Below are 56619 nucleotides of genomic sequence, written 5' to 3'. Positions count from 1 at the left end.
GGGAAGAATATTCCTTGTACAGTAATCGAAGCAGGTCCTTGCGTTGTTACCCAAGTCAGAACCGAAGAGGTTGACGGCTACAATGCGTTGCAACTTGGTTTCGATGACAAAAAGGCGAAGAGTTCTAACAAATCGTTAGATGGTCACTTTAAAAAAGCTGGCACCACTGCTAAGAAAAAAGTCGTTGAATTTCAAGGATTTGAAGGAGAGTATAAATTAGGAGATTCTATCTCAGTAGATTTTTTTACTGAAGGTGAATTTGTTGATGTATCAGGTATCTCAAAAGGTAAAGGTTTTCAGGGTGTTGTAAAACGTCACGGTTTTGGTGGTGTTGGTCAAGCAACTCACGGTCAGCATAACCGTTTAAGAGCTCCTGGTTCTATTGGAGCTGCATCATATCCAGCAAGAGTATTCAAAGGAATGCGTATGGCAGGAAGAATGGGTGGAGATAAAGTGAAAGTTCAAAATTTAAGAGTATTAAAAGTAGTTGCTGAAAAAAACTTACTTGTTGTTAAAGGAGCAGTTCCTGGACACAAAAATGCTTTTGTAACTATTCAGAAATAATGAAAGTAGCAGTTTTAGATATTACAGGAAAAGATACAGGTAGAAAGGTTGAGCTTTCTAAAGATGTATTTGGTGTAGAACCTAATGATCATGCAATTTATTTAGATGTGAAACAGTACTTGGCAAACCAACGTCAAGGAACGCACAAATCTAAAGAAAGAGCAGAAATTTCAGGTTCAACTAGAAAGATAAAAAAACAAAAAGGTACTGGTACTGCAAGAGCAGGTTCTATCAAGTCTGGTGTTTTTAGAGGTGGAGGACGTATGTTTGGACCAAGACCTAGAAATTATTCTTTTAAATTGAATAAGAACTTAAAGCGTTTAGCAAGAAAATCTGCTTTAAGTATTCAAGCAAACGACAAGAATTTAGTAGTAATTGAAGATTTTAATTTTGATACTCCAAAGACAAAAAACTTTGTAGATGTATTAAAAGCATTAGAATTGGATACTAAAAAATCATTGTTTGTGTTAAGTGATGAAAATTCAAATGTGTATTTATCGTCACGTAATTTTAAAAACTCTAAAGTTATCAAAGCTTCAGAAATTAATACTTATGGTGTATTAAACGCTAATAAAGTTGTTATCACTGAAGGTTCTTTAGAAGGAATTAATACAAATTTAAGCAAATAGGGATTCAAAATGAGTATTTTAATAAAACCTATTATTACGGAAAAAGCTACAAACGATAGCGAAGTATACAATCGTTATGCATTTGTAGTAGAGAAAAAAGCTAATAAAGTAGAAATTAAAGTTGCAGTTGAGGCTGCATACGGTGTTTCTATAACTAGCGTTAGAACTTTAAATTATCCAATTCAGCGAAACACAAAGTTTACTAAAAAAGGTTTAGTAACTGGTGTAAAAAGCGGATATAAAAAGGCTATCGTTCAATTAGCAGAAGGAGAAAGTATTGATTTTTATAACAATCTTTAACAAAAGACAAAAATGTCAGTTAGAAAATTAAAACCAATAACACCAGGTCAGCGTTTTAGAGTTGTAAATGGGTTCGACACCATAACAACTGATAAGCCGGAAAAAAGTTTACTTGTTCCGAAAAAAAGATCTGGAGGTCGAAACAACCAAGGTAGAATGACAACACGTAATATTGGTGGAGGTCATAAACAAAAATACCGTATTATCGATTTCAAAAAAGATAAATTCGGTGTTCCTGCAACAGTAAAAACTATTGAGTACGATCCAAATCGTACAGCATTTATTGCTTTACTTAGTTATGCTGATGGTGAAAAGCGTTATGTGATTGCACAAAACGGTTTAAAAGTAGGTCAAACTGTAATTTCAGGTAGTGGAGCAGCTCCAGAAATTGGAAATGCTATGACTTTAAGCGAAATTCCTTTAGGGACTACAATCTCATGTATAGAGTTAAGACCTGGTCAAGGTGCTGTTATGGCACGTTCTGCAGGTTCTTTTGCTCAATTAATGGCAAGAGAAGGAAAATATGCAACTGTAAAGTTACCTTCTGGAGAAACTAGATATATATTATTAACATGTATGGCTACTATTGGTGTAGTTTCTAATTCAGATCACCAATTATTAGTTTCTGGTAAAGCTGGTAGATCAAGATGGTTAGGAAAAAGACCTAGAACAAATGCTGTTAGAATGAACCCTGTAGATCACCCAATGGGTGGTGGTGAAGGACGTTCTTCTGGAGGTCATCCAAGATCTAGAAATGGTATACCTGCTAAAGGATACAAAACAAGATCTAAGACTAAAGCTAGTAATAAATATATTTTAGAACGTAGAAAGAAATAATTAAGTTATGGCAAGATCATTAAAAAAAGGACCTTACGTTCACTATAAATTAGAGAAAAAAGTGTTAGCTAATGTAGAAGGTGGTAGCAAAACAGTAATTAAAACTTGGTCTAGAGCAAGTATGATTACACCAGATTTTGTAGGACAAACAATTGCAGTTCATAATGGACGTCAGTTTGTACCTGTATACGTTACAGAAAACATGGTAGGGCATAAATTAGGCGAATTTTCACCAACTCGTTCTTTTAGAGGACATGCTGGTGCAAAAAATAAAGGAAAAAAATAGTAGGAAATGGGAGTTCGTAAAAAAAATATGGCAGATCAGTTAAAAGCAGATAGAAAGCAACGTGCTTTCGCGAAGCTTACTAACTGTCCTACATCACCAAGAAAAATGCGTTTAGTAGCAGATCAGGTAAGAGGTGTAGAAGTTGAAAAAGCTTTACAAATCTTAAAGTTTAGTCCTAAAGAAGCATCTATTAATTTAGAAAAACTATTGTTGTCTGCAATTGCAAATTGGCAAGCAAAAAATGAAGATGCAACAATAGAAGATGCTGGACTTTATGTAAAAACTATTTGTGTAGATAGCGCAGGAATGTTAAAAAGATTAAGACCAGCTCCACAAGGACGTGCTCATAGAATTCGTAAGCGTTCTAATCACGTTACTTTAGAGTTAGGTAGTAAAAATTTAAGTAATTAATCGAAGTAGAAATGGGACAAAAAACAAATCCAATAGGAAATCGTTTAGGAATCATCAGAGGTTGGGAATCTAACTGGTATGGTGGAAATGACTACGGAGATAAAATTGCTGAAGATGATAAGATAAGAAAGTATATTCATGCTAGATTGTCTAAAGCAAGTGTTTCTCGTGTAATAATTGAAAGAACTTTAAAACTTGTAACCGTTACTATCACTACAGCTAGACCTGGTATCATTATCGGAAAAGGCGGTCAAGAGGTAGACAAGTTAAAAGAAGAACTTAAAAAAATTACAGGTAAAGAAGTTCAAATTAATATTTTTGAAATTAAACGTCCAGAATTAGATGCAAAATTAGTAGCAACTAGTGTAGCACGTCAAATTGAAAATAGGATTTCTTACAAGAGAGCTATTAAAATGGCTATCCAAGCTACAATGAGAATGAATGCTGAAGGAATTAAAATTCAAATTTCAGGTCGTTTAAATGGAGCAGAAATGGCACGTTCAGAGCATTTTAAAGAAGGAAGAATACCTCTTTCTACTTTTAGAGCAGATATCGATTATGCACTTGTTGAAGCTCATACTACATATGGAAGACTAGGTGTTAAAGTATGGATTATGAAAGGTGAGGTTTATGGTAAAAGAGAATTATCTCCTTTGGTTGGATTGTCAAAAAAACAATCTGGTAGTAAAGGTGGTGATAGATCTAAACGTCAACCTCGTAGAAGAAAATAATTTTTAAATTAGAAATTAAAAATGTTACAGCCAAAAAGAGTAAAATACCGTAAGGTACAAAAGGCGAAAGGGAATATGACTGGTAACTCTCAAAGAGGGAACCAACTTTCTAATGGAATGTTCGGTATCAAATCTATTGACCAAAACTTGCTAACTTCTCGTCAAATTGAAGCAGCTCGTATCGCGGCAACTCGTCATATGAAAAGAGAAGGTCAGTTATGGATTAAAATATTTCCAGATAAGCCTATTACCAAAAAACCATTAGAAGTACGTATGGGTAAAGGTAAAGGAGCACCAGATCATTTTGTTGCAGTTATTAAACCAGGTAGAATTTTGTTTGAAGTTGGTGGTGTACCAATTGAAGTAGCAAAAGAAGCATTGCGTTTAGCAGCTCAGAAACTTCCAGTAAGAACGAAGTTTGTTATAGCAAGAGATTTTGATATTAACGCTTAATTCTAAATAAAATGAAACAATCAGAAATAAAAGAATTATCTACAGCAGATCTTAACGAAAAGCTTGGAGCGTTGCAAAAGAATTATACTGATCTTAAGATGGCACATGCCATAACTCCAATGGAAAACCCATTGCAGTTAAGAAGCTTAAGAAGAACTGTAGCAAGAATTGCAACAGAATTAACAAAAAGAGAATTACAATAATTCTATAGTCAATTTTAAAGATGGAAAAAAGAAATCTTAGAAAAGAGAGAATTGGTGTTGTGTCTAGTAACAAAATGGAAAAATCTATTGTTGTTGCAGAAACTAAAAGAGTTAAACACCCAATGTACGGAAAGTTCGTATTAAAGACTAAGAAGTACGTTGCACACGACGAAAAGAATGATTGCAACGAAGGAGATACTGTTAGAATCATGGAAACAAGACCTATGAGTAAATCTAAACGTTGGAGATTAGTAGAAATCCTAGAAAGAGCTAAATAATATGTTACAGACAGAATCAAGATTAAAAGTCGCAGATAATACTGGAGCAAAAGAAGTTTTAGTAATTAGAGTTTTAGGAGGTACAAAAAAGCGTTATGCAAGTATTGGTGACAAAATTGTTGTATCAGTAAAATCTGCAACTCCAAACGGAACTGTAAAAAAAGGTCAAGTATCTAGAGCAGTTGTTGTAAGAACAAAAAAAGAAGTTAGACGTAAAGACGGATCATACATCAGATTTGATGATAATGCTTGTGTACTTTTAAATCCTACAGAGGAAATGAGAGGAACACGTGTATTTGGACCAGTTGCCCGTGAACTTCGTGAGAAACAATTCATGAAAATAGTATCATTAGCACCTGAAGTGCTTTAAAATCTTATAAAATGAAGAAGTTTAAATTAAAATCAGGAGATACTGTAAAAGTGATTGCAGGAGATCATAAAGGATCAGAAGGTAAAGTTTTACAAATTATCAAAGATAAGGATAGAGTATTAGTAGAAGGTGTTAACTTAGTATCTAAGCATACAAAACCAAGTGCTCAAAATCCTCAAGGTGGTATTGTAAAAAAAGAAGCTTCACTTCATATATCTAACGTAATGTTAGTTGAAAATGGTGCAGCTGTAAGAGTAGGTTATAAAGTTGATGGAGATACAAAAACAAGAATCTCTAAAAAAACTAAAAAATAAGAATAATCATGAGTTACGTACCAAGATTAAAAGCAGAATACAAAGAAAGAGTAATTAGTGCTCTTACTGAAGAATTCAGTTATAAAAACGTGATGCAAGTGCCTAAATTAGAAAAAATTGTTGTTTCTAAGGGTGTAGGTGATGCAATTGCAGATAAGAAATTAATAGATTATGCTTTAGAAGAACTGACTAAAATTACAGGTCAAAAAGCTATCGCTACAATGTCTAAAAAAGATGTTGCTGCATTTAAATTACGTAAAGGTATGCCAATTGGTGTAAAAGTTACTTTACGTGGTGATAAAATGTACGAATTTTTAGACAGATTAGTTACAGCTTCTTTACCTCGTGTTAGAGATTTTAACGGTATAAAAGCTAATGGTTTTGATGGAAGAGGTAATTACAATTTAGGTATTACTGAACAAATCATCTACCCAGAAATTAATATTGATCAAGTTAAAAAAATTAGTGGTATGGATATTGCTTTCGTAACGACAGCAAACACTGATAAAGAAGCAAAATCATTATTAGGAGAATTAGGTTTACCATTCAAAAAAAATTAAGAAATGGCTAAAGAATCAATGAAAGCGCGTGAGCGCAAAAGAGAAAAAACGGTTGCTAAGTATGCTGAAAAGAGAAAAGCTTTAAAAGAAGCTGGAGATTATGAAGCATTACAAAAGTTACCTAAAAATGCCTCACCTATAAGACTACACAATAGATGTAAATTAACTGGACGTCCAAAAGGATATATGCGTCAGTTTGGTTTATCACGTGTAACTTTTCGTGAAATGGCAAATCAAGGTTTAATACCAGGTGTTAAAAAAGCAAGTTGGTAGAAATCAAAATTAAAGCTTAATATTAAAATAGAATGTGTATCTTTGCACGCTCTATTTTTTTTGAGTATAAGAAAATTAACTGATTTTAGGTTCAATTATCACGGTAAAACCGTAGCATAAATAGAGGTAATTGAAAACCGGAGTCGCAATATAAATAAATATGTATACAGATCCAATCGCGGATTTTCTTACAAGAGTAAGAAATGCAATCGCAGCAGGACACAGAGTAGTAGAAATTCCAGCTTCTAATTTGAAGAAGGAAATGACTAAAATTTTGTTCGATCAAGGGTATATTTTAAGCTACCAGTTTAATGCAGATAAAGTGCAAGGAACTATCAAAATAGCTTTAAAGTACGACAAAGAAACAAAAGAGTCAGTAATTAGAAAAATTCAACGAATCAGTACACCAGGTTTACGTAAATACGTTGGCTCTACAGAGATGCCAAGAGTATTAAACGGACTTGGAATTGCTATTGTTTCTACATCTAAAGGTGTAATGACAAACAAAAAAGCACGTCAAGAAAATGTTGGAGGAGAAGTTTTATGTTACGTTTATTAAATCTTAAGAAATGAGTAGAATAGGAAAAAATCCCGTTAACATTTCACAAGGTGTAGATGTAAACATTAAAGACAACGTAATAACTGTAAAAGGAAAATTAGGAGAATTATCTCAAACAATTTCTGAAGGTATAACAGTTAAAATTGAAGATAGCACTATAACCTTAGATAGAGCATCAGAAAGTAAAGACCATAAAGCACAACATGGTTTAATGAGAGCTTTAATCAACAATATGATTGAAGGTGTAAGCAAAGGCTGGTCTAAAGACTTAGAATTGGTAGGTGTAGGTTATAGAGCATCAAACCAAGGTCAAAAATTAGATTTAGCATTAGGTTTCTCTCATAATATTGTTTTAGAACTTGCTCCAGAAGTAAAAGTTGAAACAATATCAGAGAAAGGGAAAAACCCAATCATTAAATTAACTTCATTTGACAAACAATTAGTTGGTCAAATTGCTGCTAAGATTCGTTCTTTCAGAGCGCCAGAACCATATAAAGGTAAAGGTGTTAAGTTTGTAGGTGAAATATTAAGAAGAAAAGCAGGTAAATCTGCATAATAATATATATTATGGCATTATCAAAGCTACAAAGAAGAGCTAGAATAAAGCGTAGAATTAGAAAAATAATTTCTGGAACTGCTACAAAACCAAGATTATCGGTTTATAGAAGTAATAAAGAAATTTACGCACAACTAGTAGACGATGTAAACGGAGTGACATTAGCTTCAGTTTCATCTAGAGATAAAGGAATTAAAGCAAGTTCAAAATCAGAAGCAGCTTCTGCAGTAGGTAAATCTATCGCAGAAAAAGCAGTAAAAGCTGGTCTTGAAAATGTTTCATTTGATAGAAATGGTTATTTATACCATGGTAGAGTTAAAGTATTAGCAGAAGCTGCAAGAGAAGCTGGTTTAAAATTTTAAGAAATTATGCAAGGTTATAAAAACGTAGAAAGAGTTAAACCAAGCGGATTAGAGCTTGTTGATAGATTAGTAGGTGTACAACGTGTTACTAAAGTTACAAAAGGTGGTAGAGCATTTGGTTTCTCTGCAATTGTAGTTGTAGGTGATGGTAATGGAGTTGTTGGACACGGATTAGGAAAATCTAAAGATGTTTCTTCTGCTATTGCAAAAGCAGTAGAAGATGCAAAGAAAAATTTAGTAAGAATACCAATTTTAGACGGTACATTACCTCATGAGCAAAAAGGTAAGTTTGGTGGAGCAAAAGTTTTCATTAAACCTGCTTCTGCGGGTACAGGGGTTATTGCTGGTGGAGCAGTTCGTGCAGTATTAGAATCTGTTGGAGTACATGATGTTTTATCAAAATCTCAAGGTTCTTCTAACCCTCACAATGCAGTAAAAGCAACTTTTGATGCTTTATTACAGTTGCGTAGTGCAGCAGCAATTGCTAAGCAAAGAGGTGTTTCTTTAGAAAAAGTATTTAACGGATAAAACTTAAAGAACGATGGCAAGAATAAAAGTTACACAAGTAAAAAGTCAAATCGGACGTCTTCAAAGTCAAAAAAGAACTTTAGAGGCTTTAGGTTTACGTAAAATGAACCAAACTGTAGAGCATGAGGCAACTCCTTCTATAGTTGGTATGGTAAATACAGTTAAACACTTAGTTTCTTTTGAAGAAATTAAATAAGATATTTATATAAGATGAGTTTACATAATTTAACACCTGCAGAAGGTTCCATTAAAAAAGGAAAAAGAATTGCAAGAGGTGAAGGATCTGGAAAAGGTGGTACCGCTACAAGAGGTCACAATGGACAGAAATCTCGTTCTGGTTATTCTAAAAAGATTGGATTTGAAGGAGGGCAAATGCCACTTCAAAGACGTGTGCCTAAATTTGGTTTTACAAATATAAACCGAAAGGAATATCAAGGAATCAATTTAGACAAATTACAGTCTTTAGTTGATAGTGGAAAAATAAAAGATACAGTTAATTTAGATATTTTAGTTGCTAATGGTTTAGCAGGTAAAAACGACCTAGTAAAAATATTAGGTAACGGAGAGTTAAAAGCTAAATTAAACATTACTGTACATAAATTTACTGCAACTGCAAAAGCGGCTATTGAAGCTGCTGGAGGAGAAGCAGTTGCTTTATAAGAAACGTAAATATGAATTTTATTAATACACTAAAAGACATTTTTAAGATTGAAGAATTAAAAAATAAAATTCTTCTTACAATCGGTTTAATCGCTGTGTATCGTTTTATGGCAGCTGTTCCATTACCTGGAATAGATCCATTACAATTATCAGCCTTAAAAGAAAGTACTTCTGGAGGTCTTTTAGGATTATTGAATGCATTTACAGGAGGAGCATTTGCTAGAGCGTCAGTAATGGCACTTGGTATAATGCCCTATATTTCTGCATCTATTGTTGTACAGTTAATGGGAATTGCAGTTCCTTATTTACAGAAGTTACAAAAAGATGGAGAAAGTGGACGTAAGAAAATTACGCAAATAACAAGATGGTTAACTATTGGTATTACGTTAGTACAAGCACCAACGTACATTACTGCTATTAAAACTCAGTTTGGTTTAGGACCAGAAGCGTTTTTAGTAAGTGGACCAACATTTTGGATTTCATCAATTATCATTTTAACTGCAGGAACAATTTTTGCAATGTGGTTAGGAGAGCGTATTACAGACAAAGGAGTTGGTAATGGTATTTCATTATTAATTACTGTAGGTATTATTGCTAATTTCCCAGCTGCATTCTTACAAGAATTTGTTGCAAAAACAACAAATGCTGGTGCAGGTGGTATAATGATGATCCTTATTGAAATAATCATTTGGTTTGTCGTAATTTTATTAACTGTATTATTAGTTACTGCTGTTCGAAAAATTGCAGTACAATATGCCAGAAGAACAGTTGCAGGAAACATACAAAATGTTGCAGGTTCAAGAGATTATATTCCTTTGAAATTAAATGCAGCAGGAGTTATGCCAATTATCTTTGCACAAGCAATCATGTTTTTACCTGTTGCTTTAGCACAAAGGTTCCCAGCAATTGCAAGTTTACAAGATATTAACGGTTTATGGTACAATGTAATATTTGCATTATTAATTATCATTTTTAGTTTTTTCTACACAGCAATTACTATTCCTACGAATAAAATGGCTGAGGATTTAAAAAGAAGTGGTGGTTTTATACCAGGAATTAGACCAGGAAAAGATACTGCAGAAAAGCTGGATAGTGTTTTATCAAGAATTACATTTCCAGGATCGTTATTTTTAGCGGCATTATCTATCTTACCAGCAATAGTAGTTCAATTTGGAGTACAACAAAGTTGGGCAATGTTTTATGGAGGTACATCATTAATAATTATGGTAGGTGTTGCAATTGATACAATGCAACAAATAAACTCGTATTTATTAAATCGTCATTATGACGGATTAATGAAACCGGGAACCAGCAATAGAAAATCTAATAAATAAGTATGGCTAAGCAATCAGCAATTCAACAAGATGGAACTATTACAGAAGCATTATCAAATGCAATGTTTCGTGTAGAATTAGAAAATGGACACATTGTTACAGCTCACATTTCCGGTAAAATGCGTATGCATTACATAAAATTATTACCTGGAGATAAAGTAAAGTTAGAAATGAGTCCTTACGATTTAACAAAAGCAAGAATTACTTATAGATATTAAATAGTTGAATAATTAAAAGATTGTATTTTCTCTTTTAATTTATAAATAAAAATAAAAACGATGAAAGTTAGAGCATCAGTTAAAAAAAGAAGTGCCGACTGCAAAATAGTACGCAGAAAAGGTAGATTATATGTAATTAATAAACAAAATCCTAGATTTAAACAAAGACAAGGGTAATGGCAAGAATAGCAGGTATTGATATTCCAAAGAATAAAAGAGGAGTTATTGCTTTAACTTACATCTTTGGTATTGGAAACAGCAGAGCTAAATCAATTTTAGCAAATGCAAAAGTTGACGAAAGTATTAAAGTTCAAGATTGGACTGACGATCAAATCGCAGCAATTAGAGAACAAGTTGGAACTTTTACTATTGAAGGTGAATTACGTTCAGAGGTGCAAATAAACATCAAGCGTTTGATGGATATTGGTTGCCAAAGAGGAATTCGTCATAGATTAGGTCTTCCTTTAAGAGGACAAAGAACAAAGAACAACTCTCGTACAAGAAAAGGTAAGAGAAAAACTGTAGCTAACAAGAAAAAATAAAGTTAGATAAGCAATAAAGATCTAAACATTAGTTCTACTAAATATTAGAAAACTAAATTGCTAAAACTTAAATAATTATGGCAAAAGCAAGCGCAAAAAAACGTAAAGTAATAATTGATGCTATTGGAGAGGCTCACATAACTGCATCTTTCAACAACATCATTATATCTTTAACAAACAAAAAAGGTGACGTAATTTCTTGGTCATCTGCAGGTAAAATGGGTTTTAGAGGTTCTAAAAAGAATACTCCATACGCAGCTCAATTAGCGGCAGAAGACTGTGCAAACGTAGCAAAAGAAGCTGGTTTACGTAAAGTGAAAGTTTATGTAAAAGGACCAGGTAATGGTAGAGAATCTGCTATTAGATCTATCCACAATGCAGGTATTGAAGTAACAGAAATTATAGATGTTACACCAATTCCTCACAACGGATGTCGTCCACCAAAAAGAAGAAGAGTTTAAGCTGAAATTAATTCAGTTTTTCCGATAAGAGTATCAATTAATTATATTTTAAACTTAATAGGAATCAGATTATCGAAGGAGAAAGCCTTAATTCATAATCCCTATTTACAACAAAAACGAAATGGCAAGATATACAGGACCAAAAACTAAAATTGCTCGTAAATTTGGCGAAGCAATCTTTGGAGAAGATAAAAACTTCGAAAAAAGAAATTACCCTCCAGGACAACACGGAAACGCAAGAAGAAGAGGAAAAAAATCTGAATATGCAACTCAATTAATGGAGAAGCAAAAAGCAAAATACACATATGGTATTTTAGAGCGTCAATTCAGTAATTTATTTAAAAAAGCACAAGCTGCTTCTGGAATTACAGGTGAAATTTTACTACAATTATGTGAATCTCGTTTAGATAACGTAGTTTACAGAATGGGTGTATCTAACTCACGTAGTGGAGCTCGTCAGTTGGTATCTCACAGACATATTACAGTTAATGGTGAAATCGTAAACATTCCATCATACAGCTTAAAAGAAGGAGACGTTGTAGCTGTAAGAGAAAAGTCTAAATCATTACAAGCTATTGATGATGCATTAGCATCTAACAACAATGTATTTGAATGGTTGACTTGGAATAATGATACTAAAACTGGAACATTCGTAAAAGTACCAGAAAGATTACAAATTCCAGAAAATATCAAAGAACAGTTAATCGTAGAATTATATTCTAAGTAATAATTTAATCATATTGAAGTTTAGCCAAAGGATTTATTTGTACTTCTTCAAACTTATAAATCGCGCAACTAAATAACAATCAAAAAGAAGAAAAATGGCAATTTTAAATTTTCAAAAACCTGATAAAGTAATAATGATAGAATCTACAGATTTTTCTGGTAGATTTGAATTTAGACCTTTAGAGCCAGGTTTTGGTTTAACAGTAGGTAACGCTTTAAGAAGAGTACTTTTATCATCTTTAGAAGGCTTTGCAATTACATCATTAAGAATAGATGGAGTAGAACATGAGTTTTCTACAGTTTCTGGTGTTGTAGAAGATGTAACAGAAATTATTTTAAACTTAAAACAAGTACGTTTTAAGAAACAAATAGAAGAAACTGACAGAGAAACTGTATCAATTTCAGTATCTGGTCAAGAGCAATTTACTGCAGGAGATCTTCAAAAATTCATTTCAGGTTTTCAAGTATTAAATCCAGATTTAGTAATCTGTAATATGGATAAATCTGTTAAGTTAAATGCAGAAATTACAATTGAAAAAGGTAGAGGGTTTGTACCTGCTGAAGAAAATAAAAAAGCTTCTGCACCTATAGGTACAATTTTTACAGACTCTATTTACACGCCAATTAAAAATGTAAAGTATGCAATTGAAAATTATCGTGTAGAGCAAAAAACCGACTATGAAAAGTTAGTTTTTGATATTGATACTGATGGATCAATAAATCCTAAAGATGCTTTAACTGAAGCTGCGAAAATTTTAATTCACCACTTTATGTTATTCTCTGATGAGCGTATTACTTTAGAGGCTGATGAGATTGCACAAACAGAAACGTATGATGAAGAATCACTTCATATGCGTCAATTATTAAAAACTAGATTAATTGATATGGACTTATCTGTAAGAGCTTTAAATTGTTTAAAAGCTGCAGAAGTTGATACATTAGGAGATTTAGTTTCTTTTAACAAAAGTGATTTAATGAAGTTCCGAAACTTTGGAAAAAAATCATTAACAGAACTAGAAGAATTAGTTATTGTTAAAGGTTTAAGCTTTGGAATGGACTTAAGCAAATATAAATTAGATAAAGATTAATCTTTCATATTTTGCTCCTCAAAATGGGTAGATGCAAGATGAAAGTATAAAACAAACGTAATGAGACACGGAAAAAAACACAATCATTTAGGTAGAAAAACAGCGCATAGAAAAGCTATGTTAGCTAATATGGCATGTTCTTTAATAGAACACAAGCGTATTAACACTACTGTAGCAAAAGCAAAAGCGTTAAGAGTTTTTGTAGAGCCTTTAATTACAAAGTCTAAAGCAGATACAACTCACAACAGACGTATAGTTTTTTCTTACCTACGTGATAAGTATGCTGTTACAGAATTATTTAAAGAAATTTCTGTAAAAATAGCAGACAGACCTGGAGGTTACATTCGTATTATTAAATTAGGAAATCGTCAAGGAGATAATGCTCCTATGGCAATGGTAGAATTGGTTGATTACAACGAAATCTATAATCCTAAAGGTAAAAAAGCTAAGAAATCTACACGTAGAGGAAGAAGTAAAAAAGCATCTTCAGCTCAAGTAGAGGAAACAGTAACAGAAGAAAAATCTGAAGAATAAAAAATGAAAAATTTTTAATTCATAATAAAGGGATAAACGTTTACGTTTATCCCTTTTTTTATATTTTTACATCAACAAACACAATTATATATAATGAAGTATCAAACTAGAAAAAAAGCATTAGTTTTATTAGCTGACGGAACTATCTTTTACGGAAAATCTGTAGGTATTGAAGGAACATCAACAGGAGAAATTTGTTTCAATACTGGTATGACAGGTTATCAAGAAATATTTACAGACCCATCATATTTTGGTCAAATTATGGTCATGGCAAATGCACATATTGGTAATTATGGTGTAAATGATGATGAGATAGAATCTGATGGAATAAAGATTTCTGGTTTAATTTGTCGTAATTTTAGCTTTACACACTCTAGAGTAGATTCTGACGGAAATTTAAAAGATTGGTTTGAAAAACATAATATTGTTGCAATTTCAGACGTAGATACAAGAGCATTAGTTTCATATATTAGAGATAATGGAGCAATGAATGCAATTATCTCTACAGATATTGATAATATAGAAGCCTTAAAAAAACAATTAGCTGAAGTACCAAGTATGGAGGGCTTAGAATTGGCATCTAAAGTTTCTACAAAAGAACCTTATTTTGTTGGAGATGAAAATGCTGAAATTAAAATTTCAGCACTAGATATTGGTATTAAGAAAAACATACTTAGAAATCTTGCTAAAAGAGGTGCATACATAAAAGTTTTTCCTTACAACTCCTCTTTTGAAGATTTATCATCTTTTAAACCAGATGGTTATTTTATCTCAAATGGACCTGGAGATCCAGAACCACTAAAAGATGCACAAAAAGTTGCAAAAGAAATTATTGAAAGAAATTTACCTTTATTTGGAATTTGTTTAGGTCACCAAGTAATTGCTTTAGCAAACGGAATTTCAACATACAAAATGCACAATGGGCACAGAGGAATTAATCATCCTGTAAAAAATCTTTTAACAGGTAAAGGTGAAATTACTTCTCAAAACCATGGTTTTGCTATTAACAGAGAACAAACTGAAAATAATAAAAACGTAGAAATTACACACGTACATTTAAATGATCATACAGTTGCAGGAATACGAATGAAAGATAAAAATGTGTTTTCTGTTCAGTATCATCCAGAAGCAAGTCCTGGACCTCATGATTCAGAATATTTATTTGATCAATTTATAGAAACGATTAAAAAGAACCAAAAAATTTCAGTTTAAGCTTAAAAATAGTATCATTTTATTGAAAACGTTTTCGTAAGAAACTCTTTAAAATCAATTAAATGAATAGCTTTTTTGTAAATTAGCACAACAAATAATACAGTTAAATAACTAAATAACAATATAATGAGCATTATTATTAGCGTTCACGCACGTCAAATTTTTGATTCAAGAGGAAATCCAACAGTAGAAGTAGATGTAGTAACAGAAAGTGGAATTTTAGGAAGAGCAGCAGTTCCTTCAGGAGCATCAACAGGAGAACATGAAGCTGTTGAGTTAAGAGATGGAGGTAAAGATTACATGGGAAAAGGCGTTTTGAAAGCTGTTAAAAATGTAAATGAAATAATCGCTGAAGAATTATTAGGTACTTCTATTTTCGAACAAAATGGAATAGATAAATTAATGAGAGATTTAGATGGTACTCCAAATAAATCTAAATTAGGAGCAAACGCAATTTTAGGTGTTTCTTTAGCAGTTGCTAAAGCAGCAGCTAATGAATTAGGAATGCCATTATACAGATATATTGGAGGTGTTTCAGCAAACACATTGCCAGTTCCAATGATGAATATAATTAATGGTGGTTCTCATTCAGATGCTCCAATTGCTTTTCAAGAGTTTATGGTAATGCCAGTAAAAGCAAAATCTTTTTCTCAAGCAATGCAAATGGGATCTGAAATTTTTCATAATTTGAAAAAAGTTTTACATTCTAGAAACTTATCAACTGCAGTTGGTGACGAAGGTGGTTTTGCCCCAACTTTAGAGGGAACAGAAGATGCATTAGATACTATTGCGTTAGCAGTTAAAAATGCAGGTTATTCTTTCGGAGATGAAATAATGATAGCTTTAGATTGTGCAGCAGCTGAGTTTTATGTTGATGGAGCTTACGATTACACAAAATTTGAAGGAAGTAAAGGAAAAGTAAGAACAAGTAAAGAACAAGCAGATTATTTAGCAGAATTGGCTGCTAATTATCCAATAATTTCTATTGAAGATGGAATGGATGAAAATGATTGGGATGGTTGGAAATACTTAACAGAAAAAGTTGGAGATAAAGTACAATTAGTTGGTGACGATTTATTTGTGACAAACGTACAACGTTTATCAAAAGGAATTAAAAACGGAATTGCAAATTCAATTTTAATAAAAGTAAACCAAATTGGTACGTTAACAGAAACAATTGCAGCCGTAAATATGGCAAAAAATGCAGGTTACACTTCTGTAATGTCACATAGATCTGGAGAAACTGAAGATAATACAATTGCAGATTTAGCTGTAGCGTTAAATTGTGGACAAATTAAAACAGGTTCAGCTTCTCGTTCAGATAGAATGGCAAAATATAATCAACTATTAAGAATTGAAGAAGAGTTAGGAGATATTGCTTATTTTCCAAAGCAAGATGCTTTTAAAATTTAATTTTTAATAAATTAAAAATTAAAGCCTCATAATTAAAAATTATGAGGCTTTTTTTATGATTTCATGATAAGTTAATATTATTTTAAAATTTTAAAAATCTATATATATAGTTAAAAAAATTCTTTAAAAATTGGTATCTTCGTGAACACAGAAAAATAAAATAAAACCATTATAAATGTCAGATATAGCAAAATTACAAATAGGAGAAAATTCATATGAATTTCCTCTTGTAAAAGGTACAGAAAATGAAGTTGCAATAGATATAAAAGCTTTAAGAGGAGCAACAAATGGTTTAATCACAATAGATCCAGGTTATAAAAACACAGGTTCATGTGAAAGTGCAATTACTTTTTTAGATGGAGAAAAAGGTGTTTTAAGATATAGAGGTTATCCAATTGAGCAGCTAGCTGAAAAAGCTGATTTTTTAGAAGTTGCTTATGCATTAATATTTGGTGATTTACCAACAAAACAACAGTTGGATAAATTCCACGCAGATATAAAGTCTAAAGCTATTTTAGACGATGACGTAAAGAAAATTTTAGATGCATTTCCAAAAAGCGCACATCCAATGGGTGTTTTATCATCTTTAACAAGTGCTTTAACCGCTTTTAATCCATCATCTGTAAATGTAGATTCTGAAGAAGAAATGTACAATGCTATTGTGAAAATTATGGGTAAATTCCCAATAATAGTTGCATGGACAATGCGTAAAAAACAAGGTTTGCCATTAACATATAGCACAAACTCTTTGGGTTACGTAGAAAATATTATGAAAATGATGTTTCAAAGTCCAAATGAAGATTATGTTGTAAACCCAATTATAAGAGATGCACTAGATAAACTTTTAATTTTACATGCAGATCATGAACAAAATTGTTCTACATCTACAGTAAGAATTGTAGGATCATCGCATGCAGGTTTATTTGCATCATTATCTGCAGGAATTTCTGCGCTTTGGGGGCCATTACATGGTGGTGCTAACCAAGCAGTTTTAGAAATGCTAGAAGCAATTAAACAAGATGGAGGAGATACTAAAAAATACATGGCAAAAGCCAAGGATAAAAATGATCCTTTTAGGTTAATGGGCTTTGGTCATAGAGTATACAAAAACTTTGATCCTAGAGCAAAAATAATTAAAAAGGCTGCAGATGAAGTTTTAAATGACTTAGGAGTAAACGATCCAATTTTAGATATTGCAAGAAGTTTAGAAGCAGAAGCATTAAAAGACCCATATTTTGTTGATAGAAAACTATATCCGAATGTAGATTTCTATTCTGGAATTATATATAGAGCAATGGGAATACCTGTTGAAATGTTTACAGTAATGTTCGCGATGGGACGTTTACCAGGATGGATTGCACAATGGAAAGAAATGAGGTTAAATAAAGAACCAATAGGAAGACCACGTCAAATTTATACAGGAGAAAACGAAAGAAATTTCAAAACAATAGATAATAGATAATTTTACTATTTTTATCCAATAATAAAAAGCTTCATATTTTATGAAGCTTTTTTTAATACTATTTTCATGTTAAATTTAAATGTAAATAATGAAACAGGAACTTTAAAAGTTGTTGTTTTAGGAACAGCAAAAAGTAATGGCGGAGTTCCAAAAATAGAAGATTGTTACGATCCAAAAAGTGTGGAACATATCATTGCAGGAACCTATCCAAAAGAGGAAGACATGATATTGGAAATGGATGCTGTAGAAAAAGTTTTAAAAAAATACAATGTAGAAGTTTACAGACCAAAAATAATAGAAAACTACAATCAAATTTTTTCAAGAGATATTGCTTTTGTAATTGAAGATAAATTTATCAAAGCAAATATATTACCAGATAGAGATCAAGAAATTGAAGCAATTTCTCATGTTATCAATAAAATAAATCCGCAAAACATCATCAAATTACCAGAAGAATGTCATGTAGAAGGTGGTGATGTTATGCCTTGGAATGATTATATTTTTGTTGGAACTTATTCAGGTGAAGATTATTCTGACTATATAACAGCGCGTACAAATATGGACGCAGTAATTGCGCTGCAAGAACTATTTCCAGAAAAAACAGTAAAGTCTTTTGAGTTAAGAAAAGATAATACGAACCCAAAAGAAAATGCATTGCATTTAGATTGTTGTTTTCAACCAATAGGAAAAAATAAAGCAATCCTGCATAAAAATGGCTTTTTAGTTGAAAAAGAGTATGAATGGTTGGTAAATTTTTTCGGAAAAGAAAACATCTTTGAAATATCTAAAGAAGAAATGTATAATATGAATAGTAACATATTTTCCATTTCTGAAAACGTTATTATTTCAGAAAAGAACTTTACAAGATTAAATACTTGGTTAAGAGAAAACGGTTTTATTGTTGAAGAAGTACCTTATACAGAAATTGCTAAACAAGAAGGTTTATTACGTTGTTCAACAATGCCACTGATTAGAGAATAAAAAGTACCTTTTTAGTGAACTTTAAATGATTTTTATTGAAACATATAAAAACCTTAGTGAGTTATATAATTTAGTTTTAGATTACTAATAATCAGATTCAAAGTTTTTGTCTATAGCTTCTAAAATTCCCTCTTTTGTTTTTTCAATAATTTCATCAATATTAGAGTTAAAGTATTTTATGGTTTTATTTTCATACATGATATAGGTTTCGCTTAATTGTTCAAAAATGTCTTCAACTCTATGCTCACCCATTAAAAAATAATTTTCATCAATATTCCATATCTGTACTTGAAAATATTCTTTTAAGTATTTTTCAGTTTTCCAAATTTTAGAACTGTCCCAATTTATACACCAGTATAAATTTTCTTCGTGAACATTTAAGGTTACTTTTTTTTCTGGTTTTTCTTTCTGCAAATCATTCACCATAAATGTAAACTCATTTGTTAATTTAGAAGCAAGTTTTTCTTTTTCAAATTTTGAAATCATTTTATATATTTACTTTGTCATTTTGAGGTTTATACCATAAGTTATTTTATATCAACCATTAACTAATTTACTATTTTTTAGTTTAGAAACAAATTAAAATAGTTCTTCCAATTTCTAAATTCAGCATAAAAAAAGCTAATTTTGCGGTTTACTTTTATTTAAAATGAAACAGACTACAAATACGATTTTAATGATTCGTCCAATCAATTTTAGAAAGAACGAACAAACAGCAATAAATAATTATTTTCAAGAAGATATTGATTTAAGAAATGCAGAAATCAATAAAAAAGCGCAAGAAGAATTTGATACTTATGTTTTTAAGCTAAAAAGTTATGGAGTAAATGTAATTGTTATTTCTGATACTGCACAATTTGATACTCCAGATTCTATTTTTCCTAATAATTGGATTTCTTTTCATGAAAATGGTACTGTAGGCTTATATCCAATGTTTGCAGAAAATAGAAGACTTGAAAGAAGAGAAGATATTTTAACCGAATTAGAAACACAAGGTTTTGTGATTGAAAATATAGTTGATTATACTTCTGCTGAAGAAGAAAATTTATTTTTAGAAGCAACTGGAAGTATTATTTTAGACAGAGTAAATAGAAAAGCATATTGTGCATTATCACCAAGAGCAGATGAAGATTTATTTATAGAGTTTTGTGAAGATTTTGAGTTTACTCCAGTAATATTTGTAGCAAATCAAACAGTAGAAGGTAAAAGAGAGGCTATTTATCATACAAATGTAATGATGTGTGTTGCAGAAACATTTGCAGTTATTTGTTTAGATACGATTGATGATAAAAAGGAAAGAAAAAATGTATTAAAACACTTAAAAGAAGATGGCAAACAAGTAATTGAAATTACTGAGAGTCAAATGAATAATTTTGCAGGAAACATGCTACAAGTAAGAGGAGAAAATGATGAACTTTTTTTAGTAATGAGCAAAACAGCACATGATTCTTTAACACAAAGTCAAATTGCAAAAATTAATAACCATTGTAAAATAATATCCAGTTCTTTAGAAACTATAGAAACTTGTGGAGGTGGAAGTGCACGTTGTATGATGGCAGAAGTTTTTCTACCAAAAACATAAATTATGAGTTTACTTTTTTTAGCAATAGCACCAGTTTTAGTAATTATAATTTATATTTATATTAAAGACAAACATGAGAAAGAGCCTATAGGATTGTTAACAAAAAGCTTTCTTTTAGGTGCAACAGTAAGTATTATTTTAACACTAATTTTAGGTTATTTAGCTGCTAAAATTTTTCCTTTAACTGAGGTTAAAAATATTTTACAACAATTTATACAAGCTTTTTTCGTAGTTGCATTGGTAGAGGAATTCTCAAAGTATGTTATAGTTCGTTTTTTTTCTCAAAAAAATACTGCTTTTAACGAACCTTTTGATGGCATTGTATATGCAGTTATGGTTTCTATGGGTTTTGCAGCTTTAGAAAACATATTGTACACATTTCAACACGGAGCAGAAACAGGAATTTTAAGAGCTTTTACAGCAGTTCCAGCACATGCAACTTTTGGTATTTTAATGGGATATTTTATGGGGAAGGCAAAGTTTTCTGAGAATAGAATCGTACTTAATTTAACAGGATTGTTATTAGCCACAATTTTTCATGGAGCTTATGATTTTTTCTTGTTCATTAACTTTATTCCAGGAATTTCTATAGGCGCTTTTATTTCTTTAATAATTGGTATTGTACTCTCAAGAAAAGCGATTAAAAAACATCAAAATAGTTCTAATTTTAAAGTTTAATAAATTTTTTGATAGTTGTTTTGTTGTTTTTAGAATGTAGTTTTAAAAAATAAATTCCAGAACTCAAACCAGAAACATCAACTTTATTGTTTAAGTTTTTATTGGTTTTAGAAATTAATTTTCCCAGAGAATTGTAAATTTCAATTTTTGTAATTTCTACACTTACAGTAAAAGTCAATTTATCTTTAACAGGGTTTGGTTGAAGTAATAAGTTGTTAAAATTATTCTTATTTATAGATAAAAGATGGAAAGTGAAATCAAAGAATTCATACAATTTTTGAGGAAAAGTAAATTGCATTCCATTTTGATTTGTAGTAAAAAATTCTCTTGAAATATAATATTTTCCTGTGTTTTCAATATTTGTAATACCTTCAATTTGACTGCCTTTACCCATTTCATTTTCTAAAGAAATTTTACTGAAACCAGAGAAAAAAATATCACTTCCTGGTTTTCTATTAAAACCTATGTAAATAAGAAAAGGTGTAAAAGTTGCATCGTAACCAGTTAAATAAAAACGATCGCTTTTATATGAACCACCAGTAATTAAACCTTCTACGTTTGCAGTACTTACTTTTTTTGCACTATAATTACCTTCTAGTTTAGGAATTTCATAAACGTTCGTTTCAAAATTTGCCCAGTTTTTTGTGAAAATTAATATAGATTCACCAAAAATAACGATAGTTTCAGCGTCAAAATTTGAACTGTTGGGTTTGTTTGTGAAATCGGTTTGGTCTTCGTAGGTAAATGAAATTTTTTCGGCGGTTACAGAAGTATTATTCTTAAAATCAGTTTTTAAAACTTTATAAATAGTTAAGTCGTTTCTGTTTCCATTATTGTTACCAATGTCACCTATGTAAATGTGGTTTTCGTCTTCAGTTATGTCTTCCCAATCAATATTACTAGCATTGTTAATAGAAACTGTTCTTAATAAGCTGCCATTTAAGCTATCAATTTCGTATAAGTTCGCACTATCTCCACTATCATTATGTGTTATTATTTTACCATTTAAAAATAATAATCCAGATGTTTCTTTTACTTGGTTTGGTAAGTCAAATTTTTCTTTAAAATTACTAATCTCATTTTGAGCAAAGACCGAATTTGCTGTAATAATTAAAAAGAGTAATATTATTCTTAAATTCATTTTAGTTTTTTAAAACCTCTTCAATAACTTTTCCAGAGGTACCATTTGGAGCTTCAATTTTTAGTAAGTTTGAAATTGTTGGAGCAATATCTATAATTTCATATTTTTTTGCTGATGATCCTTTTTTAATTCCATTACCATAAAATATAATTGGCACGTGTGTGTCATAAGAATACCCAGAACCATGACTAGTACCTTTTCTGGAACCAATTAAAGTTGCAGGATATGGCACCATTAAAACATCACCAGAAAACTTTTGATTATATCCGTTTTGTAAAGAGTTTAAAATACCGTTTGTAAACGAAGTTGTTTGAAGAGTTCTGGCAGTTACAGCTTTGTATATTTCACCAAAATTTACAACTTCATCTGCTAACTTTTGTGCTACATTATTTTTATTTAAGCCGAGAGCTTCAATTTTTTTCTTATCAAGAAAAATTTGATAGTTAGAAACGTTTTCAATCAATTCAGTAGAGTTGAAATACTTTTTAGTAATACCTAAAACAAAATCTCTAAATTTTTTTATATCCATGTAATGAGCAGGTATTTTTAGAGATTGTAAATATGCAGGAACATGAACAGCTGCATGATCTGCAGTTAAAAACAACGTATAATTATCTTTACCAATTTGAGTATCTAAAAAATTAAAAAAATCTTCCAAGTCTTTATCTAGTCTTAAGTAAGTATCTTCTGTTTCAACAGCTGCAACACCATATCTATGTCCAACATAATCAGTTGCAGAAAAACTAACTGCCAAAAAATCGGTATAATCAGTCTTACCTAGATTTTCTTCAATAATTACTTTTTTAGCAAAATCTACTGTAAAAGTATTTCCAGCGGGTATTGTTTTAATCAAATCATAATTTCCATTTTTTTTTCGAAGCTCTTTCAAGTCTTTTGGAAATATTGGCTTTTCTTGTCCGTTTAAATTGTTTTCAAAAATATTATCATCAGCAATACTATTGGTATATGTATTGATATCATAAAGCGTTTGCCATGTACCATTTAAATACTCATCTGCTTTATTATTAAGATTAAAATCTTTTACCCAATCTGGTAATTCATTCATGTAAAATGTACTGGTTATCCATTGGTTTTTATCTGCTCCATCATACCAATATGCAGCATTTGCAGTGTGTCCTACAGGTAAAATTGCAGATCTATCTTTAATGGAAATACCAATTGTTTTTCCATTCATGTTTTGTGCCAAATGTAGTTGATCAGTTATTGTAGTTGTGTATAACCTAAAAGGAGATTTTTGACCAACAACACCATTATTACCCACAGTTTTATAGTTAGCATCATCTACACAATAAATAGATTTTTTTAAAAACTTATCGTACCAATTATTAGAAATAATACCATGATTACTAGGAGTAGTTCCTGTATATATTGATGTGTGCCCAACAGCTGTATAAGTAGGTATGTAGTTATAGTGGGCATTTTCTAATGAAAAACCATTTTCTAAAATACGCTTAAAACCACCTTCACCGTATCTTTTTTCGTAACGCGTTAAATAATCGTAACGCATTTGGTCAATCACAATTCCAATCACTAACTTTGGCTTTGCTTGTTTTTTTTGATTAGATGATTGATTGCAATTAAAAAATAAAAAAAATGCGGTTAAAAAAAATAAATAAGAATATCTCATGATTAAAAAAAGATTATACAATGTAAAAGTAATTATTTTTTATTTTGATGCGTGATAATTAACATGGAATTAATCATATTTTAATACTTTAGCATAAAATTAGTTTTAATGACGTATTTAGAACATATTGGAAAATATTTTATAATGTTAGGGCGGGTTTTTAAAAAACCACAAAGAGCTGGTGTTTTTCGTGAAGCTTTAATGAAAGAGATAGATGACCTAGGTTTAAAATCCATAGGAATAATTATGTTTATTTCATTTTTTATTGGAGGTGTAATAGCTTTGCAAACTGCATTAAATTTAGATAGCCCATTTATACCAGACTCTTTAATTGGTTTTGCTGCAAAAAGATCTATAATTTTAGAGTTTGCACCTACTTTTTGTTGTATCATTTTAGCTGGTAAAGTGGGGTCATATATTACCTCAAGTATTGGTACAATGCGCGTAACCGAACAAATTGATGCTTTGGATGTTATGGGTATAAACTCAATAAGTCATTTGGTATTACCAAAACTTATTGCTACTGTTTTCTTTTATCCATTCTTAATTATTTTGGCAATGTTTTTGGGTATTTTTGGGGGTTGGATTGCAGGAGTTCTTTCAGGATTATTTGCTGGTACAGATTATATTATAGGAATACAAACCGATTTTAAACCCTTTTTAATCGTATACGCAATGATAAAAACTTTAGTTTTTTCATTTTTAATTGCAACAGTTCCATCTTATCATGGTTACTATGTAAAAGGAGGTTCTATAGCAGTTGGTAGAGCAAGTACACAAGCTGTAGTTTGGACTACTATTTTAATTGTAATTGCAAATTATATTTTAACTCAATTATTACTAACATAAACTATGATAGAAGTAAAAGATTTACATAAAGGTTTTGGTGATGTTGAGGTTTTAAAAGGTATTTCAACAAAATTTTATCCAGGAAAAACCAACCTAATAATTGGTCAAAGTGGTTCAGGAAAAACAGTTTTCTTAAAATCATTAATAGGGTTGCATACTCCAGAAAAAGGAACAATTTCTTTCGATGGAAGAATAAATACAAAATTTACCGAAGAAGAAAAACAACAATGGAGGCAAGAAATTGGAATGGTTTTTCAAGGAAGTGCACTTTTTGATTCACAGACTGTAGAAGACAATGTAATGTTTCCTCTTAAGATGTTTACAAAAAAGTCTAAAGAAGAAATGCTAGAACGTGTAAATTTTGTTTTGAAAAGAGTAAAACTAGAAAACTCCAATGATAAATTGCCTGCAGAGTTATCTGGAGGAATGCAAAAAAGAGTTGCCATAGCAAGAGCAATTGTTATGAACCCTAAATATTTATTTTGTGACGAACCAAATTCAGGTTTAGATCCAAGAACTGCTATAGTTATTGATAAATTAATTCAAGAAATTACAGATGAATACCAAATTACCACAGTAATTAATACCCATGATATGAATTCTGTAATGGAAATTGGAGAAAAAATTATTTTTTTAAATAAAGGAAAAAAAGAATGGGAAGGTACTAGTGATGACATTTTTTCAACTGAAAATGAAGCAGTTGTAAGTTTTGTTTACTCATCGAATTTATTTAAAAAAGTAAGAGAAGCACATTTAAATAAAACAAAATAAACTACAAGTTTGTTTTTTACAAAATAACTACTATATTTGCACCCGCTTAAACGAAAAGAATGACCTGGTAGCTCAGTTGGTAGAGCATCTCCCTTTTAAGGAGAGGGTCCTGGGTTCGAGCCCCAGCCCGGTCACAAAAAAAACTTCATACATTGTATGAAGTTTTTTTGTTTTAACAATCTTTCAACAGTTGTTCTCGTTTTAAATGAATAATTTTGGTTTGTAATTTACTGATTATGAACAAATTTTATTTTCTATTTTTAACAATCTTTATTATGAGCGATTCTCAAAATATAATTTTCGACTTTAATTTGAATTCTAATATTTCTTCTTGGAGAATTGTAGACGATGTTGTTATGGGAGGAAAGTCTAACGGAAATTTCAAAATAAATAAAGAGGGCCATGGGATGTTTTATGGAGATGTTTCTTTAGAAAATAATGGGGGTTTCTCTTCATTGCGTTACCGTTTTTCTTCCTTAAAAGTAATTGGATTTAGTGAAGTTGTTATTAGGTTAAAGGGCGATAAGAAAAAATATCAATTTAGAATAAAAGATAAAACAGATAATTATTATTCATTTATTTCAACTTTCGATACAAATGGAGAATGGCAAACTATTAAAATTTCACTCGCAGAAATGTATCCTGCTTTTAGAGGAAAAAAATTAAATATGAATAACTTTTCTTCAGACAGCATTGAAGAACTCGCTTTTTTAATTGGAAACAAAAAAGAACAAAGTTTTAAATTAGAAATTGATAAAATCTACTTACAGTAAATTCAAATTATTGTTAATCAGTAAACTTTTTTTGTATCTTTCCAACGTTCTAAATCATAGAATATGCAAGAAGATATTGAGAAAAATATAAAACCACATCCACCAGAAGAAAACGCTACGACAAGCGTTAAAAATGAAGCAAAAGGTTTGTTTGAAAGTGTTAAAAAGTTTTTAATGGAACTTTTTGATTTTCGAGACGATACAGATTATGAAGCTACAATAGAAGCTATAAAAGCAGATATTCCATTTAAAGGAGCAACTGCATGGATTCTTATTTTTGCAGTTTTTGTCGCTTCTATTGGATTAAATGCAAACTCTACAGCTGTTGTAATTGGTGCCATGTTAATTTCACCTCTAATGGGGCCAATCTTAGGAATTGGAATGTCCTTTGCTTTAAATGATATCAATACATTTAAAAAATCGTTAATTCACTTAGGTGTAATGATTGGTTTGAGTTTATTTGCTTCATTCTTATTTTTTTACTTTTTTCCACTAAGTAAAGATAATTCAGAACTATTAGGAAGAGTAAGTCCAGATATTCGTGATGTTTTAATCGCATTTTTTGGAGGTTTAGCACTAATGGTTGCAAGAACAAAAAGAGGAACTATTGCTTCCGTAATTTTTGGTGTAGCTATTGCAACAGCATTAATGCCACCTTTATGTACTGCAGGTTATGGTTTGGCAAAAGGTAATTTTTCTTATTTTTTTGGTGCGATGTATTTATTTACAATCAACACTATTTTTATTGCATTGGCAACATTTTTAGTGATGAAGTTGTTGCGTTTTCCTATGCACAAATATGCTAATGCTGCTAAAAGAAAAAGATACTCTACCATTGCAACAATCGTTGGAATTGCGGTTATGATTCCAGCAATATTTACATTTTTAAGAGTTTTTAACGAGAACCAAGTAAATACTCAAATTGATGCATTTGTAGAAAATGAAATTGATTCTAACCCTTCATATATTTTAATGGGAAAACCACCTTATGACAAAGAATCAAAAACATTAGAGCTAAAGTTTTTTAATGAAGTTAGCGAAGCTGAAGAAAATTCTTTAAAAAACAGGTTATTAACAGATCCAAGATATGAGTATTTAAAAGATGTTACTTTAAAAGTAAGAGATAGTGATACTAAGAGTTTTGAAATAATAACAACAGCTTATAAAGAGAAGAGTGAAGAGTTACAGGAAAGTAAAAATATAATTGCAGGTTTACAAAAACAAATTGCAGAATTACAAGAAACTATTACAACTTTAAATAATAGAATTGAACAAGATGCTTTAAATAAAAATCAAAAAGTAGTTGCGTTTAGTAGAATATCTAAAGATGCTAAAATTAGATATGTAGATATTCAAGGAATTGATTTTGCCAATGTTTTATCTTCAAAAGATTTTATAAAAATAGATACAATTCCTGTAGCAACAATAAGGTGGAATAAAAAATTACATGATAGTGTTATTTTACCAAAAGAAAGAGAATTAAGAACTTGGCTCCAAAAAGAAATGGAGTTGGATACTCTTTTTATTAAGAGAGAGAAATAAATAAAAAAGCTCCTAAAAAGGAGCTTTTTTATTTATGCTTCGCGTCTATTTTTAAATAAATTCTTTTCCAAAGTTATCTTTAACATCTGCAGTAATTTGCTTGATGTCTTGCTCATCTTTCTTCGGACAAATTAATAATACATCTTCTTTTTCAACAATAATAAAATCACTTAAGCCTTGTACAACAACTTTTTTTCCAGATTGTGTTCTAATCATATTTCCTTTGGCGTCTCTAAAAATAGTGTTTGCACCAACTACTGCATTTTTAGCGTCATCTTTTTCTAATTTATTATATAAAGACCCCCAAGTACCTAAATCATTCCAGCCAAAATCTACAGGTAAAACATGCACATTGTTTGCTTTTTCCATAATTCCAAAATCAATAGAAATGTTTTCACATTTTGTATAGTTTGTTTTTATGAAATCGTCTTCAAAATCTGTATTATACACATTATCTCCATCATCTAAAATAGCTATCATTTTCGGCAAAGAGTTTTTGAATGCTTTGATAATACTTTTTGCAGACCAAACAAAAATACCAGCATTCCAAAGATATTCTCCACTTTCAACAAATTTTTCAGCAGTTTTCAAATCTGGCTTTTCAGTAAAATTCTTTACTTTTTTAATTTCTGAAGTATCTTTTTGAAACTGAATATAACCATAACCAGTATTTGGTGAATCTGGTTGAATACCTAAAGTCATTAAAATATCTTTCTCAGCACATGCATCAAAAGATGTTTTTATATTTTTGGTGAATTCACTCTCATCATCAATCCAATGATCTGAAGGTGCAACCAACATAACTCCATCAGGATTTTGATTGAATATTTTTAAAGCAGCATACAAAATACAAGGTGCAGTATTTCTCATTGCTGGTTCTAGTAATAATTGTTTTCTTTTAGCTTTTGGGAGTTGTTCTAAAACCAGCTCTTCATAACTTTCATTTGTGGCTATTAAAATGTTTTTAGACGGTACTAAATCGTTAATTCTTTCAAAAGTTCGTTGAATTAAACTTTGTCCTACACCCAACATATCATGAAATTGTTTTGGATATTCAGAAGTACTCATTGGCCAAAAACGCGAACCAACTCCACCAGCCATAATAACTGCGTAATAATTTTTATTTTCCATCATATTTTTTTACTTCTACATTTTGATTGAAGAGATATACCTTTTTGTTCGTCATATTTAAACATTCAAAACGTGTTCTTCTTTTATTTCCTTTTTTGTAAATAGTATTTTTAAAAATAAATAAGTCACCAAAAGGAATGTCAAAGATAAAACTCTTTCCTGATTCTGCAATATTACCTCTTAAAGCTAAAGATAAATTAACATCTGTATCTGTACTTGCTTTAGGATTTTTTAAATAATTGGCAAGAAAAGGTAGTATGTCTTTTGGGTATATTTCAGGGTTTAAAAAAGGCAACATTAAATGTTGAAAAACTGCTTTCCATTCTTGTCCATGAGGTTGAACTCTGCCAAATTTTTGATGTGTTACATGATGTGCAATTTCATGAACTAAAGTTAATAAAAATTGATATTTGTTGAGGTTGTTATTAACTGTGATTTGAAATTTTCCGTTAGGTAATTGCCTAAAATCGCCATGTTTTGTTTGTCTTTGATTAACTATTTTAAGCGTAAAATTATGCTCGTTAATTAGAAATTCTACAAACGGAATTGATTTAGCAGGAACAAAGTTTTTATAATTTGAATTCAAACTTTACTTAATAATTAAGGTGTTGAAGAAGAAACCTGTAAAACTTTTCCATTGTAAAACTTGTTTCCAGTAGTAGCGAAATGATACATATAATCTGCCATTTCTTTTGCAGAAAGTGGCGCCTCATATCCAGGAAAAGCTTCCTCTAACATTTCTGTTTGTACTGCTCCTAAAGCTAAAACATTAAATGAAATTTGTTGTTCTTTATATTCTTCTGCCAATAATTCTGATAGTGTTATAACAGCTCCTTTAGCTGATGAATAAGCAGCCAAACCTGGAAATTTCATACTTCCTTGAATGCCTCCCATAGAACTTATGGTTACTACATGGCTCCCTTTTTGTAAAAATGGAATCATTAATTTGGTAATTTCTGCAACAGCAAAAACGTTTACTTTATAAACTTCCATAAAATCTTTTGAAGAAATCTCTGTAAAAGGCTTGTTTACCAACTTACCTGCGTTGTTTATTAAAATATCAACTTTATTCCATTTGCTTTTTATAAAATCTGAAACTTTAGTCAAGTCATTAGCATTCGAAATATCAACAGAGAGCACAGAAATGTTTTTATGATTTACAGTTTCTAAAGGCTTTGAATTTCTAGAAATAGCCAAAACTTGATGTCCGTTTTCTGCAAATTGTTGAGCTAGTTCAAAACCAATTCCTCTACTTGTTCCTGTAATAACAACGTTTTTCATACTTTTAAAATTTAAAACAGCAAATTAGTCAATTTTTCATACTTTTAAGCTCAAAACGTATACAAATGAAAAAAATATTCTTCCTTTTTTGTGCTTTCTTTTTTATTCAAAATTCAATTGCACAAAATGGTTATCATCTTTTATGTGGAAAAGTAATTGATACAAAATCAGGTACAATTGAAACTCAAAAAACCATTATTGTAGAAGGCAATAAAATTGTAAGAATTGTAGACGGTTACGTACAACCAAAAGGAGAAAATATACAGGTTATCAATTTAAAAAATAAAGTGGTAATGCCTGGTTTAATTGATTTTCATGTACATATAGAACAAGAGTTTGATAGAAATACAAGATTGAATAATTACATATTAAACGAGGCAGATGTAGCTTTTAATTCTGTAGGTTTTGCAAAAACCACTTTGTTAAATGGTTTTACAACGGTAAGAGATTTAGGTGGAACAGGAGTAAATATTTCTGTAAGAAACGCTATTAATGCTGGTAAAATTCCTGGGCCAAGAGTATTTACTGCAGGTAAATCTTTGGCAACAACAGGAGGTCATGCAGATCCTACAAATGGAAGTAGTAGAAAATTAATTGGTAATCCTGGACCAAAAGAAGGTGTTGTAAACTCTGTAGAAGATGCAAAAAAAGCAGTAAGACAACGTTACAAAAATGGAGCAGATTGTATAAAAATTACTGCAACTGGAGGTGTTTTAAGTGTTGCAAAATCTGGTGACAATCCGCAATTTACCATTGAAGAGGTAAAAGCAATTTGTGAAACTGCAAAAGATTATGGAATGCATGTTGCTGCTCATGCTCATGGAGATGAAGGTATGCAAAGAGCCATTATTGGAGGTGTTAAAACTATTGAACACGGAACTTATATGAGTGAAGAAACTATGGATTTAATGAAAAAACATGATGCTTATTTGGTGCCAACAATAACAGCAGGAAAAGAAGTAGAGGAGAAAGCAAAAATAGACGGGTTTTATCCAGCAATTGTAGTTCCTAAAGCTTTAGCTGTGGGTCCACAAATACAAGGTACTTTTGCAAGGGCTTACAAAAAAGGTGTAGGAATTGCATTTGGAACAGATGCAGGAGTTTTTAAACACGGAAATAATGGAAAAGAATTTGGTTTTATGGTAGAAGCAGGAATGCCAGCAATGGAAACCATACAAGCTGCAACAATTACAAATGCAATGTTGCTAAAAATGGAAAATGAAATAGGACAAATACAAAAAGGTTTTTTTGCTGATATTATTGCTGTAGATGAAGATCCTACAAAAAATATTGCAACCATGGAAAACGTTCTTTTTGTAATGAAAAATGGTGTTATTTATAAAAATTAACTAATAGAATGAGAAGTAATTATTGGAATTTAATTTGGGGAGTTTTAGGAGCAATTATTGTTATTAGTGGAATTATATCAGGAAATTTAACAAAAACAGTATTTGGTTTTGAAATGAATGCTTGGATTTATAGATCTATTTGGGCTATAATTTCTTTACTAAGTTTTGTGAGCTATTTTAAAAGAAGAAAAGAAGAAGCTAATCAAAAGTAATGTGTTGGTAAGCACCTATATCAGGATTTACACTTCTGTTTACACCTAAAATATCTGTAGTAAAAGGCGTTGCAATAGCTTTGTTGATGGCATCACTTTTTTCTCCAATAATAAAATCACTTTTTTGTGTATCTCTAAAATTTGGATTTGCATTTAAAAGAATGTCTTGATAGTTATTGTTGTTCGCAAAATCTAATTCAACAACACCATCAAAAGAATTATTAGAGTCTGTAAATTTAATCATGCAATTTTTTATAGAGTAATTAAATGCTCCACCAGCATCAACTTTATCTAAAATAAATTCAATGTTATTGTTTCCCTCAAAAATACAATTGGTAAAATTCGCAGCCTTTAAATCTCTGGTTTCTGCAATTTCTTGCCCAGAATTATCAACATATGTAAAAAAGTTATTAATTAAAACTGCAGGTAATTGTCTTAAACCTCGGTTCCAATAATTTGCAAAAGTACTGTGTGTAAAGTTATAAGTGCCTCCAACTGTTGCGGCTAAAGAAGCTTGACCAGCAGCTCCAATAACAACATTGTGAGCCTCAATATTAGTTTCTCTTGCAAGAATACCAAAATTAGAATGATTGTAAATTTCTGTATTTTCAAGTTTTAAAGTTGGAGTAGAAGTAGTTCCAATACTATCAATTAAAACACCAATAATTCCGTTTTTAATTTGTGCATTTTTAATCTCATTTTCAGTACTTCCAGCACGCATCCAAATAGTGCCCCATTGTCCAGGAATATCACTAAAACTATTTTCTAAACGATCTCCTTCAAAAATCACTTTTTCTGCTAATGTTCCATTAACTTTTAAAGTAGCTTTGTTATCTATTATTAAACCAGAATTATCATGAAAATGCACTCTAGCACCAGCATTTATGGTTAATGTTTTATTCGCAGGAACTGCAGCATAACCATAAATTACAGTTGGTTTTGTGTTAGAAAATGTTAATTCGGAATCTTCTAAAAATCGTCCTTTAATTGTTGTTGGAGTTCCATCTAAAGTCAGACTATCTATTTTCATAGAAATAGGATCTTTTCCAGGAAAAATAAAATTAGCGTCTTCCACTAAAGTAACCAAATCTACATCTTGTTGGTTTGTTCCAGTATCAAATAAAATACGATCTGTGTATAAAGGATTGGGTTCATTAGCAACATTTATAGTAGTTTCAATTAATACAAATATGCTATCTTTTGCAAGTATATCTATATCATTAAAATCTTTACCAGGAACTCCATCAACATTTAACCTGTAGTTGGAGTTAGCTCCTTTTTCTAAAGCTATTTTAGGAATTGTAATTGCTTTATTTCCTTTATTATAAACCTTTAAATTATAAGTTGCTGAACCAATATTTGTAAAAACGGTATCTAAAAAAACGGTATCTTTTGAAAACACTAAACTTCCAAAATTAGGAATTGTGGTAAAGTCTTTTCTACAAGAACTGATAGAAATTAGTGCAACACAAATTATAAAGCTTACAAAATAACGCATAAAATAATATTTATTTAAAAGTAGAACTATTTAAGTTGGTAGTTATTGTTTTTTAGTCAATTCAATTTCGAATAATTTACCCCAATGTTTACCAGTAACAAAAAGTCTATTATTTTCTTTATCGTAAGCAATACCATTTAAAACTTCGTCATTTTCAACAAGTTTTTGCGTTTTAGCCATCTCTTTTTCTAATGGTCTTAAATCTGCTAAACCCTCTACAATTCCTGTTTTAGGGTCAATTACAATAATGGTGTTTTGTTGGTATTTATTAGCATATAATTTGCCATTAATTAATTCTAATTCATTCAAATTATCTACAGCTCTGTCGTGTGTATAAACCTGTATAAAGCTTTTTTCTTTCAGCGTTTCTTTGTCTAAAAACCAAATTTTGTTTGTTCCATCAGATTTTATCAAGCTATTTTCATCTTGAGTCAAACCCCAACCTTCTTTACTTTTATTATACGCAAATTCTTTTTCTTGCTTAAAAGTGTTCAAATCATACACAAACCCTTTTTTATTTTCCCAAGTTAACCAAATAATTTTGTCGTTTACAATGGTCATTCCTTCACCAAAATATTTTTTGTCTAAGCTAACTTTTTGCAATACCTCACCAGTTTTAATATCTACTTTTCTTAAAGTAGATTCTCCTCTACGACCTGTAGTTTCGTATAAAAAACCATTGTGATATTCTAACCCTTGAGTATATGCACTAGTATCATGAGGATATTCATTTACAATTTTATACGTATATATTGCAGGAGGTTTGTTAGCTAAAACCTCAAAAAAGCCATTGCTCTTTTTTGTTTTTCCTTCAAAAAATGCGAGTGCAGAAATAGCGTGCTTACCAACACCATAATCTGCAGAATTTACAGTAACAGTGTTATCAGTAGATGCAATTTCTTTACCATTAATATAAAACTGTACTTTGTTTATAGGTTTGTTATTTTTTTCAGATAAAGAAATACTTACAGTTTCATTTAATTTTACTTTTTTAGAGGTTTTTAAATCAAACTTGTAGTTATCTTCACAAGAAGTAGCTAAAATTAAGGTAGTAAATAAGGTAATAAGAATAGAAATATTCTTCATTTTTAATGTTTTTATATTTAATATTCGTGTTTTTTCAATTCAAAAAAATAGTAATGCTTTAGAATTAGGTACAATTTTAAGTCGAAAAAAGATTAAAAAGGCACTTAAAATCCTCAAACAGGATATTTTATACAAATAAAACAATTTATTTATTTGTAGATTAAAAAATAAGGTTAAATTTGCATCCTCAAAATAGCCAATTTGGTATATTTAGAAAAATGAATAAAACCTTACCAATTTTATTCATACAAACATAACATTAAAGTATTAAATATAGTAAAAATGAAAAAAGGAATTCATCCAGAAAATTACAGAATGGTAGCATTTAAAGATATGTCAAACGAAGATGTATTTTTAACACGTTCTACAGTAGACACAAAAGAGACTTTAGAAGTTGATGGTGTTGAGTATCCTTTAGTAAAATTAGAGATTTCTAGAACTTCTCACCCATTTTACACTGGTAAATCTAAACTTATTGATGCTGCAGGTCGTATCGATAAATTTAAAAACAAATACGCAAAATTCAAGAAATAAGTTTCTTAGAATTTTTACAATACTAAAAACTCCAACATTTATTTGTTGGAGTTTTTTTTATTTTATAATAATTGGGGCGTTCCCTTTCAGGTCGAGCTTTTTGTTACAATCTTTTTGTTCATACTTCACAAAAAGGATTTCCACTACAATCTCTAACGCAACTATTTGCCAACTATTTTTAGTATTTCAAACGAATAGATTATTTTTAACCTCTTTTAATTTCACAAACCATATATGAGAAATACAATACTTGGCATATTTATCACTGCAACAATTCTTTGTGGTATTTTAGTTTATTTTATACCACAATTAGGCACTATAATATTACTTTCCATTTCAGCTATTTTAACACTAGTAGCCATTTACGATAGTTTTCAAACCAAACATTCATTGTTAAGAGCATTTCCTTTAGTAGCACGTTTGCGTTGGTTTTTTGAAGAAGAAAGAGATAAAATTCAACAATATTTTATAGAAGACAATTTAAACGGAAAGCCCATAAATAGAGAAAAAAGAAGTATTGTTTATCAAAGATCAAAATTAAACAAAGAAACAATTCCTTTTGGTACACAGCATGACGTGTACGCTAAAGGTTACGAATTTGTAAAACACTCGTTATTTCCAAAAGATCATCATCATATTTTAGGAGAAAAAGTTCTTTTCGGTTCCGATAAATGCGCCCAAAAATACGAAGCATCTATTATAAACATATCTGCAATGTCTTTTGGGTCTTTAAGTAAAAATGCCATTAAAGCATTAAATGAAGGCGCAAAAATGGGAAGTTTTGCACACAATACAGGTGAAGGAGGTATTTCTCCATATCATTTGCAAGGTGGCGATTTAATATTTCAAATTGGTACAGGTTATTTTGGCGCTGGAAAATCTGTTGAAGGAAAACGTGTTTTTGACGATGCAATATTTAAAGAAAACGCCATTCGTCCAGAAGTTAAAATGGTTGAAATCAAATTTTCTCAAGGTGCAAAACCAGGTCATGGAGGTATATTACCAGCGAAAAAAAATACTGAAGAAATTGCTAAGATTAGAAAAGTAGAAGCAGGTACACAAGTAGATTCACCTCCAGGACACTCTGCATTTTCCAACTTCGAAGAAATGATTGTTTTTATTCAAAAAGTAAGAGATTTATCTGAAGGAAAACCAGTAGGAATTAAATTATGTGTTGGAAACAATGAAGAAATAGAAACCATGATGAAAGCTTTTGCAACTGCCAATAATTATCCTGATTTTATTTCTGTAGATGGTGGAGAAGGAGGTACAGGTGCAGCTCCATTAGAATTTACAAATTACATTGGCACACCATTAATTGAAGGGTTGGTTTTTATAAATAACTTACTAAAAAAATACAAACTCAAAGAACAAGTAAAAATTATTGCTAGCGGAAAAGCAATAGACGCTTTTGATATGGTTAGGTATTTGGCTTTGGGTGCAGATGCTATTGGTATGGCAAGAAGTTTTATGTTAAGTTTAGGCTGTATTCAGGCAAGAGAATGTAATTTAGATACGTGTCCTGTTGGTGTTGCCACACAAGACCCAGACTTGGTAAAAGCATTGGTTGTAGAAAAGAAAAACATTCGTGTTAAAAATTATCACGACAGAACCATTCAAGCAGTAAAAGAAATGGTTGCAGCAATGGGAATTAGCTCTATAGCAGATATAAATGCAACACACATTTTTAGAAGAAAAAAAGATGAAGAAATTGTAAGTTTACACGAAATTTATTTACAAAAAAAAGAAACAATTTAAAATATGAATAGTTTCGATGTTGTAATTATTGGTGGAGGTCCAATTGGTATTGCTTGTGGTTTAGAAGCACAAAAAAATAATCTCACATATTTAATTTTAGAAAAAGGACCTATAGTAAACTCCTTATACAATTATCCCATAAACATGCAATTTTTCTCATCTTCAGAAAAATTAGAAATAGATAACATTCCGTTTATTAGTAATGAGGCAAAACCAAAAAGAAACGAAGCGTTAGAGTATTATAGAAGAATTGTAACTTCTAACAACCTTACTATAAATCTTTTTGAAAAAGTAACTTCAATTGAAAAAGTAAAAAGCGAATTTACAGTAGTTTCCAATAAAAATAGTTACAACGCTAAAAATGTAATTATAGCAACAGGCTTTTATGATATTCCTAAAAAGTTACATGTTTTAGGCGAAAACTTAGCAAAAGTTTCTCATTATTATAAAGATCCACATTTTTATGCAGGTCAAAAATTGGCAATTATTGGCGCTAGTAATTCTGCTGTAGATGCAGCTTTAGAATGTTATAGAAAAGGAGCAGAGGTAACAATGATTGTAAGAGGTAAACAAATTGGTGAAAGAGTAAAATACTGGGTAAGACCAGATATTATTAATAGAATTAAAGAAAACAGTATTTCTATATTTTACAATTCAGAAGTAAAAGAAATTCAAGAGAATAAAATTATTATTAGCACAGAAGAAGGTGTTACAGCAGTTGAAAACGATTTTGTTTTAGCGTTAACAGGCTACCAGCCTAATTTTAGTTTTTTAGAGAAAATAGGAATTAAGTTGTCTAATGATGAAAATAAGATACCAACCTACAACCAAAATACAATGGAAACAAATGTTGAAAACTTGTATTTAGCAGGAGTTATTTGTGGAGGAATGGAAACACACAAATGGTTTATAGAAAACTCAAGAATTCATGCAAAAATGATTGTAAAAGATATTTTAGATACTAACTTGAACTAACTTTTGTGAGTATTAAAAATAAACCTCAAAAAAATAAAAAACCTTGGCCAACTAAAAAAGCCATGCAACAAATTTATGAGCAAAATCTTTGGGGTGGTTTTACTGAAGATTTTTACTCTGGTGATGGTTCACACAACCCAAAATTGGTAAGCCCTTACTTAAAAAGTATACAAACTTTTTTAGTAACCTTTAATAATCCAATAACTGTATGTGATTTAGGATGTGGCGATTTTAATATTGGTATAAATTTATTACCGTTTACTAAAAAATATTTTGCGATAGATATTGTACCAGAATTGATAAAAAGAAATGACAAAATTTATAAAGCAGAAAATTTAGAGTTCTTATGTTTAGACATTGCAAAAGACAATGTACCTAAAGCAGATTGCGTTATTATAAGACAAGTTTTACAACACTTATCTAATGCAGAGGTGCAAAATATTCTTCAAAAATTATATAATTTTAAATATGTAATTCTTACAGAGCATTTACCAAGTAGAAATTTTGAATCTAACAAAGATATTATTTCAGGACAAGGAATTCGCTTGAAAAAACAAAGCGGAATTAACATTTTAAAACCTCCTTTTAATTTTAAAGTTAAAGAAGAAAAGCAATTAATTTCTATTGAATTACCAGAAAATAAAGGAAAAATTGTGACTAATTTATATACAGTTTTTTAGATTTTCGCTAACGTGTTTGTGTAAGGGAAGTTGCGTGGTGTAATCACTAAAGTTAATAAATAAAACACAAACCAAGAAAATCCGAGAGGATTTTCGTAAGTAGGCTTTTACCAGCAATTTTTTTTACACGGTGTTACCACACGTTTTTTATTCTTTTAAAATTAAATTATCAATTTTTTCGTAAATACTTATTTTTGAACTTGGTCTTAATGTATTGTATTCAGAAACATTCCCTTTTTTATCTAAAAGAATATATGTTGGAAATCCTTTGACCTTATATTCATTAGTAAGTATAAAGTATTCTTCATCAGTCAATAAATAATTTTCTCCTCCAAGTTCATGTTTCTTTTTAAAATTCCTCCAATCTTCTAATTTTGATTTAGCACATAGATTAAGAAATACAACGTTTTTATTTTCAAATTCTTTATGCATTTGCTTTGCATATGGAATTTCTTCTATACAAGGTCCACACCACGTTGCATAAAAATCTATATAAATCACTTTTCCAATATATTTATTAAAATATTTTTCTTTAATTTTTTCTAAACTGATTACTATATTATCTTCATTAGAAACTGTTTTCGTTTCTTTTGCTAATGTTCTTTTAAAACTTTCTGTTTTAAGGTATTTTAAAATTGACTGATTGTCAATTAAGTTTTCAATTTGTTTCCATTCTTTATTATTAGGTCTTAGATTATTAGAAAAATAGTATTTTTCTAAACCCTGAGATATTACCAAATCTTTTGTTAATCCTGAACTTAATAAATTAATATTTTTAAGTAAAATATGAACATTGTATCTCCAATTTAATTCAACAAACATATCTCTATTTTTTTCAAGGAATTTTAAATATTCTGTAGTTTTAGAAACAGTTTTAAAGTCATTAAAAAGCTTATGTAGTAAATCGAGTTCAGTTGGAGAGAAAAAATTAAAAGATTTGAAAAATTCAAATTTATTATTAGCAGTTGTATCTTTATTAGATAATACTGTAACTATGTTAGCTATATAATCAATACATTCTCTAGATTGTATATCTTCAAAAGTTGTAATTTGATATTCGTTAAATATATTTTTATAAAAATCTTTTGGTAAAATCTTTTTTTGTTTAGGAAAACCTTGAGAATATTCAAACCGAGCAGTTATACTGGCATGAGCAGATTTATATTTTAACTTGCTTTTAAGGTATGATTTAACATCCTTAGAAAGGTTATTTTTTTTAGAATAAGAAGTTAAAAATGATAATTTTTCTATCTCCATTTCTTTTTGGTAGTTTAAGTATTCAGTTGTTGATAATTCTTTAATATTTATGTTTTTAAATTTTGGAAGCTTGTCTTTTAAAGCTTTATTCAACTCATTATTAAAGGTTGAAATCTGTTTATTGATTTCTTCCCATTTATCTTCAAAAATTAATTTTCCTTCTTTAATGACTACATCGTAGTTTGTTTTCGGTTTAATCATAAATTCTGTGAAATTCTTATCTGCAATTTCGAAAAAGACACTATTATATAATGGATGAATTAATTTGAAGGAAAAATTAAATTTTCCTAAACTGTCTATTGAGATTATTTTATGTTCAATAGTTCTTGTTATGGCATCAAAATATGTAAATCTTCCTGTTTTATATGTATTTTGATAATTATGAATTTTTCCTTTAATTGTAACAATTTCTTCTTTTAAATTGTTATTAACTTTTACTTGTTGTTTGCAAGAATAAATGCATAAAATTGAGAGTATTATAATTAAAATTTTATTTTTCATAATTTATAGTTCTTGTACTTAATGTGTGGTAATAACACAATTATGACGTCTGTTTTAATGACTTATAATCGGTGTTAGCGAAGTTATGTTTTTTTGGTAAGAAAATCAACAGGGAAAACACCTGTTTTTTAGAACTAAAAAAAACCGTTTCAAAAAAAGAAACGGTTTTAAATACTTATCTACAGACATTGTTTGCTACATATAGTCTTCAATTGGGTTACAAGAACAAATTAGGTTTCTATCACCAAAAGCATCATCAACTCTTCTTACAGTTGGCCAAAATTTGTTGTCGGCAATATATTCTAAAGGAAAAGCTGCTTGTTTTCTTGTGTATGGTAAAGTCCATTCATCTGAAGTCAACATTTCTTGAGTGTGAGGTGCATTTTTTAAAGGGTTGTTTTCATCATCTGCAGAAGCATTTTTAATTTCTTCTCTAATAGAAATCATCGCATCACAAAAACGATCCAATTCATCTAAACTCTCAGATTCTGTTGGCTCAATCATCATAGTTCCTCCAACTGGAAAAGAAACTGTTGGTGCATGAAAACCGTAATCCATTAAACGTTTTGCAATATCAACTACCTCAATTCCGTTGTTTTTAAAATCACGACAGTCAATAATCATTTCATGTGCTGCACGTCCTTTTTCACCAGTATATAAAGTTTCATAATGTCCACTCAAACGTTCTTTAATATAGTTTGCATTTAAAATGGCGTTTTTAGTAGAATTTGTCAATCCTCTAAAACCTAACATGGTAATATATCCGTAAGAAATTAAACATGCCAAAGCAGAACCCCAAGGCGCACCAGAAATTGCTGTAATTGCTTGTTTTCCTCCAATTTTAATTAATGGGTTTGATGGTAAAAACGGAACTAATTGCGGTGCAACACAAATTGGGCCAACTCCTGGTCCACCACCACCATGTGGAATTGCAAATGTTTTGTGTAAGTTTAAGTGACAAACATCTGCCCCAATAGTTGCAGGATTTGTTAAACCAACTTGCGCATTCATGTTTGCACCATCCATATAAACTTGACCACCATTATCGTGTATAATTTTTGTGATTTTTTGAATTTCACTTTCAAAAACACCATGTGTAGATGGATAAGTTACCATTAAGGCTGCTAAATTATCTTTATGCAATTCTGCTTTTTCTCGCAAATCATCAACATCTATATTTCCATTGTCTGCAGTTTTAGTAACTACTACTTTCATTCCTGCCATTACAGCAGAAGCAGGATTTGTACCATGGGCAGAAGCAGGAATAATACAAATATTTCTATGTGATTCGCTATTTGCTTGATGGTAAGCTCTAATTGTCATTAACCCAGCAAATTCACCCTGAGCACCAGAATTAGGTTGTAATGAAGTTCCTGCAAAACCGGTAATAATATTTAACTGGTGTTCTAATTTCTTTAAAACAATTTGATATCCTTCAGCTTGATTTAGTGGTACAAATGGATGGATATTACCCCATTGTGGATTGCTTAAAGGCAACATTTCTGATGCTGCATTTAATTTCATGGTACAAGATCCTAAAGAAATCATAGAATGGTTTAGAGCTAAATCTTTACGCTCTAATTTTTTAATATAACGCATCATATTCGTTTCTGATTGATACGTATTAAAAATTTTGTTTTCTAAAAAGTCCGTATTTCTTTTAATATTTTCAGAAATTACTTCAAAATCAGAGTCAAAAGATTCTTGAGTTAAAATTTGATGAAAATCACCATAACTTTCTGCTGTAGAAGAATCTGGTTGTTTTTTTAACTGACCAAAAATGGTAAAGATTTTCATTAAATCTTTTTGTGTAGTTGCTTCATTTATAGAAATCGAAATAAGATTGTCTGTAATATAATTGAAGTTTACTTTAAAAGATTCTGCAATTGGTTTTAAACGAATTGCATCAATTTCTACTAAAAGCGTATCAAAATAAGCCGAGTTTAACTGCTTGAAACCTGCTTTTTCTAAATAACTTGCTACTAATTTTGTTTTGTTGTGTACACTATCAGCAATAAACTGAATTCCACTTTTTCCATGATACACAGCATACATTCCTGCCATAACAGCTAATAAAACCTGTGCAGTACAAATGTTAGAAGTTGCTCTTTCACGTTTAATATGTTGTTCTCTGGTTTGTAATGCCATTCTTAAAGCAAAACCACCATTGGTATCTTTTGTAACTCCAATAATTCTTCCAGGAATACTTCTTTTGTAAGCTTCTTTTGTTGCGAAATAAGCTGCATGAGGACCTCCATAACCTAAAGGAATTCCAAAACGTTGTGTGGTTCCAACCACTACAGAAGCTCCAAATTCACCAGGAGCTTTTAATTTTACTAACGATAAAATGTCAGCAGCAACTGCTACTTTAATATCATTCTCATTTGCTTTTGCAACAAAACTTTCATAATCAAATATTTGTCCGAATTTTCCTGGGTATTGTAAAATGGCTCCAAAAAAGTCATCACCAAAATTAAAATCTTCATGATTTCCAACCACCAACTCAATTCCAATAGGAGTAGAACGTGTTTGTAGTAACGATAATGTTTGAGGCAAAATTTCTTCGGAAACAAAAAATTTATTGGCTCCAGATTTTTTCTTAGTACGTTCTCTAACGTCAAATAACAAGGCCATTGCTTCTGCAGCAGCCGTACTTTCATCTAAAAGAGAGGCGTTTGCCAATTCCATTCCTGTTAAATCGCAAACCATGGTTTGGAAATTTAACAGAGCTTCTAACCTACCTTGCGCAATTTCTGCTTGGTAAGGAGTATAAGCAGTGTACCAACCTGGGTTTTCTAATATATTTCGTTGAATAACACTTGGCACAATTGCTTCATGATATCCTAAACCAATGTAACTCTTAAAAACTTTATTTTTCTCAGCAAGTTCCTTAATGTGAGCTAAATACTCATATTCGCTCATTGCAGGTTCTAAATCTAAATCGTTTTTTAGACGAATGTTTTCTGGAACGGTTTCATTAATTAGTTGATCTAAACTATCAGCTTTTATAGCTTTTAACATTTTTTGTTGCTCCTCTTTATTAGGGCCAATATGTCTAAGTTGAAACGAGTTTGTATTCATTAAAATAAGGTTTTTATGTCTTTACTCAATCGATTGAGTGGTGCTTTTTTACGCAGAACAAAAATAAGGAATTAAATAGATTCTTATTTGATAGAATATTAATAAAAATTAGTTAATTATTAACCAAATTACAATGTTATGAACAGAAAAGCTATTTTTGTAAAATGAAAATTCTTAAAACTGTTTTCGATTTTTATATAAATGCCAGTATTCACGTAGCTATTGCTGTTTTTTGCTTGGTTAGAATTACGGAACTTTATTTGAATTTACCTTATGATGAAAATTTAAATATTTTTATTTTTTTAGGAACAATTACAGGCTATAATTTTGTGAAATATGCAGGGGTTGCAAAATTGCATCATAAAAGTTTAACAAGTGGCTTACAAATAATTCAAGTTTTTTCTTTCATTTGTTTTTTAGCGTTATGCTACTATGCATTTTTAATTCCTATTAAAACATTACTTTTTGGAGTGCCTTTTATCGTTTTAACAGTTTTATATGCAGTACCTTTTTTAAGCGGATTTCATAAAAATTTAAGAGAGGTTAGTTATTTAAAAATAGTTGTTGTTGCTTTGGTTTGGGCAGGTTTTACAGTGTTAATTCCAGTTTTTAACGCTTCAGAAACAATTTCGGTTAATGTTATTTTATTAGCAATTCAGCGTTTTTTAATTGTAGTTGTTTTAATACTTCCCTTTGATATTAGAGATGTAAAATATGATGCAATATCACTACAAACAATTCCTAAAAAAATTGGTGTTGAAAAAACTAAAAGATTGGGTTTAATTTTAATGATTTTTTGCTTGGTTTTAGAGTATTTAATTGTGCTACAAATAGATGTGAAAAATGTATTTATGATTTTCTTTTTTATGGTGATTATTTTCTTAATGCGAGCAAAAGCCAATCAATCTAAATATTATAGTTCGTTTTGGGTAGAAGCATTGCCCATTTTCTGGTGGTTCATTCTTTTAGGAATTCATAATATTTAAAGAAATTTACATGGTTTTTTAAGGACTTTAATATTATTGATATCAAATAAAATTGATATCATAAAACTTTAAAATAACTTTCTAATAACCTACTATATTTGTAGATTTACAGCTTATAAATCAACCAAGATTTAAAAGATGATTACCAATAAAAGAAACTATATTTTCGATTTCGATAGTACTCTAACAAGGGTAGAAGCGCTTGATGTTTTAGCAGAAATTACGCTCGAAGATAATCCGAAGAAAGAAGAAATTATTCAAGAAATAATAGATATCACTAACTTAGGTATTGATGGTGAAATTTCTTTCACAGAATCTTTAGAAAGAAGAATAAAACTTTTAAAAGCTAATAAAGCCGATTTAACAAGATTGGTGGAAGCTTTAAAAAAGCAAGTTTCAAAATCCATAGAAAGTAATAAAGAGTTTTTCGAGAATTTTGCAGACGATATTTACGTAATTTCATGCGGATTCAAAGAATTTATAGACCCAATTGTAAAAGAATACAATATACCTTCCGAAAGAGTATATGCAAATACTTTTGAGTTTGCGAAGGATGGAGAAATTATTGGTTTCGACGCAGATAATGTCTTATCGAAACACAATGGAAAAATTCAATGTTTAAAAGACATGAATTTAAACGGAGAAATACAAGTTATTGGTGATGGTTATAGCGATTACGTAACTCGTGAAGCAGGTGTTGCAGATAAGTTTTTTGCATACACAGAAAATGTTTCAAGAGAAAAAACTACGGAAAATGCAGACCATGTTACACCAAATTTAGATGAATTTTTATACATAAACGATTTGCCAAGAAATATCTCATACCCAAAAAACAGAATTAAAATTTTATTACTAGAAAACGTACATCCAGATGCTTTTAAAAAGTTATCTACAGATGGTTTTTCGGTAGAAACTGTTTCTAAAAGTTTGTCAGAAGACGAATTGATAGAAAAAATAAAAGACGTACACGTTTTAGGAATCCGTTCCAAAACAAACGTTACTAAAAAAGTAGTTGATGCTGCAGAAAAATTGATGGTTGTAAGTGCATTTTGTATCGGAACCAAACAAATAGATTTAGAAGCGTGTAAAGAAAAAGGAGTTGTTGTTTTTAATGCACCTTACAGCAACACGCGTTCTGTGGTAGAATTGGCAATTGGAGAAATTATCATGTTAATGCGTTCTGTTTTTCAACGTAGTACAGAAATTCATAACGGACAATGGAATAAAACTGCAGAAGGATCTCGTGAAGTTCGTGGTAAAAAATTAGGAATTGTTGGATATGGAAATATCGGAAAACAATTATCTGTTTTAGCAGAAGCTCTAGGAATGGACGTGTATTATTATGATGTAGAAGACAAATTGGCATTAGGAAATGCTACTAAAATAAGTAATTTACCAGATTTACTAGCAATATCAGATGTGGTTACTTTACATGTAGATGACAATGCAGCCAACAAAAATTTCTTTGGAGAAAAAGAAATTTCGCAAATGAAAGATGGCGCACATTTAGTTAATTTAGCAAGAGGATTTGTGGTAGATATTCCTGCATTAGTTGCTGCTTTAAAAAGTGGAAAATTAGCAGGTGCAGCTGTAGATGTATATCCAGAAGAACCAAGAAAAAATGGTGAGTTTTATACAGAATTAAAAGGATTGCCAAACGTAATTTTAACACCTCATGTTGGTGGAAGTACAGAAGAAGCTCAAAGAGATATTGCCGATTTTGTACCGAGTAAAATTATGGCATACATTAACTCTGGAAACACAGTAGATGCTGTAAACTTCCCAAATATTCGTTTACCAAGACAAACAAATGCGCATCGTTTTTTACATATTCATAAAAACGTACCTGGTGTGATGGCGAAAATCAATAAAATTTTAGCGAAGTACGACTTAAATATCAACGGACAGTATTTGTCAACAGATCCAAAAGTAGGGTATGTAATTACAGATTTAGACAAAGAGTATAACAAAGAAGTAATTGAAAAACTACGAAATGTAGAAGGCACTATCAAATTTAGAGTCTTGTATTAATCGTATTTTATAAAGTATTTAAGCCTTTCAATTTTAAGTTGAAAGGCTTTTTTTTTGGAGCTATTTCCTGCTTTCACTACTCGCTTTTTTTCGTTCCTCAAAAAGAGCTCAAACAAACCGTTCAATCAGGGCTAAACTTATTAAATAATTTTTAGTAAAAACCAGCGCGTATATTAATATTATTTAAGAGTTTCTTTTAAATCTAATAACTGAATGTCTTTCACACCCAAGTAACGTCTACTACCTAAATATCTATTTTTATTAAATTCGTCATAATGTGGTTGAGTAACATCCATAGAGCTTAAATGCACATTTCCAGAAGCGTGAATAAATTCCATTTTGTCATTTCCTAACCAAATACCCACATGAACAACTCTTTGTTTTTTATTTTCAGTTGCTTTTGTTCCAAAAAATAATAAATCACCTTTTTCTAAACCTTCAAAAGTTAAATTTTTGTCTACAATTTTACCTGCATTTACTTGTTGTGAAGCATCTCTAGGAATTATTAAACCATTCATTAAATATACCATTTTTGTAAACCCACTACAATCCATTCCTTTAGATGAGGTGCCTCCCCACAAGTACGGAAAACCATCCATTTTTTTTGCAATAGCTTCAATATTTTCTTTGGTTGGGTTTAGTTTTTGTAGCCAAGAATTATAAATTACAGCTTCACTTTTTTTAACAAATCCAATTCTACCATCTGGATATTTTACTTCATAAAAAGAAGCATCTTCAGATAAGTATTTTAAAATTCCACCTAAAGTAATGTCAGAAACAATACCAGAGTTTGAGCTTCTTTCTGAATACACGTAACCAAAATTTTGAGTAAAAATAATTTTTTTGCTTGTGTTCCAAGTGTCAAATTCACCCTTGTTCATCAACTCAATTCCACCTTTGTCAACCCAAGAAATATACCTGTCAGGAGTTTGAACTCTATAAAAATCACCTTCTTTATCTAAAACCTTTAAAGGCATACCTAATAAACCTTGTGTACCTAATTCTGCTGAATGTTTAGGTTCTGAGCGTATATTTATAACCGAATTTTTTGCAACAGCAAACATTTTGTTGCCTACAACAGAATCTGGTAAAACTCTAATTTTATTAATAATATCAACTTTTAAAATTTTAAGGCTGTCTAATAGTTTTACATACGCTTCTTTTGAGTCGGTTTCTCCCTTTACAATTATTTTATCATCATAGTTCTCAAATTCAATAGTATAAATAGCAACTCTTTTATCTGGAGCATATTGTTCATGAAAACTATCGTTAACACCTTTTAAACCACTAATTAATATAGAGTTTTTGTCACAAGAGGCAACAATAAAAAAAGTAATAATTAGTAAGTACTTTATCAATTTCATAAATCGTTTTTTATTCTTAAATTAAAGAATAAATATAGTAATTATTTAATTCTAAATTTAGATTGTTTTATATTTGAAGACACTCATTTTTTTATTTGATGAAATACCAGAACAATTTAACATTTGCAAAACAACAAGATAGTGAAGATTCACTTTCTTATTTACGAAATCGTTTTCATATTCCAAGAGATAAAAACGGAGAAGAATGGTTGTATTTTACAGGTAATTCTTTAGGGTTACAACCAAAAGCGACAAAAAATTATATCAATCAAGAATTAGAAGATTGGGCAAATTTAGGAGTAGAAGGTCATTTTGAAGCTAAAAATCCATGGTTGCATTACCATGAATATTTAACAGATAAAATGGCAAAAATTGTAGGTGCAAAACCACAAGAAGTGGTCATGATGAACTCGTTAACTGTCAATTTACATCTGCTGATGGTTTCCTTTTACAGGCCCACAACATCAAAATATAAAATAGTTATTGAGTCTGATGCGTTTCCTTCAGATAGATATGCTGTTCAATCGCAATTAGAATTTCACGGTTTTTCAAAAGAAGATGTTATAGAATGGAAACCCAGAAAAGGAGAAGAACTATTACAAATTGAAGATTTAGAGGAAATCGTTTCAAAGCAAGGTGATGAAATTGCTCTACTGTTAATTGGTGGTGTAAATTATTATACGGGTCAGTTTTTAGATTTGAAAAGAATCGCAGAAATCGGTCATTCAAAAAACTGTGTTGTAGGAATTGATTTAGCGCATGGTGCAGGAAACATCCAGCCCAATTTACACGAATCTGGAGTCGATTTTGCGGCTTGGTGTTCTTACAAATATTTAAATGCTGGACCTGGAAGTTTATCAGGAATTTTCGTGCACGAAAAACATGCAAGAAACAAAGATTTACCACGTTTTGCAGGTTGGTGGAATCATAATAAGGAGACGCGTTTTAATATGCGACAACCATTTGATGTAATGGAAGGTGCAGAAGGTTGGCAATTGTCGAACCCGCCAATTTTATCTATGGCAGCTATTTTGGCTTCTTTAGATTTGTTTGAAGAAGTTGGTATGGAAAAATTGCGTCAAAAATCAGAAAAACTTACAGGATATTTCGAGTTTTTAGTCAAAGAAATTGATTCTGAAGATATAAAAATCATCACCCCAAAAAATCCAAAAGAAAGAGGTTGTCAATTATCGATTCAAGTTAAAAATGCTGATAAAAGTTTGCATCAAAAATTAATGGAACAACATGTAATTACAGATTGGCGAGAGCCAGATGTAATACGTTGTGCGCCAGTTCCATTTTATAATTCTTTTGAAGATGTTTTTATTTTTACAGAAATTTTGAAAGAAATTTTGTAAAAAAAAAGCTGAACTTGTTTCAGCTTCCATTAAATTGATAAAAAATTAAATAATGATGTCTCCTCGAGCGCAGTCGAGAGGTCTCAAATAGTTCTCGACTGCGCTCGAACTGACAAAAGATTAAATGAACAAAAAAGATAAAATACTAATCATAGGTGCAGGTTTATGTGGCTCACTACTGGCTTTACGACTTGCACAAAGAGGCTACAAAGTTGAGGTATATGAAAGCAGACCAGATTTACGAAAAGTAGATATTTCTGCAGGACGATCTATTAACTTGGCATTATCAGACAGAGGTTTAAAAGCTTTACGTCTGTGTGGAATGGAAGAAAAAGCTAGAGAAATTTGTATACCTATGTTTGGTAGATTAATGCACGATAAAGAAGGGAAAACGTTTTCATCCAATTATTCTGGAAGAGAAAACGAGTATATCAACTCCATTTCTAGAGGAGATTTGAATGCCATTTTATTAGACGAAGCTGAAAAGCACGAAAATGTAAATATTTATTTCAATAAAAAATGTAAAAAAGTAGACATAGAAAAAAATATCGCGCATTTTAAAGATTACCAAACCAAAGAAGAATTTCCAGTAATTGCAGACGTTATTTTTGGAGCAGATGGTGCAGGTTCTTCATTGCGAAAAAGCTATATTTCCGAGCGAAAATTCTTATTTAGTTATTCGCAAAATTACTTAAATCATGGGTATAAAGAGCTGGAGATTCCAGCTAATAAGCAAGGAAATCATCAAATAAGCAAAGACCATTTACACATTTGGCCACGTGGCGATTTTATGCTCATTGCCTTACCAAATATGGATGGTAGCTTTACAGTAACGCTCTTTTTAAGTTACAATGAAGGTGAATTTAATTTCGAAAATTTAACTTCCGAAGAAAAAATAACCGAATTTTTTGAGAAAGAATTTCCAGATGCTTTGTCATTAATACCAAACATAAAAGAAGAGTTCATCAACAATCCAACAGGACCTTTAGGAACCATTAAATGCAGTCCTTGGTCTTACCAAAATAAAACATTGTTAATGGGTGATGCTGCACACGCAATTGTCCCTTTTTACGGCCAAGGAATGAACGCTTCTTTCGAAGATGTTTTTGTGTTAGATGAAATTCTTAATCATTTCGAGCGCAGTCGAGAAATCTTTGATTGGAAAACTGTTTTTAAAGTGTATCAAAAAACCAGGAAAAAAGATACAGATGCCATTGCAGATTTGGCGATTGATAATTTTCACGAGATGAAAGATCATGTTGCAAATCCGCTTTTCAAAGAAAAAAGAAAAATAGAAATGGATTTAGAAAAGCATTTTCCAACGCAATATTTTTCAAAATATTCTTTGGTAACTTTTAATGAGAATATAGGTTACAATGCAGCTATGGAAAAAGGTAGAGCCCAAGACAAAGCACTGTTGAATTTAATTTCTGGTGATGACATCTCGACTTCGCTCGATATGACAAAAGAAGAGTTAGAAATTGTATTAAAAAAAATAATTAAAGAAACAAACGAAATTTTAAAAGAAGATAAAATTGCGGGATTGTAGAAGTATTTTGTCACTTCGAGCGCAGTCGAGAAGTAAATATGAAAAGATATTTTGTTTACATATTAAAATGTTCAGATAAACTATTGTACACAGGTATTACAAATAATTTAGAAAGAAGATTTGAAGAGCATCAAAGAGGTTTAAATAAAAGTTGTTTTACTTTTAAAAGAAGACCTGTAAAATTAATTTTCAATCAAGAATTTAATGATGTCGAACAAGCAATTTATTTTGAAAAGAAAATTAAAAAGTGGAGTAAGAAAAAGAAATTAGCTTTGGCAAATGATGATTTTGATATGTTAGAAATATTATCAGAATGTCAAAATGCAACTCATCATAAATATAATCCTAAAAATAAATAATTCTCGACTGCGCTCGAACTGACAAAAAGAATGAAAAAATATATTGTTTTACTTCGTGGAATAAATGTATCAGGAAACAACAAAATTCCAATGGCAGACTTACGAACTTTATTAACTAGTTTAGGTTTTAAAAATGTGCAAACCTATATTCAAAGTGGTAATGTTATTTTAGAAACCACTTTAGAAAAAGAAGAAACTTGCTCAAAAATAAAAAAAGGAATTCAAGAGGAATTTGGTTTTGATATTCCAGTATTAGCAAGAACAATTGAAGAATGGAAAAAAGTAATTGATAATTATCCTTTTTCAATAGAAAACGAAAAAATAGTAGCTTTTGCATTTCTAAATAAAAAGCCAGAAAATTTAAATTTGGAGATCAGTAATTTAGATGAAGATAAATTCAAGTTGAATGATGATATCGTATATTTATATTGTCCATCAGGATTTGGAAAAACAAAATTAACTAACAATACGCTTGAGAAAAAACTGAATGTAATTGCAACCACAAGAAATTATAAAACAACTTTAAAGCTATTAGAATTAGCAAAATAATATGGAAGAAAAAAAAGTAACACCAAGAGGCGCATATCCACATGTAAAAGTTGTGGGCGATTTTATTTTTGTTTCAGGAACAAGTTCCAGAAGAGCAGATAATTCAATTGCAGGAGTTGAGATTATTGACGAAATGGGAACTAAAAAATTAGATGCTTATTTACAAACCAAAGCCGTTTTAGAAAATATAGAAAAGAACTTGAAAACCGTTGGCGCAAGTTTAAAAGACGTGGTAGATGTTTCTTCTTTTTTAGTAAATATGAACGATTTTGTAGATTATAATAAAGCGTATGCAGAATTTTTTGAAAAAGAAACAGGCCCCACAAGAACCACAGTTGCTGTACATCAATTACCACATCCAGATTTGGTGGTGGAAATTAAAGTTACGGCTTATAAAAAGCAAGAATAAAGAATTAAAAAAAAGAATAAAGAGGTCTTGAATCTTTAATCTATTTTCTTTTATCTAAATAAAGAATGAAAATCCAAAACTACATCAACGGAGAATTTGTAAATCCAATTTCAAAAGATTGGTTAGACAATTACAATCCAGTAAAAGGAGAAATCTACGGACAGATTCCTAATTCTACCAAGGAAGATATAGAAAAAGCAGTTCAAGCTGCAGAACAAGCATTTCCAATTTGGAGTAATACTACGTTAGAAGAACGCTCAAAAATACTATCAAAAATTGCTGATTTAATTCTCGAAAATTTAGAAGAATTAGCCAAAGGAGAAAGTATAGACAATGGAAAACCAATCAGTTTAGCCAAACAAGTTGATATTCCAAGAGCAGCTGCAAATTTTCAATTTTTTGCAAATGCTATAACACAATTTTCTTCAGAAAGTCACGAGAGTGTAGGTTTTGATGCTATCAATTTTACCTTACGTCAACCTTTGGGAGTTGTGGGTTGTATTTCTCCTTGGAATTTACCTTTGTATTTGTTTACATGGAAAATTGCTCCAGCCATTGCAGCAGGTAATTGTGTAGTTGCAAAACCAAGTGAAGTCACACCAATGACAGCGCATTTATTAGGCGATATTTGTACTAAAGCTGGTCTCCCAAAAGGAGTGCTAAACATTGTTCATGGTTTAGGAAAAACCACAGGAAAAGCTATTGTTTCACATCCAAAAATAAAAGCAATTTCGTTTACAGGAGGCACAAAAACAGGAGCTGAAATTGCCAAAATTGCAGCGCCCATGTTTAAAAAAATATCTTTAGAATTAGGAGGTAAAAATCCCAACATCATTTTTGCAGATTGCGATTATGAAAACATGTTGGAAACTACTGTTAGGTCTTCATTTGCAAACCAAGGACAAATTTGTTTATGTGGAAGTCGAATTTTGGTGGAAGAAAAAATCTATGATAAATTTAAAACAGATTTCATCAAAAAAGTTTCCGAATTAAAAGTCGGAAATCCATCAGATTCAACTACAGATATTGGGGCTTTAGTTTCTAAACAACATTTAGAAAAAGTAAAATCTTATATTGATAATGCAGAAGAATATGGAGGGAAAATCCTCTTTGGAGGAAAAAAAGTAAATGTAAAAAATCACGAAAAAGGTTATTATTTGCAACCCACAATTATAGAAGTTACCGATAATAATTGTAAATTGAACCAACAAGAAATTTTTGGACCTATAGTAACTATTATGTCTTTTATAACAGATGAAGAAGCGTTGAAATTAGCAAATGATGTTAAATATGGTTTATCTGCAACATTATGGACGAATAATCTAAACAGAACGATGCAGTTTTCCAAACAGTTACAAACAGGAATTGTTTGGGTAAATACGTGGATGTTACGTGATTTAAGAACTCCTTTTGGTGGAGCAAAAGAAAGTGGAGTAGGACGTGAAGGCGGTTTTGAAGCACTACGTTTTTTTACTGAAGCTAAAAATATTTGTATAAAACACGATTAAGAAATAAGAAAAGAGAAAAGAGAAAAGTCTATTCTCTATTTTCTCTTCTCTATAATCTTTAAAATATGGATTTAAAATTAAATGGTAAAAACGCTTTAGTTTGTGGAAGTACACAAGGAATTGGTAAAGCAACAGCCATACTATTGGCAGAAGAAGGAGCAAACGTTACATTACTTGCCAGAAATGAAGAAAAACTGAAATCAGTTTTAAAAGAAATTGAAGAATGTCAGTTCGAGCGCAGTCGAGAACAAAATCATAATTATTTAGTAGCAGATTTTTCAAAACCTAATGAATTAAAACAAGTGTTAGAAAATGCTGATTTACAATTTCATATTTTGGTAAATAATACAGGAGGTCCAGCAGGAGGTCCAATATTTAATGCCAAAATAGAAGAATTTGAAAATGCGTTTACACAACATTTAAAATGCAATCATATATTGGTGCAACATCTAGTTCCGTTTATGAAAACACAATGCTTTGGTAGAATTATCAATGTAATTTCTACCTCTGTAAAACAACCTTTAGATGGTTTAGGCGTTTCAAACACAATCAGAGGTGCTGTTGCAAATTGGTCAAAAACCATGGCTAATGAATTAGGTGAATTCGGAATTACGGTTAATAATGTTTTACCAGGAGCAACAGGTACAGAACGTTTAAATGAAATTATCAATAATAAATCCCAAAAAACAGGAAAATCATTTGATGAGGTTGCCCAAAATATGAAAAACGCTTCACCTGCAAAAAGATTTGCAAAACCAGAAGAAATTGCCAATGCAATTGTGTTTTTATCAAGTGAATGTGCCAATTTCATAAACGGAATTAACGTACCTGTTGATGGTGGAAGAACAAAATCTCTTTAGCACTAAGAAATAGGATTTTTTTCAGACAAGACTATTTTGATTATCTTTATAAAGTCGTGATTGTTGAATAAAAAACATCAAAAAAATCTACAAATATGAGTAAGTTAGTACAACCTATAAACTTCAAAAAATGGATAGATGAACATCGTCATTTATTAAAACCACCTGTTGGTAATAAAGTCGTTTGGAAAGATGCAGATGTTATTGTAATGGTTGTTGGTGGCCCAAATAGTAGAACCGATTATCATTATAACGAAACACCAGAATTTTTCTATCAAATAGAAGGTGATATTGTTTTAAAAGTGATGGAAGATGGCAAATCAAAAGATATTCATATTAGAGAAGGAGAAATTTTTTACTTACCACCAAAAGTTCCACATTCTCCACAAAGAGGTGCAAATACAGTAGGTTTGGTTATCGAATACCCAAGACCTGAAGGTGTGAAAGATAAGTTACAATGGTTTGAAAAAGATGGAAGTGTAGCTTACGAAGAAGAATTTTTATTAGATAATATAGAAACAGATATGCCTGCCATTTTTGATAGGTATCACAAAAAGTTTGGAAAATAAATGACAAAACGTAAACTACGCATTAACGGACATTCACATTTGCTTCCTTATCCAGAGGAAATTCCACAGTATATGAAAGACAAGGGAATTTTTTGGGTAGATAAAGATCGTAAATTTATGCTCCAAAAAGATTGGAACAGACCCATTACAGACTCCAGTTTTTTCTTAAACGAAAAATTGGCTTGGATGGAGCGTTTCAAAATAGATCATGCTGTGGTTTTAAACTTATCGCAATTATATGGAAATGGTTTGCGCGTAGAAGAAATGAAACAAGCATTGCGTTTCCAAAATGATTTTAATGCGAGAATTCAGCATGAAAATCCTTCTAAATTTACTTGCGGATTTGTGGTGCATCCAGGATTTGTAAGAGGTGCTTGCTGGGAAATTGAGCGTTGTGTAGAAGTTTTAGGAATGCGATTGTTATGTTTACCAACACATTATATGGATACCATTGGAACTTGGCGTTGCATTTTTGATGAAGAAAATGATCCTATTTTTGAGTTAGCCAGTAAGTACAATTTAGCTGTAGAAATTCATCCTTATGATGGAGAAAAGTTTATAAAATTAGAAAATACATCTTGGCGTTTTCATTTAATTTGGATGTTGGCACAATGTGCAGATGCTTACCATTTTTTTACTTTAAATGGTTATCAAGATAAGTTTCCAGGAATGCGTGTTTGTTTTGCACATGGAGGACAATTGGCGCAAATAAACTTAGGAAGAAGAATTCAAGGTTTTGATGGAAGACCAGATTTATTTGAAGGCAAAACACACCCAAGAAAAGCGGTTGGTCATAAAAACATCTTTTTTGATACGTTGGTTCATGACACCAATTCGTTAGATTTATTAGTAAAAAATCAAGGAACCAAACAAATTTTAATGGGTTTAGACGATCCTTATCCTTTAGGTGAAATGGAAAGTGCAAAACAATCTTCTTACCCAGGAAAAATATTAGATTTGGCTAAAGAACGCAATATTTTAAATGATAAAGATTGTGATGAAATTTGGGAAGACAACGTGTTACAATGGTTGTTTGGTGATGATGAAAAAGCAAAACAGAAGTTAGTTGATAAAATTTTATCATAGTTAGCAGTCCTCAGTCCTCAGTCCTCAGTTAGCAGTTAGCAGTCAGATATTTGACTGCCAACTGCCTGCTGAAGACTGCAAACTAATTTTATTTTTCACATTGTTTCAAAACCTCTAAAGCTCTCGATTCCATAAATTTTGGATAAAATTCTTCCTCAATTTTTTCTTCTTTGCCTAACTTGATGGCTTTTTTAATTTCATCGCAATAAGGTTTTGTAGATTTTCCAAAGAATTTTGCTGCTCCCATGTTCCACTCTGCATTGCTCATAATTACTCTTGGATTATTTGGAGCAATTACCAATGCTTTTGCATATAATTGTGCATTTTTTCCTGACAATGTCATTCCATATTTTTGTCCATCAAAAGCAATATAACCAGTGTTTAATAAAGCTTGAGTAATTAAAATTTCAGGATTATTTTCTGAGTTTGATTTAGCAACATCTAAAAACTCTTGTGCCTTAGTTAATTTTGCCTTTAAAATAGCTTCGTCTTTTAAGCCAAAGCTTCCTAAAATTTCTATAGTTGCTGCATAATATGCAGGTTTCCATTTTTTAGGTTCAGCTTTCATAATTCTTTCAAATAATTGAGAAGCTTTTACCATTTCTCCTTTTTCCCAATGAGAAAAAGCTTTTTTCATTCCATTTTGATATTTTAACTGTGCAGAAATAGTTACTGTAAAAATAACTGCAAATAATAGTATTAATTTTTTCATTATAGTATGTTTTAGTTGATTTTTTATATTTTAATATCTATAGTTTGATCTTTTGATAATTGAAATTTTGCGTCTTTATATTTTGGAGCGCCCATAAAACCTTTTGC

68 protein-coding genes and 1 tRNA gene (2 of these 69 running past the window's edge) are annotated in these 56619 nt (G+C 30.6%); 56 read left to right on the top strand and 13 right to left on the bottom strand.

Annotated features, from left to right (window positions below; translation table 11 throughout):
* The 32 genes from rplC to FDT66_RS10035 all read left to right on the top strand — a co-directional run.
* On the top strand, positions 1-564 hold the 3' portion of the coding sequence (rplC, locus tag FDT66_RS10190) for a 50S ribosomal protein L3 (protein WP_138536165.1). 54 nt of this gene lie to the left of the window's left edge; 564 of the gene's 618 nt are visible here — the last part of the coding sequence; its start codon lies beyond the left edge, outside the window; the stop codon is at positions 562-564.
* A complete protein-coding gene (gene rplD, locus FDT66_RS10185) occupies positions 564-1193 on the top strand; it encodes a 50S ribosomal protein L4 (protein ID WP_138536163.1) in 630 nt (209 codons plus the stop codon). Before rplC ends, rplD begins: the two co-directional genes overlap by 1 nt.
* Before the next feature lie 9 nt (positions 1194-1202).
* On the top strand, positions 1203-1493 hold the full coding sequence (gene rplW, locus FDT66_RS10180) for a 50S ribosomal protein L23 (RefSeq protein WP_138536161.1): 291 nt from the start codon (positions 1203-1205) through the stop codon (positions 1491-1493).
* 12 nt (positions 1494-1505) lie between these two features.
* A complete protein-coding gene (gene rplB / locus FDT66_RS10175; RefSeq protein WP_138536159.1) occupies positions 1506-2330 on the top strand; it encodes a 50S ribosomal protein L2 in 825 nt (274 codons plus the stop codon).
* Positions 2331-2337: 7 nt separating this feature from the next.
* Positions 2338-2616 carry a 30S ribosomal protein S19 gene (rpsS, locus tag FDT66_RS10170; protein WP_138536157.1) on the top strand — a complete coding sequence of 93 codons (279 nt, stop codon included), beginning with the start codon at positions 2338-2340 and terminating at the stop codon, positions 2614-2616.
* A gap of 6 nt (positions 2617-2622) precedes the next feature.
* Positions 2623-3027, top strand: a complete 405-nt coding sequence (rplV, locus tag FDT66_RS10165) for a 50S ribosomal protein L22 (protein WP_138536155.1) — start codon at positions 2623-2625, stop codon at positions 3025-3027.
* Positions 3028-3038: 11 nt separating this feature from the next.
* Positions 3039-3758 (top strand): 30S ribosomal protein S3, encoded by a 720-nt coding sequence (gene rpsC / locus FDT66_RS10160; RefSeq protein ID WP_138536153.1) that lies wholly within the window; start codon positions 3039-3041, stop codon positions 3756-3758.
* A 21-nt stretch (positions 3759-3779) separates the two neighbouring features.
* Positions 3780-4211, top strand: a complete 432-nt coding sequence (gene rplP / locus FDT66_RS10155) for a 50S ribosomal protein L16 (RefSeq protein ID WP_138536151.1) — start codon at positions 3780-3782, stop codon at positions 4209-4211.
* Positions 4212-4222: 11 nt separating this feature from the next.
* Positions 4223-4414, top strand: coding sequence for a 50S ribosomal protein L29 (gene rpmC, locus FDT66_RS10150; protein WP_068363305.1), 192 nt, complete (start codon positions 4223-4225; stop codon positions 4412-4414).
* Positions 4415-4434: 20 nt separating this feature from the next.
* A complete protein-coding gene (rpsQ, locus tag FDT66_RS10145) occupies positions 4435-4692 on the top strand; it encodes a 30S ribosomal protein S17 (protein ID WP_018943599.1) in 258 nt (85 codons plus the stop codon).
* 1 nt (position 4693) lies between these two features.
* Positions 4694-5062: a 50S ribosomal protein L14 gene (rplN, locus tag FDT66_RS10140; RefSeq protein WP_015482230.1), complete on the top strand. Its 369-nt coding sequence runs from the start codon at positions 4694-4696 to the stop codon at positions 5060-5062.
* A gap of 11 nt (positions 5063-5073) precedes the next feature.
* A complete protein-coding gene (gene rplX / locus FDT66_RS10135; protein ID WP_138536149.1) occupies positions 5074-5376 on the top strand; it encodes a 50S ribosomal protein L24 in 303 nt (100 codons plus the stop codon).
* A gap of 8 nt (positions 5377-5384) precedes the next feature.
* Positions 5385-5936: a 50S ribosomal protein L5 gene (gene rplE, locus FDT66_RS10130; RefSeq protein ID WP_138536147.1), complete on the top strand. Its 552-nt coding sequence runs from the start codon at positions 5385-5387 to the stop codon at positions 5934-5936.
* Positions 5937-5939: 3 nt separating this feature from the next.
* Complete coding sequence (rpsN, locus tag FDT66_RS10125) at positions 5940-6209, top strand: 30S ribosomal protein S14 (RefSeq protein WP_138536146.1); 270 nt, start codon at positions 5940-5942, stop codon at positions 6207-6209.
* A 160-nt stretch (positions 6210-6369) separates the two neighbouring features.
* Positions 6370-6768: a 30S ribosomal protein S8 gene (gene rpsH / locus FDT66_RS10120; RefSeq protein WP_138536144.1), complete on the top strand. Its 399-nt coding sequence runs from the start codon at positions 6370-6372 to the stop codon at positions 6766-6768.
* A gap of 10 nt (positions 6769-6778) precedes the next feature.
* Positions 6779-7324, top strand: a complete 546-nt coding sequence (gene rplF, locus FDT66_RS10115) for a 50S ribosomal protein L6 (RefSeq protein WP_138536142.1) — start codon at positions 6779-6781, stop codon at positions 7322-7324.
* Positions 7325-7335: 11 nt separating this feature from the next.
* A complete protein-coding gene (gene rplR / locus FDT66_RS10110) occupies positions 7336-7686 on the top strand; it encodes a 50S ribosomal protein L18 (RefSeq protein ID WP_138536140.1) in 351 nt (116 codons plus the stop codon).
* A gap of 3 nt (positions 7687-7689) precedes the next feature.
* Positions 7690-8214 carry a 30S ribosomal protein S5 gene (gene rpsE, locus FDT66_RS10105; RefSeq protein WP_138536138.1) on the top strand — a complete coding sequence of 175 codons (525 nt, stop codon included), beginning with the start codon at positions 7690-7692 and terminating at the stop codon, positions 8212-8214.
* Between the two features lie 13 nt (positions 8215-8227).
* Positions 8228-8410 (top strand): 50S ribosomal protein L30, encoded by a 183-nt coding sequence (gene rpmD / locus FDT66_RS10100; protein ID WP_036783629.1) that lies wholly within the window; start codon positions 8228-8230, stop codon positions 8408-8410.
* 14 nt (positions 8411-8424) lie between these two features.
* Positions 8425-8874 (top strand): 50S ribosomal protein L15, encoded by a 450-nt coding sequence (gene rplO, locus FDT66_RS10095; protein WP_138536136.1) that lies wholly within the window; start codon positions 8425-8427, stop codon positions 8872-8874.
* An 11-nt stretch (positions 8875-8885) separates the two neighbouring features.
* Positions 8886-10208 (top strand): preprotein translocase subunit SecY, encoded by a 1323-nt coding sequence (secY, locus tag FDT66_RS10090; RefSeq protein WP_138536135.1) that lies wholly within the window; start codon positions 8886-8888, stop codon positions 10206-10208.
* A 2-nt stretch (positions 10209-10210) separates the two neighbouring features.
* Positions 10211-10426, top strand: a complete 216-nt coding sequence (gene infA, locus FDT66_RS10085; protein ID WP_015482241.1) for a translation initiation factor IF-1 — start codon at positions 10211-10213, stop codon at positions 10424-10426.
* 60 nt (positions 10427-10486) lie between these two features.
* Positions 10487-10603 (top strand): type B 50S ribosomal protein L36, encoded by a 117-nt coding sequence (gene ykgO, locus FDT66_RS10080; RefSeq protein WP_004568720.1) that lies wholly within the window; start codon positions 10487-10489, stop codon positions 10601-10603.
* Complete coding sequence (gene rpsM / locus FDT66_RS10075) at positions 10603-10968, top strand: 30S ribosomal protein S13 (RefSeq protein ID WP_138536133.1); 366 nt, start codon at positions 10603-10605, stop codon at positions 10966-10968. Before ykgO ends, rpsM begins: the two co-directional genes overlap by 1 nt.
* 77 nt (positions 10969-11045) lie before the next feature.
* Entirely contained in the window at positions 11046-11429 is a 384-nt protein-coding gene (gene rpsK / locus FDT66_RS10070; protein WP_138536131.1) for a 30S ribosomal protein S11, read from the top strand.
* Between the two features lie 121 nt (positions 11430-11550).
* The gene (gene rpsD, locus FDT66_RS10065) at positions 11551-12156 is read left to right on the top strand and encodes a 30S ribosomal protein S4 (protein WP_138536129.1); all 606 of its coding nucleotides are present in this window, start codon (positions 11551-11553) and stop codon (positions 12154-12156) included.
* A gap of 94 nt (positions 12157-12250) precedes the next feature.
* A complete protein-coding gene (locus FDT66_RS10060) occupies positions 12251-13243 on the top strand; it encodes a DNA-directed RNA polymerase subunit alpha (protein WP_138536127.1) in 993 nt (330 codons plus the stop codon).
* Positions 13244-13303: 60 nt separating this feature from the next.
* The gene (gene rplQ, locus FDT66_RS10055; protein WP_138536125.1) at positions 13304-13777 is read left to right on the top strand and encodes a 50S ribosomal protein L17; all 474 of its coding nucleotides are present in this window, start codon (positions 13304-13306) and stop codon (positions 13775-13777) included.
* Between the two features lie 93 nt (positions 13778-13870).
* Positions 13871-14989: a glutamine-hydrolyzing carbamoyl-phosphate synthase small subunit gene (carA, locus tag FDT66_RS10050; protein ID WP_138536123.1), complete on the top strand. Its 1119-nt coding sequence runs from the start codon at positions 13871-13873 to the stop codon at positions 14987-14989.
* 126 nt (positions 14990-15115) lie between these two features.
* On the top strand, positions 15116-16402 hold the full coding sequence (gene eno / locus FDT66_RS10045) for a phosphopyruvate hydratase (RefSeq protein ID WP_138536121.1): 1287 nt from the start codon (positions 15116-15118) through the stop codon (positions 16400-16402).
* 175 nt (positions 16403-16577) lie between these two features.
* Positions 16578-17864: a citrate synthase gene (locus FDT66_RS10040; RefSeq protein ID WP_138536119.1), complete on the top strand. Its 1287-nt coding sequence runs from the start codon at positions 16578-16580 to the stop codon at positions 17862-17864.
* A gap of 66 nt (positions 17865-17930) precedes the next feature.
* Positions 17931-18845, top strand: a complete 915-nt coding sequence (locus FDT66_RS10035; RefSeq protein ID WP_138536117.1) for a dimethylarginine dimethylaminohydrolase family protein — start codon at positions 17931-17933, stop codon at positions 18843-18845.
* Positions 18846-18929: 84 nt separating this feature from the next.
* Here the strand turns inward: FDT66_RS10035 and FDT66_RS10030 are convergent, their stop codons facing one another.
* Positions 18930-19331 (bottom strand): hypothetical protein, encoded by a 402-nt coding sequence (locus FDT66_RS10030; protein ID WP_138536115.1) that lies wholly within the window; start codon positions 19329-19331, stop codon positions 18930-18932.
* Between the two features lie 163 nt (positions 19332-19494).
* Between FDT66_RS10030 and ctlX the strand changes: the two genes are divergently transcribed.
* Positions 19495-20427, top strand: coding sequence for a citrulline utilization hydrolase CtlX (ctlX, locus tag FDT66_RS10025; protein ID WP_138536113.1), 933 nt, complete (start codon positions 19495-19497; stop codon positions 20425-20427).
* A 3-nt stretch (positions 20428-20430) separates the two neighbouring features.
* Positions 20431-21105, top strand: coding sequence for a PrsW family intramembrane metalloprotease (locus FDT66_RS10020; RefSeq protein ID WP_138536111.1), 675 nt, complete (start codon positions 20431-20433; stop codon positions 21103-21105).
* Here the strand turns inward: FDT66_RS10020 and FDT66_RS10015 are convergent.
* Entirely contained in the window at positions 21095-22246 is a 1152-nt protein-coding gene (locus FDT66_RS10015) for a T9SS type A sorting domain-containing protein (protein ID WP_138536109.1), read from the bottom strand. The genes FDT66_RS10020 and FDT66_RS10015 overlap by 11 nt on opposite strands.
* 1 nt (position 22247) lies before the next feature.
* The gene (gene pafA / locus FDT66_RS10010; RefSeq protein WP_138536107.1) at positions 22248-23894 is read right to left on the bottom strand and encodes an alkaline phosphatase PafA; all 1647 of its coding nucleotides are present in this window, start codon (positions 23892-23894) and stop codon (positions 22248-22250) included.
* 108 nt (positions 23895-24002) lie between these two features.
* Here pafA and FDT66_RS10005 point away from each other — a divergent pair, with 108 nt between their 5' ends.
* The 5 genes from FDT66_RS10005 to FDT66_RS09985 all read left to right on the top strand — a co-directional run bounded on the left by FDT66_RS10005 (position 24003) and on the right by FDT66_RS09985 (position 27829).
* Entirely contained in the window at positions 24003-24743 is a 741-nt protein-coding gene (locus FDT66_RS10005; RefSeq protein ID WP_138536105.1) for an MlaE family ABC transporter permease, read from the top strand.
* 3 nt (positions 24744-24746) lie between these two features.
* Entirely contained in the window at positions 24747-25514 is a 768-nt protein-coding gene (locus FDT66_RS10000) for an ABC transporter ATP-binding protein (RefSeq protein WP_138536103.1), read from the top strand.
* 61 nt (positions 25515-25575) lie between these two features.
* Positions 25576-25648: transfer RNA gene (locus tag FDT66_RS09995), tRNA-Lys, on the top strand.
* Between the two features lie 141 nt (positions 25649-25789).
* Positions 25790-26287: a CIA30 family protein gene (locus tag FDT66_RS09990; protein ID WP_138536101.1), complete on the top strand. Its 498-nt coding sequence runs from the start codon at positions 25790-25792 to the stop codon at positions 26285-26287.
* A 63-nt stretch (positions 26288-26350) separates the two neighbouring features.
* Entirely contained in the window at positions 26351-27829 is a 1479-nt protein-coding gene (locus FDT66_RS09985; protein WP_138536099.1) for a DUF389 domain-containing protein, read from the top strand.
* A gap of 51 nt (positions 27830-27880) precedes the next feature.
* Here the strand turns inward: FDT66_RS09985 and FDT66_RS09980 are convergent, their stop codons facing one another.
* Genes FDT66_RS09980 through FDT66_RS09970 form a run of 3 tightly spaced genes read right to left on the bottom strand, consistent with a single transcriptional unit; the run spans position 27881 to position 30241 of the window.
* Positions 27881-28963, bottom strand: a complete 1083-nt coding sequence (locus tag FDT66_RS09980; protein ID WP_138536097.1) for a mannose-1-phosphate guanylyltransferase — start codon at positions 28961-28963, stop codon at positions 27881-27883.
* On the bottom strand, positions 28950-29546 hold the full coding sequence (locus FDT66_RS09975) for a SprT-like domain-containing protein (RefSeq protein ID WP_138536095.1): 597 nt from the start codon (positions 29544-29546) through the stop codon (positions 28950-28952). The genes FDT66_RS09980 and FDT66_RS09975 overlap by 14 nt, the downstream gene beginning before the upstream one ends.
* A 14-nt stretch (positions 29547-29560) precedes the next feature.
* Positions 29561-30241, bottom strand: coding sequence for an SDR family NAD(P)-dependent oxidoreductase (locus tag FDT66_RS09970; protein WP_138536093.1), 681 nt, complete (start codon positions 30239-30241; stop codon positions 29561-29563).
* Between the two features lie 65 nt (positions 30242-30306).
* Between FDT66_RS09970 and FDT66_RS09965 the strand changes: the two genes are divergently transcribed.
* A complete protein-coding gene (locus FDT66_RS09965; RefSeq protein WP_138536091.1) occupies positions 30307-31590 on the top strand; it encodes a metal-dependent hydrolase family protein in 1284 nt (427 codons plus the stop codon).
* 8 nt (positions 31591-31598) lie between these two features.
* Positions 31599-31802 (top strand): hypothetical protein, encoded by a 204-nt coding sequence (locus tag FDT66_RS09960; RefSeq protein WP_138536089.1) that lies wholly within the window; start codon positions 31599-31601, stop codon positions 31800-31802.
* Here FDT66_RS09960 and FDT66_RS09955 read toward each other — a convergent pair.
* Both FDT66_RS09955 and FDT66_RS09950 read right to left on the bottom strand, forming a co-directional pair.
* On the bottom strand, positions 31789-33300 hold the full coding sequence (locus tag FDT66_RS09955; RefSeq protein ID WP_138536087.1) for a hypothetical protein: 1512 nt from the start codon (positions 33298-33300) through the stop codon (positions 31789-31791). The genes FDT66_RS09960 and FDT66_RS09955 overlap by 14 nt on opposite strands.
* A 42-nt stretch (positions 33301-33342) precedes the next feature.
* Positions 33343-34386, bottom strand: a complete 1044-nt coding sequence (locus tag FDT66_RS09950; protein WP_138536085.1) for a glutaminyl-peptide cyclotransferase — start codon at positions 34384-34386, stop codon at positions 33343-33345.
* 282 nt (positions 34387-34668) lie between these two features.
* Here FDT66_RS09950 and FDT66_RS09945 point away from each other — a divergent pair, with 282 nt between their 5' ends.
* The 4 genes from FDT66_RS09945 to FDT66_RS09930 all read left to right on the top strand — a co-directional run bounded on the left by FDT66_RS09945 (position 34669) and on the right by FDT66_RS09930 (position 38333).
* Complete coding sequence (locus FDT66_RS09945; protein WP_068363688.1) at positions 34669-34920, top strand: type B 50S ribosomal protein L31; 252 nt, start codon at positions 34669-34671, stop codon at positions 34918-34920.
* 234 nt (positions 34921-35154) lie between these two features.
* The gene (locus FDT66_RS09940; RefSeq protein WP_138536083.1) at positions 35155-36678 is read left to right on the top strand and encodes an FMN-binding glutamate synthase family protein; all 1524 of its coding nucleotides are present in this window, start codon (positions 35155-35157) and stop codon (positions 36676-36678) included.
* A gap of 3 nt (positions 36679-36681) precedes the next feature.
* Positions 36682-37653, top strand: a complete 972-nt coding sequence (locus FDT66_RS09935) for a YpdA family putative bacillithiol disulfide reductase (protein WP_138536081.1) — start codon at positions 36682-36684, stop codon at positions 37651-37653.
* A gap of 11 nt (positions 37654-37664) precedes the next feature.
* Positions 37665-38333: a class I SAM-dependent methyltransferase gene (locus FDT66_RS09930; RefSeq protein WP_246034853.1), complete on the top strand. Its 669-nt coding sequence runs from the start codon at positions 37665-37667 to the stop codon at positions 38331-38333.
* 147 nt (positions 38334-38480) lie between these two features.
* Here FDT66_RS09930 and FDT66_RS09925 read toward each other — a convergent pair whose 3' ends face one another.
* Together FDT66_RS09925 and gcvP are read right to left on the bottom strand one after the other, a co-directional pair.
* Positions 38481-40091, bottom strand: a complete 1611-nt coding sequence (locus FDT66_RS09925; RefSeq protein ID WP_138536079.1) for a TlpA family protein disulfide reductase — start codon at positions 40089-40091, stop codon at positions 38481-38483.
* Between the two features lie 195 nt (positions 40092-40286).
* Positions 40287-43172: an aminomethyl-transferring glycine dehydrogenase gene (gcvP, locus tag FDT66_RS09920; protein ID WP_138536077.1), complete on the bottom strand. Its 2886-nt coding sequence runs from the start codon at positions 43170-43172 to the stop codon at positions 40287-40289.
* A 164-nt stretch (positions 43173-43336) separates the two neighbouring features.
* Between gcvP and FDT66_RS09915 the strand changes: the two genes are divergently transcribed.
* Together FDT66_RS09915 and serA are read left to right on the top strand one after the other, a co-directional pair.
* A complete protein-coding gene (locus tag FDT66_RS09915) occupies positions 43337-44158 on the top strand; it encodes a UbiA prenyltransferase family protein (protein ID WP_138536075.1) in 822 nt (273 codons plus the stop codon).
* Positions 44159-44296: 138 nt separating this feature from the next.
* The gene (gene serA, locus FDT66_RS09910) at positions 44297-46189 is read left to right on the top strand and encodes a phosphoglycerate dehydrogenase (RefSeq protein WP_138536073.1); all 1893 of its coding nucleotides are present in this window, start codon (positions 44297-44299) and stop codon (positions 46187-46189) included.
* A gap of 179 nt (positions 46190-46368) precedes the next feature.
* On the opposite strand, the gene FDT66_RS09905 is transcribed toward serA, so the two are convergent.
* Positions 46369-47553 (bottom strand): C40 family peptidase, encoded by a 1185-nt coding sequence (locus FDT66_RS09905; protein WP_138536071.1) that lies wholly within the window; start codon positions 47551-47553, stop codon positions 46369-46371.
* Between the two features lie 98 nt (positions 47554-47651).
* Between FDT66_RS09905 and kynU the strand changes: the two genes are divergently transcribed.
* The 9 genes from kynU to FDT66_RS09860 all read left to right on the top strand — a co-directional run bounded on the left by kynU (position 47652) and on the right by FDT66_RS09860 (position 55800).
* Positions 47652-48911, top strand: coding sequence for a kynureninase (gene kynU, locus FDT66_RS09900; RefSeq protein WP_138536069.1), 1260 nt, complete (start codon positions 47652-47654; stop codon positions 48909-48911).
* Positions 48912-49035: 124 nt separating this feature from the next.
* On the top strand, positions 49036-50460 hold the full coding sequence (locus FDT66_RS09895) for an FAD-dependent oxidoreductase (RefSeq protein ID WP_138536067.1): 1425 nt from the start codon (positions 49036-49038) through the stop codon (positions 50458-50460).
* 38 nt (positions 50461-50498) lie between these two features.
* Positions 50499-50819 (top strand): GIY-YIG nuclease family protein, encoded by a 321-nt coding sequence (locus tag FDT66_RS09890; protein ID WP_138536065.1) that lies wholly within the window; start codon positions 50499-50501, stop codon positions 50817-50819.
* Positions 50820-50849: 30 nt separating this feature from the next.
* Entirely contained in the window at positions 50850-51368 is a 519-nt protein-coding gene (locus FDT66_RS09885; RefSeq protein ID WP_138536063.1) for a DUF1697 domain-containing protein, read from the top strand.
* 1 nt (position 51369) lies between these two features.
* Positions 51370-51777, top strand: coding sequence for a RidA family protein (locus FDT66_RS09880; RefSeq protein WP_138536061.1), 408 nt, complete (start codon positions 51370-51372; stop codon positions 51775-51777).
* 65 nt (positions 51778-51842) lie between these two features.
* On the top strand, positions 51843-53285 hold the full coding sequence (locus tag FDT66_RS09875) for an aldehyde dehydrogenase (RefSeq protein ID WP_138536059.1): 1443 nt from the start codon (positions 51843-51845) through the stop codon (positions 53283-53285).
* Positions 53286-53350: 65 nt separating this feature from the next.
* A complete protein-coding gene (locus tag FDT66_RS09870; RefSeq protein ID WP_138536057.1) occupies positions 53351-54145 on the top strand; it encodes an SDR family oxidoreductase in 795 nt (264 codons plus the stop codon).
* A 95-nt stretch (positions 54146-54240) separates the two neighbouring features.
* Positions 54241-54714, top strand: coding sequence for a 3-hydroxyanthranilate 3,4-dioxygenase (locus tag FDT66_RS09865; protein ID WP_138536055.1), 474 nt, complete (start codon positions 54241-54243; stop codon positions 54712-54714).
* A complete protein-coding gene (locus FDT66_RS09860; RefSeq protein WP_138536053.1) occupies positions 54715-55800 on the top strand; it encodes an amidohydrolase family protein in 1086 nt (361 codons plus the stop codon).
* 88 nt (positions 55801-55888) lie between these two features.
* On the opposite strand, the gene FDT66_RS09855 is transcribed toward FDT66_RS09860, so the two are convergent.
* Both FDT66_RS09855 and FDT66_RS09850 read right to left on the bottom strand, forming a co-directional pair.
* Positions 55889-56512: a hypothetical protein gene (locus FDT66_RS09855; protein ID WP_138536051.1), complete on the bottom strand. Its 624-nt coding sequence runs from the start codon at positions 56510-56512 to the stop codon at positions 55889-55891.
* Positions 56513-56535: 23 nt separating this feature from the next.
* Positions 56536-56619, bottom strand: the end of a protein-coding gene (locus FDT66_RS09850; RefSeq protein ID WP_138536049.1) for a DUF2141 domain-containing protein. 336 nt of this gene lie beyond the right edge of the window; 84 of the gene's 420 nt are visible here — the last part of the coding sequence; its start codon lies beyond the right edge, outside the window; the stop codon is at positions 56536-56538.

The organism is Polaribacter aestuariivivens, assembly GCF_005885675.1.
GTDB classification, from domain to species: Bacteria; Bacteroidota; Bacteroidia; order Flavobacteriales; family Flavobacteriaceae; genus Polaribacter; species Polaribacter aestuariivivens.
The sequence above is the reverse complement of the archived record's forward strand: the minus strand, read 5'-3'. Positions and strand labels throughout refer to the sequence as shown.

Bases quoted from the DNA above. Each gene is read 5' to 3' on its own strand.
- rplD (WP_138536163.1), top strand. From the start codon at position 564: ATGAAAGTAGCAGTTTTAGATATTACAGGAAAAGATACAGGTAGAAAG.
- rplW (WP_138536161.1), top strand. From the start codon at position 1,203: ATGAGTATTTTAATAAAACCTATTATTACGGAAAAAGCTACAAACGAT.
- rplB (WP_138536159.1), top strand. From the start codon at position 1,506: ATGTCAGTTAGAAAATTAAAACCAATAACACCAGGTCAGCGTTTTAGA.
- rpsS (WP_138536157.1), top strand. From the start codon at position 2,338: ATGGCAAGATCATTAAAAAAAGGACCTTACGTTCACTATAAATTAGAG.
- rplV (WP_138536155.1), top strand. From the start codon at position 2,623: ATGGGAGTTCGTAAAAAAAATATGGCAGATCAGTTAAAAGCAGATAGA.
- rpsC (WP_138536153.1), top strand. From the start codon at position 3,039: ATGGGACAAAAAACAAATCCAATAGGAAATCGTTTAGGAATCATCAGA.
- rplP (WP_138536151.1), top strand. From the start codon at position 3,780: ATGTTACAGCCAAAAAGAGTAAAATACCGTAAGGTACAAAAGGCGAAA.
- rpmC (WP_068363305.1), top strand. From the start codon at position 4,223: ATGAAACAATCAGAAATAAAAGAATTATCTACAGCAGATCTTAACGAA.
- rpsQ (WP_018943599.1), top strand. From the start codon at position 4,435: ATGGAAAAAAGAAATCTTAGAAAAGAGAGAATTGGTGTTGTGTCTAGT.
- rplN (WP_015482230.1), top strand. From the start codon at position 4,694: ATGTTACAGACAGAATCAAGATTAAAAGTCGCAGATAATACTGGAGCA.
- rplX (WP_138536149.1), top strand. From the start codon at position 5,074: ATGAAGAAGTTTAAATTAAAATCAGGAGATACTGTAAAAGTGATTGCA.
- rplE (WP_138536147.1), top strand. From the start codon at position 5,385: ATGAGTTACGTACCAAGATTAAAAGCAGAATACAAAGAAAGAGTAATT.
- rpsN (WP_138536146.1), top strand. From the start codon at position 5,940: ATGGCTAAAGAATCAATGAAAGCGCGTGAGCGCAAAAGAGAAAAAACG.
- rpsH (WP_138536144.1), top strand. From the start codon at position 6,370: ATGTATACAGATCCAATCGCGGATTTTCTTACAAGAGTAAGAAATGCA.
- rplF (WP_138536142.1), top strand. From the start codon at position 6,779: ATGAGTAGAATAGGAAAAAATCCCGTTAACATTTCACAAGGTGTAGAT.
- rplR (WP_138536140.1), top strand. From the start codon at position 7,336: ATGGCATTATCAAAGCTACAAAGAAGAGCTAGAATAAAGCGTAGAATT.
- rpmD (WP_036783629.1), top strand. From the start codon at position 8,228: ATGGCAAGAATAAAAGTTACACAAGTAAAAAGTCAAATCGGACGTCTT.
- rplO (WP_138536136.1), top strand. From the start codon at position 8,425: ATGAGTTTACATAATTTAACACCTGCAGAAGGTTCCATTAAAAAAGGA.
- secY (WP_138536135.1), top strand. From the start codon at position 8,886: ATGAATTTTATTAATACACTAAAAGACATTTTTAAGATTGAAGAATTA.
- infA (WP_015482241.1), top strand. From the start codon at position 10,211: ATGGCTAAGCAATCAGCAATTCAACAAGATGGAACTATTACAGAAGCA.
- ykgO (WP_004568720.1), top strand. From the start codon at position 10,487: ATGAAAGTTAGAGCATCAGTTAAAAAAAGAAGTGCCGACTGCAAAATA.
- rpsM (WP_138536133.1), top strand. From the start codon at position 10,603: ATGGCAAGAATAGCAGGTATTGATATTCCAAAGAATAAAAGAGGAGTT.
- rpsK (WP_138536131.1), top strand. From the start codon at position 11,046: ATGGCAAAAGCAAGCGCAAAAAAACGTAAAGTAATAATTGATGCTATT.
- rpsD (WP_138536129.1), top strand. From the start codon at position 11,551: ATGGCAAGATATACAGGACCAAAAACTAAAATTGCTCGTAAATTTGGC.
- FDT66_RS10060 (WP_138536127.1), top strand. From the start codon at position 12,251: ATGGCAATTTTAAATTTTCAAAAACCTGATAAAGTAATAATGATAGAA.
- rplQ (WP_138536125.1), top strand. From the start codon at position 13,304: ATGAGACACGGAAAAAAACACAATCATTTAGGTAGAAAAACAGCGCAT.
- carA (WP_138536123.1), top strand. From the start codon at position 13,871: ATGAAGTATCAAACTAGAAAAAAAGCATTAGTTTTATTAGCTGACGGA.
- eno (WP_138536121.1), top strand. From the start codon at position 15,116: ATGAGCATTATTATTAGCGTTCACGCACGTCAAATTTTTGATTCAAGA.
- FDT66_RS10040 (WP_138536119.1), top strand. From the start codon at position 16,578: ATGTCAGATATAGCAAAATTACAAATAGGAGAAAATTCATATGAATTT.
- FDT66_RS10035 (WP_138536117.1), top strand. From the start codon at position 17,931: ATGTTAAATTTAAATGTAAATAATGAAACAGGAACTTTAAAAGTTGTT.
- FDT66_RS10030 (WP_138536115.1), bottom strand. From the start codon at position 19,331: ATGATTTCAAAATTTGAAAAAGAAAAACTTGCTTCTAAATTAACAAAT.
- ctlX (WP_138536113.1), top strand. From the start codon at position 19,495: ATGAAACAGACTACAAATACGATTTTAATGATTCGTCCAATCAATTTT.
- FDT66_RS10020 (WP_138536111.1), top strand. From the start codon at position 20,431: ATGAGTTTACTTTTTTTAGCAATAGCACCAGTTTTAGTAATTATAATT.
- FDT66_RS10015 (WP_138536109.1), bottom strand. From the start codon at position 22,246: ATGAATTTAAGAATAATATTACTCTTTTTAATTATTACAGCAAATTCG.
- pafA (WP_138536107.1), bottom strand. From the start codon at position 23,894: ATGAGATATTCTTATTTATTTTTTTTAACCGCATTTTTTTTATTTTTT.
- FDT66_RS10005 (WP_138536105.1), top strand. From the start codon at position 24,003: ATGACGTATTTAGAACATATTGGAAAATATTTTATAATGTTAGGGCGG.
- FDT66_RS10000 (WP_138536103.1), top strand. From the start codon at position 24,747: ATGATAGAAGTAAAAGATTTACATAAAGGTTTTGGTGATGTTGAGGTT.
- FDT66_RS09990 (WP_138536101.1), top strand. From the start codon at position 25,790: ATGAGCGATTCTCAAAATATAATTTTCGACTTTAATTTGAATTCTAAT.
- FDT66_RS09985 (WP_138536099.1), top strand. From the start codon at position 26,351: ATGCAAGAAGATATTGAGAAAAATATAAAACCACATCCACCAGAAGAA.
- FDT66_RS09980 (WP_138536097.1), bottom strand. From the start codon at position 28,963: ATGATGGAAAATAAAAATTATTACGCAGTTATTATGGCTGGTGGAGTT.
- FDT66_RS09970 (WP_138536093.1), bottom strand. From the start codon at position 30,241: ATGAAAAACGTTGTTATTACAGGAACAAGTAGAGGAATTGGTTTTGAA.
- FDT66_RS09965 (WP_138536091.1), top strand. From the start codon at position 30,307: ATGAAAAAAATATTCTTCCTTTTTTGTGCTTTCTTTTTTATTCAAAAT.
- FDT66_RS09960 (WP_138536089.1), top strand. From the start codon at position 31,599: ATGAGAAGTAATTATTGGAATTTAATTTGGGGAGTTTTAGGAGCAATT.
- FDT66_RS09955 (WP_138536087.1), bottom strand. From the start codon at position 33,300: ATGCGTTATTTTGTAAGCTTTATAATTTGTGTTGCACTAATTTCTATC.
- FDT66_RS09950 (WP_138536085.1), bottom strand. From the start codon at position 34,386: ATGAAGAATATTTCTATTCTTATTACCTTATTTACTACCTTAATTTTA.
- FDT66_RS09945 (WP_068363688.1), top strand. From the start codon at position 34,669: ATGAAAAAAGGAATTCATCCAGAAAATTACAGAATGGTAGCATTTAAA.
- FDT66_RS09940 (WP_138536083.1), top strand. From the start codon at position 35,155: ATGAGAAATACAATACTTGGCATATTTATCACTGCAACAATTCTTTGT.
- FDT66_RS09935 (WP_138536081.1), top strand. From the start codon at position 36,682: ATGAATAGTTTCGATGTTGTAATTATTGGTGGAGGTCCAATTGGTATT.
- FDT66_RS09925 (WP_138536079.1), bottom strand. From the start codon at position 40,091: ATGAAAAATAAAATTTTAATTATAATACTCTCAATTTTATGCATTTAT.
- gcvP (WP_138536077.1), bottom strand. From the start codon at position 43,172: ATGAATACAAACTCGTTTCAACTTAGACATATTGGCCCTAATAAAGAG.
- FDT66_RS09915 (WP_138536075.1), top strand. From the start codon at position 43,337: ATGAAAATTCTTAAAACTGTTTTCGATTTTTATATAAATGCCAGTATT.
- serA (WP_138536073.1), top strand. From the start codon at position 44,297: ATGATTACCAATAAAAGAAACTATATTTTCGATTTCGATAGTACTCTA.
- FDT66_RS09905 (WP_138536071.1), bottom strand. From the start codon at position 47,553: ATGAAATTGATAAAGTACTTACTAATTATTACTTTTTTTATTGTTGCC.
- kynU (WP_138536069.1), top strand. From the start codon at position 47,652: ATGAAATACCAGAACAATTTAACATTTGCAAAACAACAAGATAGTGAA.
- FDT66_RS09895 (WP_138536067.1), top strand. From the start codon at position 49,036: ATGAACAAAAAAGATAAAATACTAATCATAGGTGCAGGTTTATGTGGC.
- FDT66_RS09890 (WP_138536065.1), top strand. From the start codon at position 50,499: ATGAAAAGATATTTTGTTTACATATTAAAATGTTCAGATAAACTATTG.
- FDT66_RS09885 (WP_138536063.1), top strand. From the start codon at position 50,850: ATGAAAAAATATATTGTTTTACTTCGTGGAATAAATGTATCAGGAAAC.
- FDT66_RS09880 (WP_138536061.1), top strand. From the start codon at position 51,370: ATGGAAGAAAAAAAAGTAACACCAAGAGGCGCATATCCACATGTAAAA.
- FDT66_RS09875 (WP_138536059.1), top strand. From the start codon at position 51,843: ATGAAAATCCAAAACTACATCAACGGAGAATTTGTAAATCCAATTTCA.
- FDT66_RS09870 (WP_138536057.1), top strand. From the start codon at position 53,351: ATGGATTTAAAATTAAATGGTAAAAACGCTTTAGTTTGTGGAAGTACA.
- FDT66_RS09865 (WP_138536055.1), top strand. From the start codon at position 54,241: ATGAGTAAGTTAGTACAACCTATAAACTTCAAAAAATGGATAGATGAA.
- FDT66_RS09860 (WP_138536053.1), top strand. From the start codon at position 54,715: ATGACAAAACGTAAACTACGCATTAACGGACATTCACATTTGCTTCCT.
- FDT66_RS09855 (WP_138536051.1), bottom strand. From the start codon at position 56,512: ATGAAAAAATTAATACTATTATTTGCAGTTATTTTTACAGTAACTATT.